The sequence below is a fragment of the Vibrio phycocola genome (assembly GCF_053850235.1).
This window is the reverse complement of sequence record NZ_JBSQDJ010000006.1, coordinates 57,672-115,342: the sequence shown is the minus strand read 5'-3', so window position 1 is coordinate 115,342 and position 57,671 is coordinate 57,672. Positions and strand designations below refer to the sequence as shown.

Annotated in this window: 54 protein-coding genes and 2 pseudogenes (2 of these 56 cut by a window edge); 30 read left to right on the top strand and 26 right to left on the bottom strand. The window is 41.4% G+C overall.

Annotation, left to right across the window (positions count from 1 at the left end; genetic code table 11):
* The 4 genes from ACWU4D_RS09450 to ACWU4D_RS09435 all read left to right on the top strand — a co-directional run.
* On the top strand, positions 1–273 hold the 3' portion of the coding sequence (locus ACWU4D_RS09450; protein WP_456051171.1) for a GNAT family N-acetyltransferase. 150 nt of this gene lie to the left of the window's left edge; 273 of the gene's 423 nt are visible here — the last part of the coding sequence; its start codon lies off the left edge, out of view; it ends in the stop codon at positions 271–273.
* Positions 274–450: 177 nt separating this feature from the next.
* Positions 451–822, top strand: a complete 372-nt coding sequence (locus ACWU4D_RS09445; protein ID WP_456051170.1) for an STAS/SEC14 domain-containing protein — start codon at positions 451–453, stop codon at positions 820–822.
* Positions 823–941: 119 nt separating this feature from the next.
* Entirely contained in the window at positions 942–1,253 is a 312-nt protein-coding gene (locus ACWU4D_RS09440; protein WP_456051169.1) for a DUF1330 domain-containing protein, read from the top strand.
* Entirely contained in the window at positions 1,246–1,473 is a 228-nt protein-coding gene (locus ACWU4D_RS09435) for a hypothetical protein (RefSeq protein ID WP_456051168.1), read from the top strand. The genes ACWU4D_RS09440 and ACWU4D_RS09435 overlap by 8 nt, the downstream gene beginning before the upstream one ends.
* Before the next feature lie 50 nt (positions 1,474–1,523).
* Here ACWU4D_RS09435 and ACWU4D_RS09430 read toward each other — a convergent pair whose 3' ends face one another.
* Entirely contained in the window at positions 1,524–1,925 is a 402-nt protein-coding gene (locus ACWU4D_RS09430; RefSeq protein WP_456051167.1) for a YkgJ family cysteine cluster protein, read from the bottom strand.
* Positions 1,926–2,124: 199 nt separating this feature from the next.
* On the opposite strand from ACWU4D_RS09430, the gene ACWU4D_RS09425 reads away from it, so the two are divergent.
* From ACWU4D_RS09425 to ACWU4D_RS09395, 7 genes are all read left to right on the top strand, one after another.
* Positions 2,125–3,120 (top strand): threonine ammonia-lyase, encoded by a 996-nt coding sequence (locus ACWU4D_RS09425; protein ID WP_456051166.1) that lies wholly within the window; start codon positions 2,125–2,127, stop codon positions 3,118–3,120.
* 54 nt (positions 3,121–3,174) lie between these two features.
* Positions 3,175–3,657, top strand: coding sequence for a GNAT family N-acetyltransferase (locus ACWU4D_RS09420; RefSeq protein ID WP_456051165.1), 483 nt, complete (start codon positions 3,175–3,177; stop codon positions 3,655–3,657).
* Complete coding sequence (locus ACWU4D_RS09415) at positions 3,654–4,298, top strand: HAD family hydrolase (protein ID WP_456051164.1); 645 nt, start codon at positions 3,654–3,656, stop codon at positions 4,296–4,298. Before ACWU4D_RS09420 ends, ACWU4D_RS09415 begins: the two co-directional genes overlap by 4 nt.
* A gap of 87 nt (positions 4,299–4,385) precedes the next feature.
* Positions 4,386–5,000, top strand: coding sequence for a LysE family translocator (locus tag ACWU4D_RS09410; protein WP_456051163.1), 615 nt, complete (start codon positions 4,386–4,388; stop codon positions 4,998–5,000).
* A gap of 38 nt (positions 5,001–5,038) precedes the next feature.
* Positions 5,039–5,266, top strand: a complete 228-nt coding sequence (locus ACWU4D_RS09405; RefSeq protein WP_456051162.1) for a hypothetical protein — start codon at positions 5,039–5,041, stop codon at positions 5,264–5,266.
* Positions 5,267–5,453: 187 nt separating this feature from the next.
* Entirely contained in the window at positions 5,454–5,765 is a 312-nt protein-coding gene (locus tag ACWU4D_RS09400) for a hypothetical protein (protein WP_456051161.1), read from the top strand.
* A gap of 221 nt (positions 5,766–5,986) precedes the next feature.
* The gene (locus tag ACWU4D_RS09395; RefSeq protein ID WP_456051160.1) at positions 5,987–6,529 is read left to right on the top strand and encodes a YcnI family copper-binding membrane protein; all 543 of its coding nucleotides are present in this window, start codon (positions 5,987–5,989) and stop codon (positions 6,527–6,529) included.
* A 141-nt stretch (positions 6,530–6,670) separates the two neighbouring features.
* Here the strand turns inward: ACWU4D_RS09395 and ACWU4D_RS09390 are convergent, their stop codons facing one another.
* Entirely contained in the window at positions 6,671–7,726 is a 1,056-nt protein-coding gene (locus ACWU4D_RS09390; RefSeq protein WP_456051159.1) for a polysaccharide lyase family 7 protein, read from the bottom strand.
* Positions 7,727–8,110: 384 nt separating this feature from the next.
* Between ACWU4D_RS09390 and ACWU4D_RS09385 the strand changes: the two genes are divergently transcribed.
* Positions 8,111–8,785: a haloacid dehalogenase type II gene (locus ACWU4D_RS09385; protein WP_456051158.1), complete on the top strand. Its 675-nt coding sequence runs from the start codon at positions 8,111–8,113 to the stop codon at positions 8,783–8,785.
* A gap of 65 nt (positions 8,786–8,850) precedes the next feature.
* Positions 8,851–9,618 carry a DUF4344 domain-containing metallopeptidase gene (locus tag ACWU4D_RS09380; protein ID WP_456051157.1) on the top strand — a complete coding sequence of 256 codons (768 nt, stop codon included), beginning with the start codon at positions 8,851–8,853 and terminating at the stop codon, positions 9,616–9,618.
* Positions 9,619–9,686: 68 nt separating this feature from the next.
* On the opposite strand, the gene ACWU4D_RS09375 is transcribed toward ACWU4D_RS09380, so the two are convergent.
* Positions 9,687–10,334, bottom strand: a complete 648-nt coding sequence (locus ACWU4D_RS09375; protein WP_456051156.1) for a glutathione S-transferase family protein — start codon at positions 10,332–10,334, stop codon at positions 9,687–9,689.
* 116 nt (positions 10,335–10,450) lie between these two features.
* Here ACWU4D_RS09375 and ACWU4D_RS09370 point away from each other — a divergent pair, with 116 nt between their 5' ends.
* On the top strand, positions 10,451–11,287 hold the full coding sequence (locus ACWU4D_RS09370) for a LysR family transcriptional regulator (protein WP_456051155.1): 837 nt from the start codon (positions 10,451–10,453) through the stop codon (positions 11,285–11,287).
* A 10-nt stretch (positions 11,288–11,297) separates the two neighbouring features.
* On the opposite strand, the gene ACWU4D_RS09365 is transcribed toward ACWU4D_RS09370, so the two are convergent.
* The 10 genes from ACWU4D_RS09365 to ACWU4D_RS09320 form a co-directional block, all read right to left on the bottom strand.
* The gene (locus ACWU4D_RS09365) at positions 11,298–11,936 is read right to left on the bottom strand and encodes a response regulator (RefSeq protein WP_456051154.1); all 639 of its coding nucleotides are present in this window, start codon (positions 11,934–11,936) and stop codon (positions 11,298–11,300) included.
* Complete coding sequence (locus ACWU4D_RS09360; protein WP_456051153.1) at positions 11,921–13,297, bottom strand: cache domain-containing protein; 1,377 nt, start codon at positions 13,295–13,297, stop codon at positions 11,921–11,923. The genes ACWU4D_RS09365 and ACWU4D_RS09360 overlap by 16 nt, the downstream gene beginning before the upstream one ends.
* 105 nt (positions 13,298–13,402) lie before the next feature.
* Positions 13,403–14,686, bottom strand: coding sequence for a TRAP transporter large permease (locus tag ACWU4D_RS09355; RefSeq protein ID WP_456051152.1), 1,284 nt, complete (start codon positions 14,684–14,686; stop codon positions 13,403–13,405).
* Complete coding sequence (locus ACWU4D_RS09350) at positions 14,683–15,225, bottom strand: TRAP transporter small permease subunit (protein ID WP_456051151.1); 543 nt, start codon at positions 15,223–15,225, stop codon at positions 14,683–14,685. The genes ACWU4D_RS09355 and ACWU4D_RS09350 overlap by 4 nt, the downstream gene beginning before the upstream one ends.
* A 91-nt stretch (positions 15,226–15,316) precedes the next feature.
* Positions 15,317–16,417 (bottom strand): TRAP transporter substrate-binding protein, encoded by a 1,101-nt coding sequence (locus ACWU4D_RS09345; protein WP_456051150.1) that lies wholly within the window; start codon positions 16,415–16,417, stop codon positions 15,317–15,319.
* 377 nt (positions 16,418–16,794) lie between these two features.
* Complete coding sequence (locus ACWU4D_RS09340) at positions 16,795–17,271, bottom strand: methylated-DNA--[protein]-cysteine S-methyltransferase (RefSeq protein WP_456051149.1); 477 nt, start codon at positions 17,269–17,271, stop codon at positions 16,795–16,797.
* A gap of 2 nt (positions 17,272–17,273) precedes the next feature.
* Positions 17,274–18,059, bottom strand: coding sequence for a DNA-3-methyladenine glycosylase family protein (locus ACWU4D_RS09335; protein ID WP_456051148.1), 786 nt, complete (start codon positions 18,057–18,059; stop codon positions 17,274–17,276).
* A 70-nt stretch (positions 18,060–18,129) separates the two neighbouring features.
* Positions 18,130–19,299, bottom strand: a complete 1,170-nt coding sequence (locus ACWU4D_RS09330) for a phosphoglycerate dehydrogenase (RefSeq protein WP_456051147.1) — start codon at positions 19,297–19,299, stop codon at positions 18,130–18,132.
* Positions 19,300–19,428: 129 nt separating this feature from the next.
* Positions 19,429–20,544, bottom strand: a complete 1,116-nt coding sequence (locus ACWU4D_RS09325; RefSeq protein ID WP_456051146.1) for a phosphoserine transaminase — start codon at positions 20,542–20,544, stop codon at positions 19,429–19,431.
* A gap of 231 nt (positions 20,545–20,775) precedes the next feature.
* A complete protein-coding gene (locus ACWU4D_RS09320) occupies positions 20,776–24,159 on the bottom strand; it encodes an EAL domain-containing protein (protein ID WP_456051145.1) in 3,384 nt (1,127 codons plus the stop codon).
* A 352-nt stretch (positions 24,160–24,511) separates the two neighbouring features.
* Here ACWU4D_RS09320 and ACWU4D_RS09315 point away from each other — a divergent pair, with 352 nt between their 5' ends.
* Complete coding sequence (locus ACWU4D_RS09315; RefSeq protein ID WP_456051144.1) at positions 24,512–25,840, top strand: TAXI family TRAP transporter solute-binding subunit; 1,329 nt, start codon at positions 24,512–24,514, stop codon at positions 25,838–25,840.
* Positions 25,841–25,910: 70 nt separating this feature from the next.
* Here the strand turns inward: ACWU4D_RS09315 and ACWU4D_RS09310 are convergent, their stop codons facing one another.
* The 4 genes from ACWU4D_RS09310 to ACWU4D_RS09295 form a co-directional block, all read right to left on the bottom strand.
* Entirely contained in the window at positions 25,911–27,773 is a 1,863-nt protein-coding gene (locus ACWU4D_RS09310) for a hypothetical protein (protein ID WP_456051143.1), read from the bottom strand.
* Between the two features lie 31 nt (positions 27,774–27,804).
* Positions 27,805–29,640: a hypothetical protein gene (locus ACWU4D_RS09305; RefSeq protein ID WP_456051142.1), complete on the bottom strand. Its 1,836-nt coding sequence runs from the start codon at positions 29,638–29,640 to the stop codon at positions 27,805–27,807.
* 221 nt (positions 29,641–29,861) lie between these two features.
* Positions 29,862–30,212, bottom strand: a complete 351-nt coding sequence (locus ACWU4D_RS09300; RefSeq protein WP_456051141.1) for a putative quinol monooxygenase — start codon at positions 30,210–30,212, stop codon at positions 29,862–29,864.
* Between the two features lie 66 nt (positions 30,213–30,278).
* On the bottom strand, positions 30,279–31,244 hold the full coding sequence (locus ACWU4D_RS09295) for a LysR substrate-binding domain-containing protein (RefSeq protein WP_456051140.1): 966 nt from the start codon (positions 31,242–31,244) through the stop codon (positions 30,279–30,281).
* Positions 31,245–31,969: 725 nt separating this feature from the next.
* On the opposite strand from ACWU4D_RS09295, the gene ACWU4D_RS09290 reads away from it, so the two are divergent.
* From ACWU4D_RS09290 to dctP, 8 genes are all read left to right on the top strand, one after another.
* Entirely contained in the window at positions 31,970–33,916 is a 1,947-nt protein-coding gene (locus tag ACWU4D_RS09290) for a methyl-accepting chemotaxis protein (RefSeq protein ID WP_456051139.1), read from the top strand.
* A gap of 179 nt (positions 33,917–34,095) precedes the next feature.
* Positions 34,096–34,566 (top strand): hypothetical protein, encoded by a 471-nt coding sequence (locus ACWU4D_RS09285; protein WP_456051138.1) that lies wholly within the window; start codon positions 34,096–34,098, stop codon positions 34,564–34,566.
* Positions 34,567–34,602: 36 nt separating this feature from the next.
* A complete protein-coding gene (locus ACWU4D_RS09280; RefSeq protein ID WP_456051137.1) occupies positions 34,603–35,526 on the top strand; it encodes a tripartite tricarboxylate transporter substrate binding protein in 924 nt (307 codons plus the stop codon).
* Between the two features lie 232 nt (positions 35,527–35,758).
* Positions 35,759–36,211, top strand: coding sequence for a tripartite tricarboxylate transporter TctB family protein (locus tag ACWU4D_RS09275; protein ID WP_456051136.1), 453 nt, complete (start codon positions 35,759–35,761; stop codon positions 36,209–36,211).
* A 9-nt stretch (positions 36,212–36,220) separates the two neighbouring features.
* Complete coding sequence (locus ACWU4D_RS09270) at positions 36,221–37,711, top strand: tripartite tricarboxylate transporter permease (RefSeq protein ID WP_456051135.1); 1,491 nt, start codon at positions 36,221–36,223, stop codon at positions 37,709–37,711.
* Positions 37,712–38,053: 342 nt separating this feature from the next.
* Positions 38,054–38,563: a TRAP transporter small permease subunit gene (locus ACWU4D_RS09265; RefSeq protein ID WP_456051134.1), complete on the top strand. Its 510-nt coding sequence runs from the start codon at positions 38,054–38,056 to the stop codon at positions 38,561–38,563.
* The gene (locus tag ACWU4D_RS09260) at positions 38,560–39,882 is read left to right on the top strand and encodes a TRAP transporter large permease (protein ID WP_456051133.1); all 1,323 of its coding nucleotides are present in this window, start codon (positions 38,560–38,562) and stop codon (positions 39,880–39,882) included. Before ACWU4D_RS09265 ends, ACWU4D_RS09260 begins: the two co-directional genes overlap by 4 nt.
* A gap of 100 nt (positions 39,883–39,982) precedes the next feature.
* Complete coding sequence (gene dctP / locus ACWU4D_RS09255; RefSeq protein ID WP_456051132.1) at positions 39,983–41,023, top strand: TRAP transporter substrate-binding protein DctP; 1,041 nt, start codon at positions 39,983–39,985, stop codon at positions 41,021–41,023.
* A gap of 96 nt (positions 41,024–41,119) precedes the next feature.
* Here dctP and ACWU4D_RS09250 read toward each other — a convergent pair whose 3' ends face one another.
* Entirely contained in the window at positions 41,120–41,878 is a 759-nt protein-coding gene (locus tag ACWU4D_RS09250; protein WP_456051131.1) for an SDR family NAD(P)-dependent oxidoreductase, read from the bottom strand.
* Between the two features lie 135 nt (positions 41,879–42,013).
* On the bottom strand, positions 42,014–42,427 hold the full coding sequence (locus tag ACWU4D_RS09245) for a DUF2061 domain-containing protein (RefSeq protein WP_456051130.1): 414 nt from the start codon (positions 42,425–42,427) through the stop codon (positions 42,014–42,016).
* A gap of 247 nt (positions 42,428–42,674) precedes the next feature.
* On the opposite strand from ACWU4D_RS09245, the gene ACWU4D_RS09240 reads away from it, so the two are divergent.
* The 3 genes from ACWU4D_RS09240 to ACWU4D_RS09230 all read left to right on the top strand — a co-directional run bounded on the left by ACWU4D_RS09240 (position 42,675) and on the right by ACWU4D_RS09230 (position 45,891).
* Complete coding sequence (locus ACWU4D_RS09240; RefSeq protein WP_456051129.1) at positions 42,675–43,538, top strand: phospholipase A; 864 nt, start codon at positions 42,675–42,677, stop codon at positions 43,536–43,538.
* A 232-nt stretch (positions 43,539–43,770) separates the two neighbouring features.
* Positions 43,771–44,415 carry a DsbA family oxidoreductase gene (locus tag ACWU4D_RS09235; protein ID WP_456051128.1) on the top strand — a complete coding sequence of 215 codons (645 nt, stop codon included), beginning with the start codon at positions 43,771–43,773 and terminating at the stop codon, positions 44,413–44,415.
* A gap of 384 nt (positions 44,416–44,799) precedes the next feature.
* On the top strand, positions 44,800–45,891 hold the full coding sequence (locus ACWU4D_RS09230) for an acyltransferase family protein (protein WP_456051127.1): 1,092 nt from the start codon (positions 44,800–44,802) through the stop codon (positions 45,889–45,891).
* A gap of 73 nt (positions 45,892–45,964) precedes the next feature.
* Here the strand turns inward: ACWU4D_RS09230 and ACWU4D_RS09225 are convergent, their stop codons facing one another.
* Positions 45,965–47,224: an adenylosuccinate synthase gene (locus ACWU4D_RS09225; RefSeq protein WP_456051126.1), complete on the bottom strand. Its 1,260-nt coding sequence runs from the start codon at positions 47,222–47,224 to the stop codon at positions 45,965–45,967.
* Positions 47,225–47,358: 134 nt separating this feature from the next.
* Between ACWU4D_RS09225 and ACWU4D_RS09220 the strand changes: the two genes are divergently transcribed.
* Entirely contained in the window at positions 47,359–48,231 is an 873-nt protein-coding gene (locus tag ACWU4D_RS09220) for a LysR family transcriptional regulator (RefSeq protein ID WP_456051125.1), read from the top strand.
* Between the two features lie 111 nt (positions 48,232–48,342).
* Here ACWU4D_RS09220 and ACWU4D_RS09215 read toward each other — a convergent pair whose 3' ends face one another.
* The 6 genes and pseudogenes from ACWU4D_RS09215 to ACWU4D_RS09190 all read right to left on the bottom strand — a co-directional run bounded on the left by ACWU4D_RS09215 (position 48,343) and on the right by ACWU4D_RS09190 (position 53,965).
* Positions 48,343–50,316, bottom strand: coding sequence for a methyl-accepting chemotaxis protein (locus ACWU4D_RS09215; RefSeq protein WP_456051124.1), 1,974 nt, complete (start codon positions 50,314–50,316; stop codon positions 48,343–48,345).
* A gap of 418 nt (positions 50,317–50,734) precedes the next feature.
* Positions 50,735–51,061, bottom strand: a complete 327-nt coding sequence (locus tag ACWU4D_RS09210; RefSeq protein WP_456051123.1) for an AzlD domain-containing protein — start codon at positions 51,059–51,061, stop codon at positions 50,735–50,737.
* On the bottom strand, positions 51,058–51,798 hold the full coding sequence (locus ACWU4D_RS09205) for an AzlC family ABC transporter permease (protein WP_456051122.1): 741 nt from the start codon (positions 51,796–51,798) through the stop codon (positions 51,058–51,060). The genes ACWU4D_RS09210 and ACWU4D_RS09205 overlap by 4 nt, the downstream gene beginning before the upstream one ends.
* 84 nt (positions 51,799–51,882) lie before the next feature.
* A pseudogene (locus tag ACWU4D_RS09200) lies at positions 51,883–52,200 on the bottom strand (helix-turn-helix transcriptional regulator); the annotation flags it as partial.
* A 62-nt stretch (positions 52,201–52,262) separates the two neighbouring features.
* Positions 52,263–52,716 (bottom strand): annotated as a pseudogene (locus tag ACWU4D_RS09195) (AraC family ligand binding domain-containing protein); the annotation flags it as partial.
* A 136-nt stretch (positions 52,717–52,852) separates the two neighbouring features.
* Entirely contained in the window at positions 52,853–53,965 is a 1,113-nt protein-coding gene (locus tag ACWU4D_RS09190; protein WP_456051121.1) for an ABC transporter substrate-binding protein, read from the bottom strand.
* Positions 53,966–54,170: 205 nt separating this feature from the next.
* On the opposite strand from ACWU4D_RS09190, the gene ACWU4D_RS09185 reads away from it, so the two are divergent.
* The 3 genes in view from ACWU4D_RS09185 to ACWU4D_RS09175 are tightly spaced (at most 11 nt apart) and all read left to right on the top strand, a layout consistent with a single transcriptional unit that may run on beyond the window.
* Positions 54,171–56,339, top strand: coding sequence for an HAD family hydrolase (locus ACWU4D_RS09185; protein WP_456051120.1), 2,169 nt, complete (start codon positions 54,171–54,173; stop codon positions 56,337–56,339).
* Positions 56,332–57,177 carry an HAD-IIB family hydrolase gene (locus ACWU4D_RS09180; protein WP_456051119.1) on the top strand — a complete coding sequence of 282 codons (846 nt, stop codon included), beginning with the start codon at positions 56,332–56,334 and terminating at the stop codon, positions 57,175–57,177. The genes ACWU4D_RS09185 and ACWU4D_RS09180 overlap by 8 nt, the downstream gene beginning before the upstream one ends.
* An 11-nt stretch (positions 57,178–57,188) precedes the next feature.
* Positions 57,189–57,671 carry the 5' portion of a carbohydrate kinase family protein gene (locus ACWU4D_RS09175; protein WP_456051118.1) on the top strand. Its footprint extends 408 nt past the window's final position, so only the first 483 of its 891 coding nucleotides appear in the window; the start codon lies at positions 57,189–57,191; the stop codon falls past the right edge of the window.

The following is a 57,671-nucleotide window of genomic DNA, read 5'->3' as shown; positions in this document are numbered from 1 at the left end:
GTAAATGGTCAAACTGTTGCAACGGGACGAATGTTAAGCGATGGTCATATTGGTCGAATCGCTGTATTGAGTGAATATAGACGTTTAGGCATTGGCTCAAATATCGTTCTTTCATTAATTGATGAAGCTACCAATAACGGCTATTCAAGTGTTTATCTCGGTTCGCAAAAACATGCAATTGATTTTTACGTTGAGTTAGGTTTCACGCCAGTTGGAGAACCATTTATGGAAGCAGGACTCGAACATTTATCGATGGAAAAATCTCTCACTTAACTCACCATTTCCCCAATGGTTACCATTTTTGCGAGACAGGTAGATTAATCCAGCCGCTCCTTGGAGGATAATAGAGCTGTGCAGAAATATTCATGGCTAGCACTTCAATCGAGTTTTTCCTCAACGATGTTTAAGTGAAGTGTTAATTTATTAAGTGACTCATCCTAAGGAGTGCCTATGTTTACTGTAACCCAAATAGATACTAATCGGTTAGATATTGAGTTGAGTGGCAAATTAGATGCAGAGCAAATGAAAACGGCATTGGACGAACTTGTCACCAAATCAGAACATATCGAAAACGGAACCATGATGTACGATGTAATCGATTTTCATTTTCCATCACTTGGAGCAATAGGAATCGAATTATCACGCCTTCCATCCATGTTCAAACTGATCAACAAATTTGATCGTGCGGCAGTATTAACGGATACACCATGGATAAAAAAAGCCAGTGAATTAGAAGGTGCGCTATTTCCTGGACTCGAAATAAAAGCCTTTAATCGAGCTCAAAAACTGCAAGCAGAAGCGTGGTTATTGGGTGAAATTTAATGACAGCTCTCACCGCTAAGATTACGCGTTGATGACAGTGCGGTGAGAGTCATTTCAGAATAGAACATCACGCTACTATTAAGTAAGACTCGCGATAATACAACCCACTAGGAGTAAATATGACTTTTGAACGAATTATGGGCTTGGAAGTCATTAATGATGAAGTTTACCAACAGTATCGAGAAAACATGATCCCAATCTTACACTCATTTGGTGGTCGTTTTGGTTTCGATTTTAAGGTGAGTGAAGTATTAAAGTCGAAAACTGACACCAAGATAAATCGAGTATTTACCATCGAGTTTCCCAACAAAGAAGACATGACCAATTTTTTCTCAGATCCTCAGTACCTAGCGGTAAAACAGCAATATTTTGATCAATCGGTACGTTCAAGCACAATAATATCGATGCACGAGAAAGCTCCGAATGAATAATCAGCCTTTCTCTGTAAGTCGCATCAATACCGACTTTGGGATATTTCGAATATCTGGGAATTGGTGCAGTGATACTCAGAATATTGATAGCATAGATATGACATCCATCGAAATAATGGGGACAGATGGGTGGGTGCTATTGGTCACCGCGAGTGAGCAGAATGTTCAATTAATCCATCGTTTACAACCATTATTATTGCGACATTTACAGTCCAAGTAGGCTAATTGAGCGCTTAAACAGTCGTACAGTTGGTTCATACAAACCCGCCATTACGACGCGCTAGGCGGTCGACTATCTCGCATCAAAATATCGAGAGTGATTTGCGCTCTTTTTGGATTGTCTAAATCAATACTTTCTATCATTTCGCATTCATCTCGCACCATTTCATCGATTAAACTTGGGTAATGGCGGCAATCTTCTGGTCTATCCAAATAAATACTGCACGTGTATTTATTTGGCTCATCAGGAGAGCGTTTCGGAGCTATGTCTAAAAATGGACACTGCTTCAGTTGCTCCCCTGTTTTAGGATCAAACCATATTTTATTGTCTTTGACGAACTCGAAGATATCAGGGTTAAATAATTCCCAGAGATCAATTTCTTCTTGGGTTGCGGCTAAATCTCCATCACCATATTTAATACAGCATTTGCCACATTGATTGCAATTCTTCATAGTTCGCTGAGTCAATAAATGAATATTCACTCATAGTAACACTAATGTCGTTTAACCCTTTACAAACTCGGTTATAACATGAACCTTCCCGTACGCTAATCCTTCAATTGACTAACTTACCGAGTTGGATCAATATGAAATAGACTTAATATTAGTACAGTGAACTATCTTATTGAGAATTATAAAGAGCAACCTGCCAATGGACGATTTTAAATCCTACCCAATTTCGCTATACGAAATTTACAAAGCAAGAAAAATAGTCTCACAGCATTTAAACCCATCATCTTTGGTTCACTATGAAAGCTTATCTAAATTGCTTGGTTTTGAGGTGTACGTTAAACACGAGAACCAAAACTTAACGGGCAGTTTTAAAGTTCGAGGTGGTCTAAATATAATGGCTCATATTAAGCAGGCGGAGATCAAAGGTGTCGTCACGTTTTCAACGGGAAATCATGGTTTGTCTGTTGCTACCTCAGCAAAACTATTTGGTATCCCTGCCATAGTAGTCGTTCCCAAAGGTTCAAATCCGGTAAAAATTAACCTGATCAAAGAAGCAGGAGCAGAAGTGGTTGAAGCGGGTGAAAACTTCGACGAATCCGCATTAGTGGTATCGGAGATCAGCCAATCAAAAGGTTATTACTACGTCCATCCTGCCAACGAGCCGCATATTGTTAACGGCGTGGGCACGGAATTTCTCGAAGTTATGGATCAACTACCCGATGTCGATGCCATCATTTTACCGCTTGGTGGTGGCAGCGAAGTAGCCTCCGCAGTAACAGTATTGAAAACGATCAATCCCGACATCGACATTTATGCCGTTCAAGCAGAGCAATCAAGCGCCGCCTGTTGCTCGTGGAAACAAGGTGAAATCCTAGAACGCTCAAATACTACCTTTGCAGGAGGATTTGCGACTGGCACCGCCTATCAAGCCACGTTTGATATCTACAAAGATTCTCTTAGCGATTTTATACTGCTTTCGGAAAACGAAATCTTACAAGGCATCGCATTAGCAGCTCATCATACGAGAAATCTTGTTGAAGGTGCAGGTAGCTCAACGATTATGGCGGCATGGAAACTTAGAGAAAAATTAGCTGGGAAAAAGGTCTTGCTTCAATTTAGTGGTTCAAACGCATCCCCAGAAGAGCTAAAGAATGCGTATGAACTCTCTGCGTTCCAAGATGGAAAAATCAGGTAGTATTCACAAAAAGATTCAGGCAAGTAACGAGCAAGAAAAGGAATATTAGACATTGTGGACATAATAAAATCGGATCAGTCAAACAAACACGTGATTGAAAATATGATGCAACTCTATCTTCATGATCTCTCGCCATACACGCAAGATAACCCTGACCAACACGGCCTTTTTTCATTGGGTAAATACTTTGGTTTATACTGGGAAGATAATGATCGATTCCCTTACATCCTGATTCATCAGGAAAAACCCGTCGGATTTGCGCTGGTACGCCGCATTGAGAATGATGTCTACTCGATTGCTGAGTTTTTTGTATTGCGTTCAGCCCGTAAACAAGGCTTTGCTACTCTGTTCTCTCACCACCTATTTGGCATACACATTGGTGTTTGGCAAGTTGCAGAGTTGGAACAAAACCTTGTATCGCAAACGTTCTGGCGCAAAACCATTTCCTCATTCACAAAGGGGCAGTTCGAAGAAAGCTGGTCACCTTCTCAACCTGTAGGCCCTATGCAAACCTTTCGATCCGGAGAAAAAGCATGATTACCCATTTATTGTTTGACCACGATGGTGTCCTAGTCGAAACCGAACAATGGTATTTTGAAGCCACAAGCCAAGCACTGGCAAAACTCGGTATTACCATGACGTTCGATGACTACAAGCAACACTTGGTTGATGGCACGTCGAACTGGGCCGAAGCCGTGAAACTCGGTATATCACCAAGCGAAATCCAAGCCGTTCGAGCGTGGCGAGATCAACGTTACCAGTTTTACTTACAACACGAAGATATCGATATTTCAGGCGTCTCCGATGTATTACAAGACCTCAGCCAACACTTTAAAATGGCCGTAGTCACCACTTCCAAACGCATCGATTTCGAACTCATTCACCGCGAGAGAAGCTTGCTCAATACTATGTCTTTCGTGTTATGCCGAGAAGACTACCACAAGGCGAAACCTCACGCTGAACCGTACCAAACAGGACTCGCTCGATTTGGTGTCACGCCCGCGAATACCTTAGTCATTGAAGATTCAAAGCGTGGACTTGCCGCTGCAGAAGCTGCCGGAATTAAAACCATTAAGGTACACAATGAATTTGTCGCGCATCAACACGCCTTTTCTGATTACTCAATCCCATCGTTACAAGCGTTGCCAGATTTGTTAAATCGTATCAATAAAGGATGAGCATAAGGAAATCGAAACAAGACTTGATTCATCTTTAATCACTCCCCATATCTGTTAGATAAGGAAAACAGCGGTAAGGATTACTGAATGGATTACGTATTCGCGGTGATATTATTCGCCGTGTCATCATCGGTCACTCCGGGGCCAAACAACATCATGGTTATGACATCTGGCGTTAACTTTGGTGTTAGAAAAAGTATGCCCCTACTTACCGGTATCTGCGTCGGCTTTACGATTATGCTGCTTTTAGTCGGATTCGGATTTTCAACGCTGTTTGACCTGTTCCCTCAGTTACACTTTATTATTAAATGCGTCGGCGTCTTATATTTATTATACCTCGCCTACCTTATTGCTCATTCTGCGGAAGACATTGAATCTGACAACCAGAGAGAACCATTCTCATTTATGAAAGGGGTACTATTTCAATGGGTTAATGCCAAAGCTTGGGTAGTCGCAACGGGTGCGATCGCTGCTTTCACCACTGTCGGTACGAGCTTTTACAGTCAAAATATTATAATAGCGACAACTTTTTTTATTGCCTCATTTCCGTGTGTAGGGGTGTGGCTCGCCTTCGGTGCCTTACTTAAAAATGTTCTAAACGATCCAAAACGTCGCAAGTGGTTTAACCTTTCGATGTCAGGGCTACTCGTACTCTCAGTGGTCCCCGTCGTGTTCGAAATTATAAAGCATATTGATTATTAACAATTCGTCTCAAAACCGGTAGAACAGGAGTCAGACTCATGCTTACAGACATCGTTGGAGAACTTTTTCTTGGCTTAGCCAAATTTATTATTAGAATCTTTAGCGAAGTGGTGATTGAAATATTCATTAAAGGCTTAGGGTATTTGGCGTGTAAGCCATTCAAGAAAAATGCGACCATTACTGATAATACTGTTGTACTTGTTGGCTTCGCACTGTGGATTGGTATTATAGGTGTTACCTACCTCATTATTACAAACTGGACATGATGGGATTCAGTATATAGGCAGCGCATTGGCAGTCTCAACATTAGTGAAAAATTGATTGGTGTAAGCCACGAGACACAAGCAAAATATATAGAAATAACATCGTAAATTGAGTCGCTTGGCATAACCCGGTACATTGGAAAATCAACATTGCAAGACATTACGAAGAGCCCAAAACAAGGAGCAAGATTTGGATTACAGCAAGTTAGACACCGATAATTTTTCAGATTGGCAGCAAGTATTAGATGAAACGAAAAAGTCATTATCCTATCAACAATGCTTTAAACTCAAGGCCTACGTTGGAAAATACCAAACCTATTGTGTTGAGAAAAATCCAGATGACGGCGTACCAGAAGAAGTAAAAGAAGCGTTACAAAGATTGAATAAACAGATCCATCACCTTAAAACGTCGCAGAAAAAATCATTTGCCGAATCTTACATGATTCCCATCGTCGCTATTGTTATTGGCGGCATTGTTGGTTTTTGGTTAACACAGTCGTGAGCATAAACAGTATATTTAGATTTGATACTGAATAAGATCAAGTCACTGTTTTGCACCCAGTACGCTTTAGTGAAATAAGATATAAGACATTGTTTAATAATTAAAAGTATTATTGACTTAACGTTCAAAGTTCGAGAACATTAATTTACTTGGAGATTATCCAAGATCACAATAATTTAATTAATGTCAGTTCTTTTAAGAAAATAACGGTTAGGAAAACAATGAAACGTATAATCAACACCGCCTTACTACTCTCTTTCACTGCGTCTTATTCATCTATTGTCAATGCTCATGCCACCCTCGAGGTTCAACAAGCACAAGCCAACTCTACGTATAAAGCAGTAATGCGCATCGGTCATGGCTGTGATGGAAGTGCTACCAACGTCGTTCGTATTCAGATTCCAGATGGCGTCATTAAGGTAAAGCCTAAACCTATTGCTGGGTGGGACATTTCTCTCAAAGAAAAAGAATATAAGAAGGCCTACGAGTATTATGGTTCTAAAGTCACCACAGGGGTATCGGAGATTGTCTGGAGTGGTGGCCATCTGCCAGATAACTATTATGAGGAGTTCATTTTTCGAGCTCGTATTACCGATGACTTTAAACCTGGAGAAGCCGTTTACTTTCCAACAATACAAGAATGTGAAGTTGGAGAAAGCCTCTGGACTACCATTCCCGAGAAAGGCCAAAACGCACATGATATAGAAAGTCCAGCACCTGGACTAACGATCATCAGCAATATAGAGGGTGGACATCACCATTAAACTCAGCCTATGACATACAACAAATAGAGAATATGCAACGTCACTAGAACCGAATTTGATTCTCTTTACCATTGTTCATTTCATAAAAAAAGACGCTCAGAGAGCGTCTTTTCTATTTCATCGAAAAAGTAATTCTAATAGTTACATTTCAGGTGCAGTTGCTGGCCCTAAAGTAAGCTTCGAGAACGTTACACTGTTGTAGTCGTTCGTTAGCTTGTCTTTAGTAAAGTCGCCAGTACCTTCACACGCTGGTGACCACATGCTGTCACTATCGCTTGCACTACATTGACCGTATGCGCCAGCTTTGAAGTAGAACGTTTCCTGTTCGTAAGCACGTGCGAAATCTTTCTCATCAACTTTGCCGAATGCGTCAACATTCTTCGTTAGGTCGATTTGGAATTTCTTGGTACCGAACTTTTCAGTGCTGAACGTTAAGTACATAGTGTTTTGGTAAACGTTAACGCTATAACTAAACTCTTCACCAAGTTTTAGACCGTTTTCTTTAGGATCTGCAGCATTGTCCCAACCATTACCCCAAACTGGGTAGGAGATGTCAGTGCGATCTGGGTGTTTCTTCGCTAGGTTACGCTCATAGTTAAAGAATACAGAACCAGCTTCGTGACCTGGGCGAATTTTATAGAAGATTTTTAGTGGCTCATTACCGTGACCAAAACCATTTTCAGAGGCGATGATTTTTTTATCTTTACCAGCGTGAATCTGCCCAACAACCACCGAGAAAGCAGGTACTTTGTCTGGATACTTAGCATTTTGAGAAGTGTGGTTCACTTTCAATGTTGCTTCTAATTTTCCGCCGATAGAGCCAAATGACTCAGCGTTTTCATGCGCTGCAAGTACCCAGTTGTTTTTAGGATCTTTGGTTCCAATACTGGTATCAGCACCACGAAGCATTTGACGCAGTTCAGATCGAGCATTCTTTGAGTTCTTTGTCGTAACCGCTTTATTTTGTACTTGGAATACAAGGTGCTTGTTTTCGTCCAAGTAGAAGAAATCTGGGTGAGAGTACGTCAAGATCTCTGGACTTTGGATTTCATCAACCTTCCCGTTTTTATCTTCATCCATTGGAAGAGTAATTTTCCAGTAGGTCATATCAAACACATCCGCAGGTACTGCTGCTTCAGCCATAACATTGGCTGAAACACTGACTAGTGCAGCTAGGCAGAGAGATTTCTTAAACATTATCAATCCTTAATTAAATAATTACACAAAAATAGAAACGTAGTGAGCACAAGAAACTTTTTTAACAACAAAAGCTAGGTAAAGAAGGTCTACTCACAAAGTGGGTCAATTATATTTATATTATTATATGATGATAATACAAAACAAAAAAATGAGATCCATGAGTACATTCTGGAAGATTTAGTCGCTAAAATAGAGATGTTGGTAATGTTTTTAGTTGAAATTGCCTTTTAATTGAACAACTTAATCACTAAAAATCATATGTGATAGAGTGAATATTCTAATAATAAAGCGGTCGTAAAAAGGCTATACCTGATTCATATTTATTTTCCGAATCGTGTATCATGAGGATAAGTTACCTAATAAATGCACTAGGAGCGGAATGTGAAGCAAACCACTATTTTGTTTGATATCAATGAAACTGTTTTAAACCTCGCGTCACTGAGACCAAAATTTAACGCGGCTTTTGGTGATGAACATTACACCGATACTTGGTTCGCGATGCTGCTGCACACCTCGACGGTATCGATGATAACGGATGTTAAAACTGACTTTGCCATGCTCGCCAAGATTTCATTACAAACCTTAGCGACGAAACTAAATATTCAACTCACACCCGAGACAATCGCTGATATTTTAGGCGGATTTTCCAGCCTCATTGCGCATCAAGACATAAAGCCCGCCCTTTCTAAATTGCGCAATGCGGGATTTAAAGTCGTCGCCCTGTCTAATTCATCGACCAGCTTAATCACAAAACAAATCCACAATGCAACGCTAAGCGAATACTTCGATGACATTATCTCGGTAGAACAAGCCGGAACATTCAAACCTAGCCATGAAGCATATCAATTTGCCGCCCAAACGCTTGCCCAGGATGCTGAGCAACTCCGATTGGTTGCGACCCATGATTGGGATACACACGGGGCAATGTGCGCTGGCTTAAAGGCGGCGTACATTAATCGCTCCGGTGCTTTATATAATCCTTTGTACCACCAACCAGAGATCTATGAATCAACCATGCAAGCCGTTGTAGATAAGATCATCTCGATAGATAAATAACAGAAAACTCGTTCACAAATACACTGGCTTAAGTCTTTCGTACGAACGAGAACTAAGAGGTTAGGATGACCCCAAAGAAGATATTGCTTGCTGTGATCAGTTACCTCTGTCTAACGACAATTGTATTTGCTAAAGATATGGCAACGACTGCCTACGAAAAGCCGAGCGATAGAGGTGAAACCAGAATAGAAAACAAGCTTAGAATCACAGGTGCCGCAGAGCAAGTTACCACCTTTATTAACCAAGAGATTCAACTTTCTCGTCCTCTGAATTTTATCTTTGGTGGTAACGAAGGTCCTTTATATGACTCCGAATTAAATACCGTTTTCATTCCCTATCATTTTGTTCAAGAGGTTGAACGTCGTTTTAGCGATGACGAATATTCAAAAAATGGCATTAGTGTGCTTGATGCGACGATGAATGCCGTTATTCACACCATGTTTCATGAGTTTGGTCATGCATTAATTTACAACTATCAGCTTCCCATTTTTGGGCGTGAGGAAGATGCTGCTGACTCTCTCGCATCAGTACTGTTGATTGAGTACTTTGAACATGGAGCCGAGATGACCATTAATGCTGCGGACCTATTCGACCTTGAAAGCCGAGATATCGACGTTTACGAAGAAGATTTTCGAAGTGAACATAGCCTAGATATTCAGCGCTTCTACGCAACACTATGCCAAGTGTATGGTAGCGACCCAGTCAAATATTCTTATTTAAAACTCGAAAATGGATTCTCAGATCGCCGTGCTCAAATATGTGTTGAGGAATATGAAAGCCTACACAGAAGCTGGATTAAGATGTTAAAACCGTACCTTTTGAACGAACAATAACCAAGTGATAAAACGCCTACCTAAACCCGATAGGCGAATTTTCTAAAATGAACACGGCGAAAGTAACTTTAAACAGGCTCTCCAGCTTCATCTTCTCCCACAAAGTCAGTTTCCAAACTTGCTTCTGCTAACCATTGCTGAATCGCTGGACTGTTTAATTGTTTTTGTTGATATTGCTTTGCTTTGTCAGACAACGCAATACCATAGGTTTCCATTCTTAACGCTACCGGAGCAAACATCGCGTCCGCAATAGACCACTCACCAAATAACCATCCATCTGGATATTGTTCCATTTGCTGTGACCAAATTTCGTCGATTCGAGCAATGTCACCCAATGTACCTTCAGTAAATTCGACACGACGTTTGGCGCGGCAATTCATCGGTAATTGATTGCGGATATTGACAAAACCAGAGTGCATTTCAGCGGCAATCGCTCGTGCTTTTGCGCGCTCTTGTAATGAATTTGGCCACGCCTTACCTTCTAAATAAGCCTCATTCACATACTCCAAAATCGCCAACGAGTCCCACACCGCTAGGTCGTTATCGACTAACGCTGGCACTTTTGCATTAGGAGCCACACTTTTAAGCGTGGTATAGAAATCTTCGGTAAATAACTTCAATTTCACCACTTCAACATCCAAGTCGTATTGTGCAAATAGCACCCATGCGCGTAGCGACCAAGTTGAGTAGTTTTGATTCCCTATGTACAGTTTCATTTCCATCTCCAGCGTTTTATTGGGTAGAGTTTTAGCTTATGGGATTGTGTTCTGCGTGACTAACGGATAGTTTAAATACAATACATTAATAAAACCGATGGGTAGTAAAAGCGATTATGGATATTGAAGCGTTAAGGAGCTTTTTAGCGTTCGTTGAAACTGGAAGTTTTACTCGGGCAGCCAAACAGATCAATCGAACTCAATCCGCTTTTAGTGCTCAAATGCGCAAGCTGGAAGAAGAGTTGAACGTATCATTATTCGAAAAAGAAGGCCGAAATCTCGTACTCAGTGAAGCGGGCTTATCGCTGCGAACCCATGCCGAGCAATTGGTGAGTTTGCACAATAAAGCGATAAAACAGGTCCAACGTTATGAAGACAAGCGCCCATTTCGCTTAGGTTGTCCTGATGATTACCACGATAAAATTCTGCCTAATGTCGTCAAAGCGTTGCAAATAACAGAACCAACCTGTTCGATTCACATCTTTAGTCAACCAAGTGTGACTTTACGAGCTTGGCTAGATGAAGGAAAGATCGACGCGGCGATTGTAACCCGTTCACCAAACAGTGAAGAAGGGTACTGGTTAGCGAAGGATCACGGCGTGTGGGTTGCGCACAGAGACATTGAATTCAATGATGCTCAACCGCTTCCCCTCGCCTTATTTCAAACCGATTGTAAGTATCATGCTGCTGCAATCGATGGGTTAACCAAAAACAGTATGCCTTATCACTTAGTTGCCTGTTGCAGCAGTTCGTCTGGATTAAACTCGATGGTCAAATCAGGCATTGCTGTGGGAGCTATGGGTCAACTGAGTATGGCGAAAAACCTACGAATCCTCGACAATATGCCACCGCTCCCTGTCGTCGATATTGTCCTTATAACGGGTGCCCAATCTCATCCGTTACTCGACAAAGAGTCCTTAGATCATTTAACCCGTTTTGTGAGTAATAACTAAGTGTGAGCGCTTAATCAACCAAACCTTTTTCTACCGCGTATTTCGCCATCTCTGCGGTAGAATGGACATCAAGTTTATGTTTAATATTTTGGCGATGTGTTTCTACGGTGCGGTAGCTGATATCCAACATTGAGGCGATTTTTTTGCTGCTACAGCCTTGTGCAACTAATTTGAGCACCGCTTCTTCGCGACGACTTAAAGGGTTCGGTTTTTGCGCGGCCGGAATAACTTCGGAAGTAAACAAGGTTTGCGTAGTGGTTTCGCAAAAGTATGTCGATCCAGAGTGAACCGTTTTTATTGCTTGAACCATTTTCTCTGCTGAAATTTCTTTCAACATATACCCAACCGCTCCCGCCTGCATGACATTCATAATGTATTCGCGATTGTCATGCATGGTTAACATTAACACTTTGACGTCGGGAAACTCTTCTTTAATGAGCTTGGTAGCATCAATGCCGTTCATTTTAGGCATGCTGACATCCATCAGTACCACGTCAGGCAAGTGCTGTGTCACCACATCGATAGCTTCTAGCCCATTGCAGGCAGTCGCAACGACATCGATTTGAGGCTCAAGTTTTAGGCGAGCGATAAACCCTTCTAACACCACCTGATGATCATCTACAATGACAATTCTTATCGACCTTTCCATACCATTAATCCATCTAAATTGAGCAACACCGTTATTTCTGTGCCAAATTTTGGCTCACTGGATAGCTCAAACTCGCCACCCATAAACTCGACACGTTCACGCATATTTCGTAATCCGATACCCTTTTTTACCGATGCATCAGTTGCTTGAAAACCAATACCATCATCTCGAATAATTAACTGCAACATTGTTCCCATTTGTTGCAATATCACGGTAATCTTCGACGCTTTTGCATGTTTTTCTATATTGGTAAGTGATTCTTGCGTTACACGATATAAGGTTGTGGCCACTTCTGATTTAAGTTTCCCTTCTTCGGTATCAAACAGGGTTTCAACTTCTATTTCGGTATGAGAGTTAAAATCCTTCAATAACGTTGTCAACGCTGCTTCAAGCCCTAAATCATCTAACGCACTCGGTCTGAGGTTATGAGAAATTCGCCGAACTTCATTAATTGCGGTAGAAAGTGAACTTTGAGACTTATCAAAATGATGGCATAAAGAACCATCCAACGACAAATGCTTCATCTGATTTTTAAGTAACTCGAGGTGGCACTTGCTCGATACCAGTAACTGATTTATACCATCGTGAAGTTCTCGCGCTAAGTGCTTTTTCTCATCTTCCTGAAATGACATGGTTTTATTGACTAACTCAATCAAGTTTCGGTCAGCCAAACGATGTTCGTGAAGATTAATCGCGAGTGTCAGAACAATGATTATCGCGACAGTAACGGCCAAAATGGACACCACAGAAAAGAAGGTCGTTTCAATATTGGTATTTACGGTATCATGCATATGCAGCACATCATTACTGATATCTTCAATATACAAACCCGTTCCAATCATCCACTGCCATTTATCAAGCAATGTAGCGTAGCTGAGTTTCTGCACAATTTCATTGGTGGACGGTTTTTGCCATAAGTAACGATGAAATCCTCCACCAGCCTGGGCTTGATAGATGAGTTCTTCAATAAGAAAGTCACCATTACTATCCTGTAAACCAATCAGGTTTTTCCCGACAAGATCCGGCATGATCGGATGAACGAGATTCACCCCTTCGATATCGTACGCAAAGAAGTAGCCGTCATTGCCGTAGCGCATTTTATTTAATATTTCTTTGACTGCCTCTTTAGCTTGCTCGTCATCTTTTGAAGCATTTTGATAGATCGGCATTATTGCGCCAATCGCGATATCTACGCTGTCTTTAAGTGACGATTCTCGAGACTGAATAAGGTTGTCGCGAAATATTTGGATCTCTTTATTGCCAAGAGATTTGGCCTGATATATAGAGATCCAACTGATACTGGCACTGACCAAAATCAATGGGATGAGAGTCAATAGAATTAACTTTAATTTCAAAGGCATTTCTCTTCCCCCAAAAATAGGAAAACCGCTCGTAGACTACGAGCGGCTCACCATAACAAACAATGTTACTAATTTGTTAGATTCAAGGTTTAATCTAGAATTCGATCACATTCCATATAAACCTGGGAATACTAACAAACTCACTAATACCACCACTTGAATCAAGATAAACGGAATAACACCACGATAGATGTCCATTGTCGTCACCCCTTTTGGTGCTACACCTTTTAAATAGAACAAGCTAAACCCAAATGGTGGCGTAAGGAAGGAGGTCTGCAAATTCATCGCTATCAGGATTGCAAACCACACCATATTGATTCCCATCAACTCAGCGACTGGCGCAATAATCGGCACAATGATAAAACAGATTTCAACGAAGTCGATAAAGAACCCGAGAATCAAAATCACCAACATGACGATAATTAAGAAACCCCATTTTTCTCCTGGAATTTCAAGCATCCACTCTTCGACTAAAAGATCACCGCCGGTATAGGTAAACGCCATTGAAAATGCCGTCGCTCCTAACAAAATAGCAAATACCATCGCGGTAACTTTTACGGTTTCTTTCGATGCGTCGTACAGCATATGAAAACTAAATTGCTTGTATAGCAACGCAAGTATAATCGCACCAGCACCACCTAATGCCGCAGACTCAGTCGGTGTTGCAACACCCGCAAAAATAGACCCTAATACCACAATGATAAGTGCAAGTGGTGGAACCACCGCTTTTAACGCAGTTAAGACTTCTTGACGTCGCGATATCGAATCATCACGCTCAATAGGTTGGGCTGACTCAGGATTCATTTTTGCGTAAATCAATATATAAACAATGTACGCACCGACTAAGACAATACCCGGTCCAATTGCAGCCTGAAATAGATCACCGACCGGGACACCGAGTACATCTCCTAACAGTATTAAGATAATCGAAGGGGGAATGATTTGACCCAATGTACCTGAAGCGCAAATCGTGCCGCATGCAAGACCTTTGTCATAGTTATATTTGAGCATGACTGGCAGTGAGATCAATCCCATCGCAACAACAGAAGCACCAACCACGCCTGTTGACGCCGCCAATAAAGCACCGACTAAGACAGTTGAAATCGCGATCCCGCCTCGTACTCCACCGAATAAACGCCCCATGGATTCCAACAGTTGCTCAGCGAGTCTAGTTTTCTGCAAAACCAAACCCATAAAGACAAACAGAGGTACAGCCATCAGCACTGTATTTTCCATAATCGACTGAATTCGATAAGGCATAAAGGCGAACATCTCAAAACCTTCCGCCCAAACACCGAATAATAGTGCAATGCCACCAAAGGTGAAGGCGACAGGAAACCCTAACAGTAGCGCAAATAGAGCGACAAAGAACATTACGATTCCGATCATGATTGACTCCCCTTCTCTTCGTCAAAATGCCTTTTAGGGCTGATAATATTGTTGATTGAATGCAGCATCATCCCAATTCCACTCAATGCCATAAATCCAAACGATACTGGGATCATCGCTTTAATAATCCAGCGGTATGGCAAGCCGCCTGGATCTCCCGATGTTTCACCAAGTAAATAGCTTTCTTTTGCAAAGTCGATACCGTACCAAGTAACAAGAAGGCAAAAAGGAAGTAAGAAAATTAGAGTGCCGAGTAAGTCGATGATAGACCGTGCGCGTAGCGATAATCGCTCATAAAAAACATCAACTCGGACATGTCCTGCTGCTCGAATCGCATAAGGTACACCAAGTAAGAAAACACTAGAAAATAGATGCCATTCAAGTTCTTGAAATGCTATCGACACATCATTGAAGGCATAACGCATCACTACATCGTAAACAACATTAAGAACTAACAAGATAAATAGGATACTTGCCAACCACCCTAATTTATCGCTAACTCGATTGAGTATTTGTTCCAACTTAATCAGGCTTCTCATTCCAAACTCCAACATGTAGCCAATTTAAAATTGCGCTGCCAGTTATTGACAGCGCTGATTATTATTATCGTGTTTTATTGCAATCTAGAGTTTACTGACTCTCAGCTTGGCTATTGAGGTAAGCACGGTGAGAGATGTCAGTCCATGAACGAACTTGTTCTAAGTAGTTCGCTTGAGACTCTTGTATTTCTTGCGTTAGTGGATCTTTCTCTGCGTGTTGTGCTAACAATTTATCGTTAGCTGCGCGGATTGCAGTCATTACTTCTGCTGGGAAATCTTTCACTTCAACATCTGGATATTCCGTTTTAATTGATACCCAGTTTTTGCCACTTTCGTGTGTCGCTTGAGTATACATATCGTAAGCGGCTGTGCGCATTGAAATTCTCAAAATCTCTTGTAGATCTTCTGGTAACTTCTCATACACTTTTTTGTTCACAAGAAACTGAAGTTCAGTGCCTGGCTCATGCCAACCTGTATAGTAGAACTTCGCTATTTTGTGGAAACCCATACGTAAATCAAGAGAAGGACCTACCCATTCTAACGCATCAATAGTACGGCGTTCAAGTGACGTATAAAGCTCACCTGGGGCGATATTGGTCGGCTTAGCACCAAGCTCTGCTAGAATTTCACCGGCAAAACCTGGAATACGCATTTTCAGACCTTCAAGATCTTTAACCGAGTTGATCTCTTTTTGGAACCATCCGCCCATCTGAGTATCGGTATTACCACCAGGGAAAGAAAGCAAGTTATGTGGAGAATAAACCTTATCCATCAATTCCATACCACCACCGTGGTAGAACCAAGCATATTGCTCAGAAGGCGTCATACCGAAAGGCATAGAGGTAAAGTAAAGGGTGTTCGGAACTTTGCCTTTCCAATAATATGAAGCCGAGTGCCCCATATCATATTGACCAGATTTAACCATATCAAAAACACCGAGCGGTGCTTTATGCTTATTGGATGAATCGATGCGAATTTTCAAGCGACCATTCGACATTTTTTCTGCCATTGCCGCCATGTTCTTAGTTGCGTCGCCAAAGATAGGGAAATTAGGTCCCCACGTTTCAGCAAGCTTTAGACGATACACTTTGTCATCTGCAGAGGCACCGGTTGCTATGATCGCGGTGCAGGTTGCAACGATGATCATTGTCCCTTTGAAGACTCGTTTCACTGATTTTTTAACTAGACTCATTTTTTGCGTCCTTTTTTATTGTCATCATGCTTACCCCCGGTAAGCACACGTGACAACAATGGACAAATTAGTCGTTATAAAATATCGGCGAGAACACGCATTGAAGTAACAAAAAAAACCCAGGTCACACCTAAGTATTACGTATTAATACGTAGGAAATTAGACTTTTAAAATTTAATAATATGATTTTATTTGATTTTAATTTTAAAACCAAAATTATGGATTGTAATTATACGTACGAATTAATAATTGCCATCAATAACATAGTTGTTACTAATTTGTGATCCAAATCTGATTAGATTCAAACGAACACAATCATTTAAGGGCTAGTGATTCATTATATAGAAAATGATCTTTGCTAAATTAAGAGTTAAATTCTAATCAATCCCTTCGAGTTTCAATAATGCTTCCTTGCGCTCAATACCACCAGCATACCCAGTAAGCTTGCCATTAGCCCCCACTACGCGATGACATGGAATAACAACCGACACTGGGTTTTTCCCGTTTGCCGCGCCAACTGCTCGTACAGCCTTAGGTTTTCCAATGGCTTGCGCTATTTGCTTATAACTGCAGGTTTCGCCAAAAGGTATTTGAGCCAATGCTTGCCAGACTTCTTGTTGGAACGGCGTACCTTTTGTATCAATTGGAAGATCAAACGCGCGCCTGTCTTGATTAAAGTATTCACTCAGTTGTCTAACAGCTTGAGTCAGAATTGGATGCTCATCCGCACGCTTTCCAAGCGCATCAGGCATTGTGGTATGAGTATCGAACCAAATCCCCGACACTCCTTTATCTGTGGTTTGAATAACGACTTCACCGAGCTGGCTCGGCATCGTGGTAAAATAGGTCATCATGATTATTGATTCCATAGGTGAAACGTTGCGTAACTTCCCCAAGGGGCTGCGGTCTCTCGATTCAGGTTTGGATAGTGACTCATTCTTTTTTTGACAATTAAATCGGTATCCAAAAAGCAATTCGGTAAAGACAAACCTCTTAACAATACGTAATTCACTGTCCAAGGACCAATACCTTTGATCGCTAACCATTCATTCGGATCGCTGTTTGGGTAATCAATCATAAACTGCGCAAAGCGTTTTAAGGTATCTTTTCGGCTCTGAGGCATTTTTAAAAAGCTTAAATCGGTGGTGATGAGATCAGAAGGAGTTGGAAAAGAGATAACGGATTCACTATCGGAGATGTGGTGCACCAGCCTATTAAGCTGACCTATAGCGGCTTTGACGGAGACTTGCTGGCCGATAATGGCTCTGACTCCGGCCTCCCATGGACTCCATACTCCCGGAATCCGAATGCCTTGATGTTTGATTAGGCCTGGCGCATGAGATTCCAAATGTGCTTCAATTATCCGAGTATTAGCGTCTAAATCCAACATTCGACGTACCATTGAAACGAGAGGCGTCAGTATCAAGGCATCATCGAGTTCAACGTCGAGATCGATACATTGAGTGCTTGCATCCAGTTGTAGTTTGAACCACGCGCTTTTCCCCTCAATGATCACATAACGTGAATAGCTCGTCTCGTCGACCATCTCCAAGTCGTCGATCATTCTCAATTGATAAAACTCTAAGATATGTTGCCAGTTAAGATCGCCATTAAACTCAAGGTGAATTTTATGCGTTTCCATCTTTCTCTGTCTTTTGTTGTTCATTAGGAGAAGACAAGCTTACCTCATCTCTCCTAAGTTTGTACGAACTCTACACACTGCGAACATGAAAGACGTGTTCTACGGCAGACACTTTGTTTATTAATTCAAGAGTTGGTTCTTGCTCAATATCCATGATGGTATAGGCAATATCGTCTCGACTTTTGTTCACCATATCCAACACGTTAATATTGAGTTCAGCAAGTAAAGTCAGCACGGTGCCAAGCACTTTTGGCACGTTGTCGTTAGCAAACGTTAGACGAAAGCCGGTAGTACGTTCCATTGCAATGGATGGGAAATTAACCGAGTTAACAATATTGCCGTTCTCAAGAAAGTCGACTAATTGTTTCGCTCCCATAATCGAGCAATTTTCTTCCGCTTCAACAGTACTGGCCCCAAGGTGAGGGAACAAAATAACCTTATCATGTTTAATCAAGGCTTCACTCGGGAAATCAGCGATATAAGCGTCTATTTTACCGGTATCTAACGCTGCAATAATATCGGCCTCAACCACCAATTCACCCCGGGCTAGGTTAATGATTTTTGCGCCATCTTTAATGGCTGATAATGACTCCTCATTAATAAACCCAGTAGTTGCCTCAATAGCAGGTACATGGAGAGTAATATAATCAGATCGCGCTAGGAGCGAGTTTAAGTTTTCGGCACGACTGACTTTCGAAGACAATTGCCATGCTGCTTCAACGCTTAATTTAGGATCGTAACCAATCACGTTCATGCCTAAACCCAAGGCTAAATTGGCAATTTTAGCGCCTATCGCACCTAAACCAACCACACCCAAAGTTTTCCCATCGAGTTCCGAGCCACCATATTGCTTTTTGCCCAATTCAACTTTCTTATGAAGTTCAGCGGCATCGGTAATATCAGCTAAGGAATCGACATAATTCATACTTTGTGTGATGCCGCGAGAGCCCAACAATAAGCTGGCCAATACCAACTCTTTCACAGCGTTAGCATTTGCCCCAGGTGTATTGAAAACGACAATACCTTTGGGAGTATAATCCGCCACAGGAATATTGTTCACTCCAGCGCCAGCACGAGCCACAGCCAATACCGATTCTGGTAATGTTTCGTTATGAAGTTTATGGCTACGTAATAAAATAGCGTCTGGGTTATCTTGGCTAGATGAAATATCGTATCGCTCAGCAGGGAAAACACTCAACCCTTTCGCTGCGATGTTGTTGTAGGTTCTTATTTTTTTCATATTATTTTTATGTGTTCCACGTTGTTACAAATGAAGTATCGCTCAATCGAATTATTATTTGTATGAGAATGAAAAAGCGATATTGGTTAACAGAAAGCGTTTCTGTTAACCCTATTTATCTTATTTTTATTATTGGGTGACTTGGTTGTATGCCCAAGTTAGCCAAGGCAGTAACGCTACAAGATCAGATTCTTCAACCGTCGCACCACACCAAATACGCAAACCAGATGGTGCGTCTTTGTATGCGCCAATATCAAAAGCAACCTTCTCTTCACCGAGAAGTTTAATCATGGCTTTAATCTGCTCGTCAGTGGCTTTCAATTGAAAGCAAACGCTTGTATTTGAACAAATATCAGCCGATTGAGCTAAAAAGTCGATCCAATCATTTTCGCTGACAAATTTCGCTAACACCGATAAATTGGCTTCACTTTTTGCAACTGCAGCGGGTAAACCACCAATTTCTTCAATCCAATTTAAGGCATCTAAGTAATCCTCAACACACAATAGAGAAGGCGTATTAATGGTTGCACCTTTGAAAATGCCATCAATCAATTTTCCTTTATTGGTCAAACGGAAAATCTTAGGAAGAGGCCAACTCGGTGTATAAGACTCTAAGCGCTCAACGGCTCTTGGGCTAAGAATCAACATACCATGAGCCCCTTCTCCCCCAAGAACTTTCTGCCAACTAAACGTTGCTACATCAATCTTTGACCAATCAATGTCCATAGCAAAGACGGCACTGGTCGCATCGCAAATGGTTAAACCTGTACGATCATCGCTGATCCAATCTGCATTTTTCACTTTGACGCCAGATGTGGTGCCATTCCAGGTAAAAATAACGTCGTGATCTGGGTTGGCTTGAGTAAAGTCTGGTACTTCGCCATAACCTGCCGTAAATGAACGCGTATCTTCTAATTTTAACTGCTTAACAACATCGGTTACCCAACCCGCACCGAAAGATTCCCAAGAAAAGAGATCGACTGGACGCTGACCTAATAATGACCACATAGCCATTTCCATTGCTCCAGTATCAGAACCAGGAACAATACCGACCTTATACCCTTCAGGTAACCCCAATAATCGGGCAGTATCATCAATTGATTTTTGTAAACGTGCTTTACCTAATGCACTACGATGCGAACGACCTAATGAATCAGTGCTAAGTTCAGTAAGGCTATAACCAGGTCGTTTGGTACATGGACCTGAAGAAAAATTAGGATTGGTGGGTTTTACACTGGGTTTCATTAAAAATCCTTGATTATGGTTGTCGGGTTATTTCTCAATCACGTTATACGTAAGAACGTACTAAGTGATAGTAATAATTAGTAAAGTTAAAGAGAATAAAAAGAAAATTATAGTTAATTGATACTGCCGTAAATCGCTATGATCATCAATATCAAAAGCCTGCGCCAATTATCAATATTGACTTGTTTTATCTAGAGTAACTGAGACAGGATTAAATTTAAGGTGTTGTTATCACATTGGATCCAACAATGCTTCTGCTTGTGCTACGGAAAGGGGTCTATAAAAGTAATATCCTTGAATTGCATGGCATCCAAGGTTGCGAATGAACTGGTACTGCTCTTGCGTTTCAACACCTTCAGCAACAACGTTCAATTCTAAGTTTTTGGCAATAAGTACAATCGCTTCAATGATCGCTTTATTCTTAGAGTTTTCGACGGCATCAACAATAAAAGAGCGATCTATTTTTATCACATCAATAGGATACAGGTTTATACAGCTTAACGATGAATAACCGGTTCCAAAATCGTCCAGTGCGATACTGACGCCATACTGCTGGAATCCTTGTAGTGAACGTAGCGCCATTTTTTCATTCTGAATAAGCGCATTTTCGGTAATTTCAAGTAGAATAAAGCCCGGATCAACATCGTATTTTTTCAGAATATTAATATAAGTAGTGAGCAGTGTAGCACTGCATAACTGCATCGCCGATAAGTTGACCGATATCCTTTTAGGCTTAATGCCGCGCTTGCACCAATCACGATAATGAGCACATACAGCCTCAAACACCCACTCATCGATCTGGCCAATCAACCCCAACTCTTCAGCAAGTGAAATAAATTGATAAGGTCCAATTACCCCATGTTCAGGACTTTTGATTCTCACTAACGCCTCAAACCCTACAACTAAACCCGTACTCGCCGATACTTGAGGCTGAAGCTCTAAATAGAATCCATCGCTTACAATGGCTTCACGTAAAATAGCTTCATACATGTTCCTTTCGGCATTTTTCTTTTCTATAAACTTGTCATAGAAAACGTATCCATTTCGTCCTTGTGACTTAGCCAAGTACATAGCACTGTCGCCTCTTTGCAGCAGAGTCTGCGTATCGTCACCGTCATATGGATATAAACTTACGCCAATACTCAATGTGCAGTATATGGGTTTTCCATATACGACGATTGGAGCTTGCGTGTTATTAAATATCTTATTAATAATATCAACAATTTCTTTTTTATTAGTAATATTAGGCAGAATAATGGTGAACTCATCACCACCAAAACGGGCAATAATATCCTTAGAGCGCAACGCTTCCTTTAATCTCTTTGCTATTTCAACAAGTAGCAAATCGCCAGCTGCATGCCCTAATGAATCATTAATATTTTTAAAGTGGTCCAAATCAATAAACATCAAAGCAAATATTTCATCTCTTGCTTTGCTAAATACAATCGACTCTTTCAACTTCTGTTGAAATAATGTTCGATTAGGCAAAGCTGTCAATAGATCTGAATACGCCAATGCTTTTATTTTGTTTTCTTGAAGCTTTTGCTCCGTAATATCCTCAAAAATACCTCGGTACCCACTAAAACGATGACGAATTTGTATTGGGGTTGCCGAAATTAATAAATGGATGACGCTACCATTCCTGTGACGGCACCAGCACTCTTGGTCGGTTAATATTTCTTGGTTACGAATTTTATGAAGAAACTCACTGTCACCCTCAATATTGAAATCGCTAAATACTCGACCAATCATCTGCTCTGGTCTATAACCAACAATATCCGTTACGGATTCAGAGCAGTATGTAAATCTATTCTCGACATTAGTTTCCCATAGCCAGTTGGAAGTACTGTGGGCAATATCACTAAATCGCTTTTCAGCGTCAGTCAAATCTTGAATTAATAGCTCATTCTTCAAGGCAGAGCTAATAATCGCTCTCAGGTTTTCAAATGCAGTGCCTTTTTTATTACTAAGATTCGTAACCATAAAACCAATAGGTTTATCTCTAAAAGAGAGGGGGAAAACCATTAAACTATAGCGTTCTTGAATAGTAACATGGCTCTCTGGAATCAAATTTTTCGCAATAAAGTCGTTATCCTTTTCAGACAAACTGTTTTTTATTCCTCCACTCACTGATACCAAATTTTTAGCGACTAACATATCCTCATTAGTATTTTTAAATACCGAAATATGAAACTCAGTTAGATTTAATATATCAATGGCGTAATTCTTAATTTTTGATAAATCAAAAGATGAATTAAGGTCATTAACGATAAAACGAAAGTAATTTAAATAGTAATCTGTTTCAAATAACTGAAATTTTAAAGATAACTGACCAACATCATCTTTAAGATTAACGAGTTGAGTTTGCAGCTCTAATAATGTTTTACTGCGATTAAATTCTAAATATTTCAGCGTTGCACGCTGGAGAATCGTTGCTAATGCTAACCAAGTTACAACGTCTTCAGATTTAATCGAGTTTTCAAGCTTATGAGTCAATGCCAACACAAAATCATCAATACTATATCCGCACACTGCCTGCTTGAATAAATCTAATAAATGATCAAGTTCTTGACGTTCAACACCTCCTTTATATTTTTCAATGACATCAAAAAGATTGGCACGCATCTCTTCAAAAATAGGATCGTCATTTGAGCCTATTGGTGTTTGCCCTAACTCATATGACGTCGACTGAATTTTATATGCCGAAGATTTTCTACAACCACATGATTGCCGAATCACCAAAGAAGTTGGTATCCGTATTTCTTTACTCGGGAGCGCCCCATCAATCTGAGCAATAAGCTCAAGTGCGGCTGCTTGTCCCAACTCAAAAAGTGGTTCCTGCATACTCGTTAACTTTGGAGAAGCAAACATCCCCTCCAATGTGTTCATCGAACCAATCACGGCGAGATCTTCAGGCACTCGAATACCAAGACATTCACAAGCACTTATGACACCTAAAGCCTGATTATCATTTAGTGTGATGACAGCGTCGATGGGGCGACGCTTTTTACGCCAAAAAGACTGAAACTTACTTTTTGACGCTATGCCGTTTAAATCTGAATATATAATCATCTCTTCATCAAACGGGAGATTATATTCAGCCATCAAACGTTTATAAATCTCGCAACGCTGCTCAGATGAGCCGTGTTGTTCTGGCCCTCGCATCAAGCAAATATTTCGGTAACCATGTTCATGGTAAAGGTGAGCTAAGAGTTTGGTAAAACTATCTTCATAATCAGAGACTACATTTGTGTACCCATCAAGATAACTCCCAATATTAACAACAGGGACAGAAGTAAAACGATCAACAAAGCTTTGACTCTCTCTTTCATCGAGATAACGCATATGTGAGCTAAATGGACTAATGACTCCAGCAATAAAGTCCGTATCAATCAGATCGAAAACCTTAGCTCGCGCAAGTGAAAGCGGGTCTGGTGAGTTAATCACACCACCGCAATATCCTATGATATTGTAGTCATGTTGTTCAGCAACATGAGCAGCCCCTCGCATGATTCCTTCTTGAAAAGTCGAAGATAGTGTTCCTACTAATACTGCTATAGTCGGTCGGGGGTTCTTAGAATTACCTATAGTGACAACTGGGGTTTTAACTCTCATTAACTCGTAAATCCTAAAGCTCTATTTATACATTCATCATCAACGTTCACAATCAGTCAACGACTCTGATGTTAGAAAATTATTGATGGGTTTTTAAGATTTATGTAGACCTTCTATCACTCTTTTATAGTAAAATACCGTATCAGAAACAAGATCCATATCGATATCGGAGCAAGTTAGAATGGTTTTTGTGACCTATTGACGAGATTTCAGTTATCAGCACTAAAATACGCAAAATTTAAGTTAGGTTGTATCAGTATGTGGGTAAGACAACAGCATCAACACTATGCAATATCAAAAACAATGCACTATGATTTAATGTTAGATATATCAATTAACTATGGAGAGAATCATGCGCTGTGAGTGGTGTAAGATTGGCTTTGGAGTCCTATTTGTACTGGTTGCTGTTTCTATCTTCACGTACCAGTTTATTGAACCTGCAGCCCCAAAAAACATCTCCATTGCAACGGGAAGAACCGATGGCGCCTATTATCAATATGCACTTCGCTACCAGGAGTTGCTAAAGGACGAAGGGTTTGAGTTAGAGATTGTACCAACCAGCGGATCGGTTGAGGCTTTACAGCTTCTAAATGAAAAGAAAATAGATGTTGCCTTTGTTCAAGGGGGCGCAGCATCGCAAGTCGACACTTCTAACCTTATGACCCTCGGAAGTGTCTATTTTGAACCTTTATGGATATTCTACCGCAGAACGATTTCCCCAACCTATATCTACGATTTAAAAGGCAGCCACATTGCGATAGGTAGTGAGGGTAGCGGAACACGAGCACTGAGCTTACAACTGCTTAATGAAAATAAACTCAACGATGAAAACACAACGTTATTACCTCTTTCGGGCGACGATGCTATCAAGGCGCTAAAAGCCGGAGAAATTGACGCTCTTTTCTCGGTTATATCTGCTTCTTCTCCGCATATTACCGAATTACTCAGAGATCCTAATATTGAGCTACTCGAAATGCGCCGTGCCTTAGCATACGAGAAGCGCATGCACTATTTAAAAGATCTCCACCTTGGTGAGGGATCTCTCGATCTGGATGAAAACTTACCGAACCAGTCAATTGATATTCTCGGAACCACCGCGACATTGGTCGTTGACAAGGAGATTCATCCGGATTCAATTCGTCTGCTACTTAAAGCCGCCAAAGAAATTCATTCACCAGCTTCAACGTTTGCTCAGAAAGACCAATTTCCAACACGAGATTTTACCGAAATTGAAATGAGTGAAGATGCGGAACGTTACATTCTCAAAGGCGAATCATTTTTAGAGCGTCATTTACCATTTTCCCTTGCGGGTACCGTTGACCGACTTCTAATTATGATTATTCCGCTTGCAACCTTAATCTTCCCACTGTTTAAAGGCGCAATGCCGCTCTATCGCTGGCGAGTACGTTCGAAAATTTACAAATGGTACAAGTTTGTTCGTAGTATTGATTTATTAATCGAGAAAATGAATGAGACCGAATTAACAACCTCACTCAAACAGATTGAAGATTTAGATTTGGAAGTGAAAAAGGACAGTGATATTCCACTTTCCTACATGGGTGAATATTACGAACTTCGCGTCCATATAGAGCTTATCGATGCAAGATTACGTGAGAAGATCAAACTTGTACGAAAAAATAGTACTGGAGATAGTGAAAAAGAAACCTCTCAAGCGAGTTGAGGTTGCATCAGTAATCAGTAAATATACACAGCACTGAAGTTAGATTTGGAGCTGTGTATAATAAACAACATCAGTAGATATACACCGCACCAGAGTTAAGTGCATCTCTAGTACTGTCTAATTCAGAGCCATCGGAAATCACACCAGTTGCACTAGTACCCTCGTGAGGAGCCCCCACCACTAAAATGCTACCATCTTCATTCATGCTCAAGCCAATACCAAAGTTATCTTCTTCTTCAGAGTTAGACGCTTTGATATAGGCACTTTGCTCCCAATTTCCGTCTGTATGACTAAACAGATATACCGCACCTACATCAGTTGCATCATCATTCATCTGCTCCGATATATCACTAACAATACCACTGATACTATTGTCCTCCTGATTTGCACCCACAGCGAGAGTATTGCCATCAGAACTCAATACTACCGCCTTACCAAATCGATCATCTTCGCCGGTATTTGATGCCTTGATATAGGCGGTTTGAGTCCAACTGTTATTGATATAGTCAAACATATAAACCGCTCCTGACTTTACTGCATCATCGTTGTCGTATGTCATCTGTTCAGTTATATCCGTAACGATACCATTGACGCTACTACCCTCGTGATGTGCTGCTACAGCCAATCTTGTTCCATTCGAATTCAATGACACCGAATATCCAAAAAGATCACTCGCTCCAATATTTGAGGCCTTAATATATGCATCTTGAGCCCAATTACCATTTTCATCACTGACAAACAGATAAACTGCGCCATAATCTTTAACGTCAGCTTCAACGCCAGAGACAAAGTCAGTGACATCGTTATCGAGAACACTAGTGCTATTGTCTTCTCGGAAACTGCCAACGGCTAACGTCTTACCATCAGAACTTAATGCGACGCTACGGCCAAACTGATCTCCTTTGTCAGAATTAGAAGCTTTAAGAAACGTAGTCTGTTCCCAGAGGTAATTGTCAGCCTTACCAAATAGATATACTGCTCCTGAATTATTTGCATCATTATTATTTTCTGTAATATTTGTCCCATTGTTTTGAACACCTTTGGCACTACTATTCTCTAGGTTCGCACCCACCGCAAGAATATCGCCACTGGCATTTAATGCTAAACTCCAACCAAAGTTATCTCTTTTTTCACGATTTGATGCCTGAAGGTAGTCAGTTTTCCCCCAACCATTATTCGTTTTTTCATACAAATAGACAGCACCATCACCGTAAGCTACGTAGTTACCAAGATCATTTATTACCTGGTCATAACTTTGATTGTTTTGGTTATATGCCCCTACTGCAAGTGTGCTGCCATCTTCGTTTAAAGCCAAGCTGTACCCAAAATAATCCCTGACTCCCGCATTATCAGCTTTAAGATAAGCGGTTTGCTCCCAGTGTTCGCCATCATAACTAAATAGGTATACCGCCCCTGAATCTTCTACCGCAACTTCATCACCATCTTCGAGAAATGCGCCCACAGCTAAAGTATTCCCATCAGCACTTAATGCGACACGATAGCCAAAAGCATCGTCTGCTTCTGTATTCGATGCCTTCACGTACCCAATCATCTGAGTAACGGTGTCTGCAGTGAGCATCTCTTCATTCGAGAGTTCAATATCAGTTCCATCAGAAGCTAAGATAAAATATTCCGCAGAAACTGCCGCAACTAAACTGTCTACCGTAATCGTTGCGGTTAACGAATCAGTAACTGCCGTTATCGGGTCACAATCATAGTCTTTAGAAGTATCCTTTTGACATACAACGTAATCCACACCAGAATCATCCGAGGCCGACGTCCACGTTAGTGTCATCTGCTTAACATCGGAGGTTCCGGCACTCATATCGGAAAGATTGAAAGAAGAAAGTGCTGTCGTGTCAGAATGCCCATTGCATCCGCTTAGTACTACGGTAAGTAAAAAAATAGGTAGCAAACAAGTCATTAACTGCATATTAGAATGATCCTAAGTATCGTAAGAAATATCAGTAGATATACACAGCGCCAGAATTATATTCATTGCTAGTATCTTCAATTTCGGAGCCATCGGAAGTGACGCCAGTAATCGCACTATCCTCGAGTTTCGCTCCTACTGCTAATGTATTCCCGTCAGCACTCAATGCCATTCCAAAACCAAAATGGTCAAATTGACTGGTATTAGTTGGCTTGATGTATGCGGCTTGCTCCCAAATACCATCTGATCGACTAAATAGATATGCCGCCCCTGCATTCGTTGCCTCGCTAACGTCGGTATCTTCTGTACCATTAATAACAATGCCAGTTGCGCTATTATTCTCTCGATATGCCGTAACAGCGAGTGTGTCCCCATCTGAACTCAATGCGACTCGATGCCCGAAGAAATCATCCTCACCGGTATTCGATGCCTTTAAGTAAGATTCTTGCTCCCAACTGCTACCTGAGTGACTAAACACATATACCGCCCCGGAATCAGATTCACTATTTGTCTCTGTTGTTTCTGAACCATCACTGATCACACCCTTAATCGCGTTATCTTCACCACGGGCACCGACCGCCAAAGTACTGCCATCAGAACTTAATGCTAGATACCGACCAAATTGATCGGAACTACCTGGATTTGAAGCTTTAATATGGGCGGTTTGCGTCCAACTATCCGTATCATAACTATACAAATAGACAGCTCCGGAATTCCCTATAGAACCAGTTAAATCTTCATTAGGGGATCCAACAGCCAATCTACTTCCATCAGAATTAAGTGCGACACTACGACCAAACCAATCTCCACTCCAAGTATTAGAAGATTTGATGTAAGCGGTTTGGACCCAACTGTTGTCAGAGTAATGGAACAAATACACAGCTCCAGAATTCGTTCTTTTTGGGCTTGAATCTGAAATATTAGAATTACCAGCAACAATACCTGGCGCACCATTGTCTTCAAAATGTGCGCCGACTGCTAAGGTTGTACCATCCGCACTCAATGCTACATGCCTGCCAAATTGATCTTCTGAGCCAAGATTTGATGCCTTTAAATAGGCGACTTGATCCCAATCTCCATTGTCATCACCAAACAAGTACACAGCCCCAGAGTCAGTTGCGTCATCAGCGACACTATCTTCAAGGTAAGCACCCACCGCTAATGTACTGCCATCTTCATTTAACGAGACGCTAAATCCAAATTCATCCCCTATGCCCGCATTATCGGCCTTAAGATAGGCAACTTGCACCCAGCGGTCATTATCATAATTAAATAAATATACAGAGCCTGAATTCTCTATCGCGTTTTCATCGCCATCTTCAAGGTAGGCCCCCACCGCCAAAGTATTCCCATCACCACTTAGCGCCACACTGTAACCAAAAGAATCTTGTGATCCTGTATTAGAAGCTTTCACATACCCAACCATTTGAGTAACCGTTTCTGCCGCCAATGCCTCCTCATTTGAGAGCTCGATACTGCTTCCATCATAGGCTAGGATAAAATATTCCGAAGAAGCTGCCTCAACTAAACTGTCTACGTTTATCGTTGTGGTTAATGAGTCAATAACTGAAGCGAGTGGATTACAATCATAGCTTTGACTGATATCTTTTTGACAAACGACGTAAGCAACACCAGAACTGTCTAATGCCGATGTCCACGTTAAAGTCATCTGCTTAACATCGGTCGTTCCGGCGCTAATATTGGTAAGATTGAAGGCAGAAAGCCCTGCTGTATCTGAGTTGTCAGAAAGGCTATCTTCTAGATCTGCAATACTGGACAAAGTATCTTCTAATTCAGAATACTCATTGCATCCACATAGAAAAACAGACACTAACAACGTCGGTATGAAATTCTTAACTAACCGCATAGTGTACAAAAACCCTATATTCATAAAAACTAATGTATTTGGTATAAATATAGGATAGTTCGAGAAAAATGCAGGAATTTAGTGATACTCAACACAACAAAGAACATATGTTGAATAGAGATAGGTTTAATATAAATGAGATCCAAGAAAATCAGCTAAGTTAATGCCATATGGAATTAACACTAACTTGCTGTTTTTTTTATAAAATTTCAATATTACTGTTATTGGTACACTGGCACATCATAATCTTGTGCTTCATCACTGTATGCTGTGACTATCACATCCGCAACCAAACCCGTTTCGGCCTCGACCTGAGTTTGGAAAAATTGCTTAATCTGTTTGCGTCGACCATGTGCAGCCCATGCCTCTGCATCACGCCAAATTTCATTAAATACGATCGAATACTCACTTCTCGTCGCACTAGGGTGATCGATTTGACGTGTAACACAATATTGTATGCATCCCTCTTCGCGATAAGAGTCTGGTTCTAGCGCTTTCAATACTTCAAACAGCTCTGCCTCTTTTCCCGTCTTAGGTTTAAATTGCGCTAATACATACACTCGGCTTGTCATAATATCTCCTAATCATATTTATTGAAGTGCGCTAATTTGCTTTACTAATATAAGCGCATTCCACTATCAATTTCGTTGCCCAACAATCTCTATAACACTATCGTCTTCGTCTGGTAAATTGAGTAAATTTATACCTTCCACATCTTTTTGTTGAAAGATATGAACCTCTGAATTTAGCCAATCCGCAAACGCACGTATTTTCTCTCGATGAAATGACCCTTTTGGTGCGCACAAATAGTAACTGTATTTCGACTTCACCGCTCGATTACCAATACGCACTAATTTACTCTCGTGAAGATAGCGATAGGTTAAGCTATGTTTCACCAATGCTACACCTTGTGCAGCCAATGCGCCTTCCATAACAAATTGTGAACCATCATACTTTAACGAAGCTTGAGCACTGCACATTTGCATCTTTTCAAACCACAACCCCCACGTCATATCGGGCCAAACATCTTCGATTAAGTCTGCTTTACTCAAATCGCTAATATCATATAGTGAGAGTTCTTCCTGATAACTGGGGTGACATACAGGGTATAAAATTTCATCCATCAACCAGATTGTTTCTAAATGAGGGTAATTTCCATCACCATAACGAATGCACACATCGATTGAACCATCTTGAAAATCCACCATGTCATAGCCAGGATCTACAAGCATCGACAGTGAAGGATGGAGTTTACGAAATGCTTTGATTCTGGGGATTAACCAATGCTGAGCAAAGGTAGGGTGAGTAGAAATGGCTAAACGGTTGGGTTGTGGGTCTTGATGGAGCTTTCTTAGTCCATCTTTTAGCTCTGTAAACCCTCTTTGTGCTGAATGATAAAGAATCACACCTTCGGGTGTTAAGGTCACTTTCCGGTGCTGACGAACGAAAAGTTCACATTGCAACGACTCTTCAAGTTGACGTATCTGTTGGCTAATCGCAGCAGAGGTGACAAACAATTGTTCCGCCGCAGCTTTAAAACTGCCTTTTTCAGCAGCAACATAAAAGTAGTACATCCCAAGGAGTGGCGGTATTCGTTCTTTCACTTAAGTCATCCTTAATCAACAGCAGAGCTTTCGCACCCCAAAAACCAGTTGAATCGTCTAAGTATTGGGTATATGAACATAGAGAGCAAGTGAATAAAACAGAAAAACTAACACTTTCAATAATTAACAATAAAAAGGCAATATGTTCACCGAGAGAGAACAATAAGAGTCCTCTTCTCGATACTCACACACTATGACAAGATCTCTCGATAGGTTTCACACCTTAAAGTGTATCCAACAACACCTTCCATTGCGTTAAGGTGATATCGCTCTCAATTATTGGAGCACTAGAATGACTATTTGTATGACTTACTCCACAAAACAACCAATTACATGATGTCGAGACGTAAAATCAGGATTGCCATAGATGACTAAAAGTCGGCCTAAGTAATCTGAAATTCAATCCAGACGAATCTCTTTTTACAATAAAAAATGTGCATCAAAATCTAAGTTATCCCATTGATTATTAGATATAAAACTCGAGTGAAATCAAGTTATAAAATGTACGAATACAAGCTTGCCTGATAGGTTTGCTTATTCATATCAATAGGCACTTTTCTCCTAACGATACCCCTCTTTTTCTTAGCTTTCTCATTTGCATGACAAATTGAATTACCACCTATACTCATTCTAACTATTGTTAAACATCAGCTCTTACCAAAAGGTACACGAGGTTATTTATGAATTTGTCGGTTGTTATGAGAACTCTACTCGGGTTCATCCTAATGTTTTGTTTAATTATTACGATTACGTTTATTAGTCAGCTCAATATTCGAAATCTAGAAACACAAATGCATACAACGGTCGGCCAACTCTCGCCCATGGCAGAGCGCGTAAACCAACAATCAGGTTTACTGCTAAACGCCGTTCGTTTAGTCGGACTCCACAGCGCAGAAACTGATGGCACACAGCTCGAACACCTTAAGCAAAATACAAAACAGTCGATCGAGGCGTACAAAACACTAAGCCAAGAACTCACGGAACAAAGCCGAGAATATCCGAAAATCTCAAACCTTCTATCTGAAATAGCCCCGAAAGCTGAACAACTATTCTCACTTGCAAACCAGCAGTTCATAACCCGAGAGCAATGGTTAGTCGTCGATCAAACACTTCAAGATCAAAGTAGTTCATTCTCCTTAGATTGGAGCTACTTCGCCGATGACGGTGAAGCTGTTGTTGGAATGGTGTCGAGTGATTTAGCTTGGCTTGCGAAAGGACTGATCAAAGATGGCGTTATATTAGGAAGAGCCGTCGACCAAGCTTTGTATGCACCTTCAAGCGAAGAACAATTGAGCCACTTAGAATCAATACGCGCACATTATGAGTTGCTACTTAGCAAAAGAGAGCAATTGGATGCCGCTGAACCAGGAAGTGTGGAATTCTTAGACAGCTACTATGAGATTATCGAAGAAGCATTCTCAGCGGAAGGGTTGTTTAACACGATGTCTTCAAGTGGCCAACTGGTTTATGACCAACAAAACCAACTCACTGATCTAAACGCTACATTGAGTGAGGCACTTGAATTACTCAGCCAAGCCAGCTCGGAAGTATCGGTAGAGCTAGAGCAAGCAGAGGCACTCAGCGTCAAAACAGTAGAGGACAGCATGCTGCAAATGTTAGTCGTGGTCGTTCTTTCTATTGCCGTCGCACTTGCAATTACCTGGAGTGTGACCAGAAGTATCCGAGGACCATTAAAACGCACACTACAGCAAATGCAAAGATTAGTTAGTGGCGATTTCACCCATCAAATTGATGTGCATTCACAAGATGAATTTGGACAAATTGCCAACCAACTTAATACACTTACCGACCAGCTAAAACAAGTCATCGGTGACATGGTAGGCAGTGCGAAACAACTCGGAGATGCCTCTGACCATGGCCTTGAAGCTAGCGAACAAACCCGTACATTAATTCGAGAACAAAAAAGTCAAACCGAAATCGTTGCTGGCGCAGTAGAAGAAATGGAACAAGGCGTACAAGAAGTCTCATTAGAAGCCAATACTGCACGTGATGAAATCGTTACCGTCAGTGACCTAGCCGAAGTTGGACGCAAGTCGGTACAACTGACTCAACAAACCACCATCGAATTGCAACACACTATGACAGATGCCGTCGCTAAAGTTGATCAACTTAAGCAACAATCCGATGCTATCGGTTCAATCCTAGATGTTATTCAGGGCATCGCTGAGCAAACTAACTTACTGGCATTAAACGCCGCTATCGAAGCTGCTCGGGCTGGTGAACAAGGACGAGGTTTCGCAGTCGTCGCTGACGAAGTCAGAAGCTTGGCAGGACGCACTCAAAATGCAACCGTTGAGATTTATGAAATGATTGAAGCTCTCCAGAGTGTCACAGAGTCTACCTCTTCGCTAATGCGCAAAGGCGATAGCATGGTCAACGACTGTCTATCCCATGCAGATGAAAACCAAAACAAATTGGTTGAGATTACAGATTTGCTAGAGAACATTCGTGAACGCAGTCAACATATTGCCTCCACTGCTCAAGATAAGCTCGCGGTAGCTGGGCAAGTTGCTCACAGTGTGCATAAAATCGTTGAACTAGGAGATGCAACATTCCAGGAAGCGGAAAAAAATGAAACTGTCAGCAGAGAACTAAAAGGACAATCAGAGCAACAATTAGATCAAGTGTCCATTTTTAAAATCGCTAATTAGATAGATTTTGTACGTTCACTCATAGCAATAAAGTTCATAAAAATGAGAGAGATGCAATTACGTTTTTGTCATATTAAATGATAATAGTGTGATGAAAGCCATGTAATGGCCAAAATATACATGACGTACAACTTAAAAAGACTAATCTTATTTACATTAAAATTAGCTGAGAGATTTTCATGGATTTACAAAAAATAGCAGCGGATGCAGTAGAACTTGTCACCCCTTCCATTGAAGCGCTTTTTAAAAAGACATGTCGAAAAGAGTTGCATATCGTGGTTGTTGATCCTCGTATAAAACCATGGGAATCAACCTTTGAAGACGCCATTTTATATGAAAAAACATTAGGCAACCCCGAAGAGTGGCAAGTTCCATTTGACGAACTTGCTCGCCAAAAAGCCGCTCAAGCATGGCGTAATAACTCTGCCAATATCTCTCTTCACACACAACACCCTAGCTCACTTCGCTCGGGCGACGTTCTGTATTACGGTTCGTTCGTTTATGGCGATATCGTTGTGGGTTGTAGTGGTGTTGAACCCTGGTTCGATATGCTAGCCGCAAGTTGGGTAGCATTAGCAATAGAACAACTGTGTATCAGTGACTACCAAGAAACAAAACGTACCGACCCTACCAAGCGACTGCTCGATTAGGTAATTAAAACATAATAAGCAAGATGGAGAAGTAGAATGAAAAAGTTGTTGAAAACCGTATTGATGACTGGACTACTATGTAGCTCAGCAGCAATGGCAGCAGACTACCCTGCCAAAAATATTAAGTTAATTGTTCCTTTTGGTGCTGGTGGTGGTACGGATGCTGTAGGTCGTACAATTGCAAACAGTACAAAAGATATTTTAGGTAAATCAATCACTGTTGTTAACCGTACTGGCGGCGCAGGTGCTGTAGGTATGAGCTTTGGTGCGCAACAAAAGCCTGATGGTTACACGCTTACTGTTGTGACTCGTGAAATCGCTTCTCTACCTCAAATGGGCTTAATGCGTCACACTGCTGACGACTTCAAATTAATCCGTATGGTTAACTTGGATCCAGCAGTTGTTCTTGTAAACAAAGACAGCGAATACAACACAATCAACGACCTAATCGCAGCGGCTAAAGCAGCACCAGGTTCTGTGAAATTTGCTTCAACAGCAAAACCAAACTTCTACTTAATGGCGCTTGAAAAAGATCAGAACATTACAATGAATGCGATCCCATACAATGGCGCATCTGAAGCAATCCCTGCCGTACTTGGTAAACACACCGACGTGACTATGGTTACTCCAGGTGAAGCAATTTCTCAGCTTCGTTCTGGTCAGTTAAAAGCGTTAGGTGTTATGTCTAAAGAGCGTATTGCGTTCCTACCTGATGTCCCTACTCTTAAAGAGCAAGGCGTAGATGTTTCTACTGGTACATGGCGTGGACTGGGTGCACCTAAAGATACTCCAGATGAAGTTATCGAAATCTTAGGTAACGCATTCGATCAAGCAATGGCATCTGATGACTTCAAAGCGTTCATGGAAAAAGGCGCGATGACTATCCATAACATGGATGCAGCTGAGTTTACTCAATTTGTAAAAGATGACAGTGCGGCACTTGGTAGCTTAATCAAGTAATCAAACATCGTTGTCAATGAAATAGAATTCGGCATTAGAGCTCTTAGGCTAATGCCGTCTTTTGATTTTAACGGCTAGATTTAGTTAATTCTTTTGTATATCAAACTGTTAGAACAAGATCGACCAAACCGTCATTCGCTGAATAATGGATGCCACGACTTACGGTTTTACACGCAAATTTATTACTTAATTATGGCTCGTCTTGTGTAGCCATCAAACATGCAGGTGCGTGATGTTTAATCGAAATACTATCTTACCCATGACCGTCATTGTTATCAGTGTCGTTCTGTTGTTTTTAATCAACGACTTTGATTTACCACTGTATCGTGATGCCAGTGTCGGGGCTCAATTCTTCCCGACCATGATTGCGATCATACAAATTATTCTTTGTATTGTATTGATTGCTAAAGATCGCATGAACAAAGAGCCTGCTGAAGAGACTTCCTCCAAGCCAATATTCTCGAAACTTGCTCTCTATGGGATCATATTTTTGCTGAGCTATGCTCTGATTATGCAAGTTTTTGGGTATTTAATTGCGAGTCTAGTTTGCTTTACGGCCTACCTTTTATTCTTAAAAGTTAAAAAGGTTAGCTACTACGTAACAGCGTGGGTTTTCGTATTTTCTGTTTACTACATATTCGGAGAAGTGTTTTTCATCATGCTTCCCGAAGGCACAATGTTTTAGGGAGCTGTTATGTTTGAGTACCTGTTACATGGTTTATCGGTGGCGTTCAGCCCATCCATTTTCCCACTGCTCCTATTCGGAGTATTGGGCGGTATTATTTTAGGCGCCCTACCCGGGCTTACTGCAACAATGGGGGTAGCACTTCTGCTCCCATTCACCTTTGGAATGGAACCAACAGCAGCATTAGTGATGCTCATTGGTGTTTATATCGGCGGTATTTATGGCGGTTCAATTGCAGCAATATTACTGAAAACGCCCGGTACCCCAGCTTCAGCAGCAACCGTGCTCGATGGTCATAGCATGGCCATTAAAGGTGAAGCTGCTCGTGCATTAAGTATCGCAGCTGTTTCGTCATTTATCGGCGGATTGATTAGTACGGTTATCCTTATCGCAATTGCGCCTCTTCTAGCAGATTTTGCTTTGCGCTTTAACGCTCCTGAATACTTTGCGTTGGCCATATTTGGATTAACCATCATTGCGAGTATCTCCTCAAAAAGTATCCTAAAAGGCTTACTTGCAGGTTGTATTGGCTTGCTAGTTGCGACGGTTGGACTTGATCCGATCAGCAGTGTACCGAGATTTACTTTTGGCGTGCTCGATCTTTATAGTGGAATCAACGTTATCCCAGTATTGATTGGTTTATTTGCATTGTCTGAGGCACTTGGTCAAATCGAAAAACTGTTTGATAAACAAGACGACTTAAATAAAGATTTCAGCTACAAATTACTGAGTAAAAAAGACGTAAAAACACTCTTACCAACTGCGGTAAAAAGTGGCCTAATCGGAACATCAATTGGTTCAGTACCTGGCGCAGGCGCGGATATTTCTGCATTCGTTTGTTATAACGAAGCCAAACGGGTTGCAAAAGATCCTGATGAATTCGGCAAAGGCTCTGTTCATGGCCTAGCGGCAGCCGAAGCAGGAAACAATGGCGTAACGGGTGGTTCTCTCGTTCCGTTGCTTACATTAGGCGTTCCGGGTGATGCTGTTGCGGCTGTATTGTTAGGCGCACTTATCGTACAGGGTTTAACTCCAGGGCCATTACTATTTAGCCAAAATCCAGAAGTGGTTTACGGTGTATTTAGCTCGATGTTAGTCGCCAATATTGTAATGTTATTGGTTGGTCTGTTCGGTATTCGCTTCTTCTGTCGCATTATCGAAGTGCCAAAAATCCTAATGATTCCAATGATCATCTTCTTGTCAGTCATTGGCGCTTACGCCATTAATAACTCAATGTTCGACATTGGTATTGCGTTAACATTTGGTGTGTTGGGCTATATCTTTACCAAATTAGATATTCCCCTTTCTCCAATACTGTTGGCCATTATCCTCGGGCCGATGGCGGAAACAAACTTGCGGAAATCGCTGCTTATGTTTGAAGGTAGCTGGTCTTTCTTATATGAACGGCCAATCGCGGCGGTATTCATATTGATGGCTGTCTTCTCGGTCTATTCAACAATGAAGTTGAAAAAGTCGAAAATAGCCAAGCTCCCCGATTAGCACTATATACCTGCAATCAAAGCACTCATTTATTGGGTGCTTTTTTTTGTTTGCCCTCTATCTGCTCCAAGCGATGCATCACAATAGTGATTAGCGCACCATTTTGTTCCCACTTTCTTCTAGTCCTTCCAGGGTTGCTCTCTATTCCTCAAGCTTCATGCGCTAATAGCGTGCATTAAGCCACGTAACCAATTGTTATTTAAAAAGTTAATTCATTTGCCGTTTATCGATAGGGGATTGGAATGAATATCGCAATTAGCCACCTTAGTGACGAATTTATTTTTAAGCAAAAAAAGACATCTCATCATTTTTTGCTTTTGTTTTCTGCGAAAAGGAAATCTCATGCCCGGTTTTATTGTTGCCTACGTGAAGTACGTCGATAAGTTTAATCGACTCATAGGCCGCTTTATGATGTACGGAATCTTCCTGATTGTGGGCGTTCTAATGTGGTCCTCGATATCCAAAACCTTTTTCATGCCCTCTCTTTGGACCTTAGAATCTGCACAATTCATGATGGTCGCCTATTACATTCTTGGCGGGGCTTATGCTATCCAGTTAAAAGCAAATGTCCGTATGGATCTTTTCTATGGTGAATGGTCGGTGAAGACGCGAGCATGGATGGATGCCTTCATGGTTTTTTTCCTCATATTTTATCTGTGCGTTCTGCTCTACGGCGGTTTAGAAAGTATGCTCTATTCACTCGAATATGGTCAGCGAAGTCGCTCTGCATGGCGGCCTTATTTGTGGCCGATCAAAGCCATAATGTGTTTTGGGTTTGTCATGATGATCCTTCAATCCATTTCACAACTGTTTAAAGATATTGCAACTATTCGCGGAGTAGAAATCAAATGAGTTATGGCACGATCGCAATAATGATGTTTTCGTTAATGATGTTGCTGATGGCAACGGGACAACGAGTATTTGCCGCCATCGGTGCTGTTGCGGCTATCGCAGCCATGATGTTATGGGGAACGGGTGGTGCAGAAATCCCCTTTACTGCCGCAATTAAATTAATGAACTGGTATCCAATGCTTACGCTACCGATGTTCATTTTCATGGGTTATGTTCTTTCCGAATCCAAAATAGCAGATGACCTTTATAAGATGTTCCATGTATGGATGGGACCGATGCCAGGTGGTCTTGCGATCGGTACTATCGGATTAATGGTATTGGTATCAGCGATGAATGGATTATCCGTTGCTGGAATGGCAATCGGAGCTACGATTGCGTTACCTGAACTCCTGAAACGAAACTATGACAAGAAGATGGTAACTGGAGTCATTCAAGCGGGATCTTCGCTCGGTATTCTAGTGCCTCCTTCGGTTGTGCTTGTGTTATACGCAATGATCGCACGTCAACCAGTAGGACAACTTTGGTTAGCCGGAATCGTCCCTGGGTTAATTATGGCGGTACTATTTATCGTATACATTGCGGTTCGTTGTCACTTGAACCCCAAACTAGGGCCAGCACTTTCAGAAGAAGAACGCAATGTTTCAAAAGCGGAGAAATTTCGTCTTTTAGGCGCTGGCGCACTTCCGTTGGGTATCTTTGCTGTGATGATGGTTCCTTTTGTTAGCGGTTGGACGAGCTTAGTTGAGAGTTCAGCAATTGGCGCAATGGCCGCCTTTCTAGCCGCAATACTCAAAGGCCGAATGACCAAACATGTCTTTGAAAACTCGGTAAGAAATACACTCGCCATCTCTTGTATGTTCATGTGGATTATCTTGGCGGCTCTTGGCTTTGGCGCTGTATTTGATGGCCTTGGTGCAGTTAAAGCCATCGAAAGTGTGTTTACCGAGCAATTGGGCTTGAGCCCTTGGACTATTCTGATTTTAATGCAACTTTCGTTTATCGTTCTCGGCACGTTCCTCGACGATACAGCCATGTTGGTGATTGTTGCGCCACTGTACGTTCCATTGGTGCACGCCCTCGGCTTTGACCTCATTTGGTACGGTGTGCTTTATACCATGACCTGCCAAATTGCTTACATGACACCACCATTTGGCTACAACCTATTTTTAATGCGCGCGATGGCTCCACCAGAAATATCGTTACGTGATATTTACGGATCAGTTGGACCGTTTGTCGGAATAATGATCTTTTCATTAATTCTGATCATGATTTTTCCAGACCTAGCATTATGGCTACCTGAATACGTATACGGGAAGTAGTCATTTGGCTTCTTTCCCCTTTTTATCGACCCTTTTCTACAGAAATAAGAGCGACAAGGCAGACATTGTTCTGCCCTAACTATCCACCGGAGGGATAACAATGAATTCAAGACGTAAGTTTTTAACCGGCGCAGCCGCACTGACTGCAGGTACCGTACTCGCACCTGCTAAAACCTTTGCAGCAAGCCCAAAGATTACATGGCGCATGCAAACTTATGCAGGTCCAGCACTCGCAGAGCACGTCATTAAGCCCGCGATCGAAGCATTTAACCGTATTGCGGGTGAAGAGATGCAAATCGAGCTCTATTTTGCCGATCAATTGGTTCCAACTGGCGAGCTATTTCGAGCGATGCAAAAAGGTATCATTGATGCCGTTCAGTCAGATGATGACTCAATGGCATCACCGACGGAAGTCACAACATTCGGTGGGTATTTCCCATTCGGTTGTCGCTATTCTTTAGATGTTCCTGTGCTGTTCAATCAATACGGTTTAGGCGAAATCTGGGCAGACGAGTACGCAAAAGTGGGCGTAAAACACATTTCTGCTGGCGCATGGGATCCATGCCACTTTGCAACCAAAGAACCTATCAATAGCCTAGAAGATCTCAAAGGGTTGAAGATATTCACTTTCCCAACAGCAGGTCGTTTCTTAACGAAGTTTGGTGTTGTTCCTGTGTCTATTCCATGGGAAGACGTTGAAGTTGCGATTCAAACAGGCGAAATCGACGGTATTGCATGGTCTGGTATTACCGAAGACTACACCGTAGGTTGGTCTAAAGTAACCAACTACTTCCTAACCAATAACATTTCTGGTGCTTGGGTCGGTTCATTCTTCGCCAATATGGATCGTTATAACGAACTGCCAGAACACCTAAAAGAGCTACTTGGTCTATGTCTAGACACCTCACACTACTATCGTCAATGGTGGTACTGGGGCGGCGAAGCGAAACTACGTGTTGAAGGCGAAGACATGAAGCTGACTACTATTCCAGATGAAGAGTGGGCGACTGTAGAAGCAGAGGCTGAAGCGTTCTGGGATGAAATCGCGAAAGAATCGCCAGTGAAAGCCAAAGTGGTTGAAATATTTAAGAAATACAACGCTGACATGGTGAAAGCGGGTCGACCTTACCGCTATAGCTAATGCGACTTTGTGATTGAACTTCACACCCAGTAAGTCGATATAATTAGACCAACCAAAGAGGGCCCATCGCCCTCTTTTACTTTTTGTATTATTCGGTTAATCACGCTCAATAGAAAACGGTGACCACGCTTGGCAAGTTGGCATCACTTCAACCCGATTAATACAAATATGTTCCGGTAACGTTGCAATGTGGAACATCTGCTCCGCAATATCCTCGGCGCTCAATGCTTGAGTACCACGATACAGGTCATCAGAGGCTTGTTGATCACCTTTGGTGCGAACTAACGTAAATTCGGTCTCAGCGATACCCGGCGCTAAGTCGGTCACTCTCACTCCTGTTCCAACTAAATCGCAGCGTAAGTTGTAACTGAATTGCTTAACAAACGCCTTGCTAGCACCATAGACATGGCTGCCCGGATAAGGCCATTCTCCCGCAATCGAGCCTGTATTAATGATTGTCGCACCGGCACCGGTTTCAATCAGCGTTGGCAGAAGCGCGTGCGTAACATTGACCAAACCTTTAATATTGGTATCAATCATGGTGTGCCAATCGGCCAAGTCAACCACTGGTGCAGGGTGAGGAGCTAAAGCAAGGCCTGCGTTATTCAATAGAACCTTTACCGCTTTAAACTTTGCTGGAAGCTGTTCTATCACTTGTTTTACGGCGTCTGCATCACAGACATCTAATTGAGCATGATGAACCGGTACTTGAGAAGACAGTTCTTTCGCCAATTCGACCAACCGAGCCTCTCTTCGGCCCGTAATGACCAACGACCAGCCATCTTGTGCAAACCGTTTGGCCGCGGCTTTTCCAAACCCAGACGTCGCGCCAGTAATAAATACAACTTTAGACATAAAAACTCCCTCTTCTATAACACTCGTTCATCGACATAGTATTCACTTGTTTGTCCTTCGACCATACTCGTGAATTTCTATTTGAACAAGCCTCAAGTAGAGGGAGCCGTTATATTACTTATCATCTAACATCGATTACGCATGTACCAAAGTTTGGATTTTTGAACTTATTGACGATGCACGTTTTCTAGCGTTGTCTTTTAACCAAGCTTTCTCATGGAAAAAGTAAGCAACCGAGTTAATTGCAGGTTCAATCGTTGCCATCATACCGCCAATGAATGCATCTCCAGTAATCACGTAAGTGACCAAAAATGCGACGCTAAAGTGGATAATTGCAAAACTCGCGGTTTTAATTTTGGTATCTGCTCTACGTTGTTTTAAAGCTGGAACACGTGACCATACTTTTTCGTGGAAATAAAATGCAACCGTATTAATTGAAGGCTCAATCATAGCGATCATGCTACCGATCAAAATATCGCCAGTGAGTACAAAAGCAACCGCGGTCGCGATACTGAAGTGTATTACTGCAAATGTGATTGTCTTGATCATAATATTGTCCTCTGAGTCATTTCATTCTATGGATATATTATTGCGAATGATTCTCAATTAATAAAATAGAATTACTCTATTAGTTCAATAGATAAAGACGTTCACACTCCTATCAGATGGGGCACTCTCGAATTAGGTTGTTACTTTAAAAAGCGAATGTTCGGGTTTCTTTCATAATTACGGGCAGTTACACTGTGCATTACGGTGAAACTCTAAAAGACCCATCATTAATCAAGGCAATATCATTATGCGTTTACTCTGTTTGTCTCTCGGTGCTCTACTCATTAGCACTAACGTGGTTGCTGAAACGTCACTTATTGACCAGCGCATAAAAGAAGAAAAGAAGATTCAGGAAACTCGATTCTCAATTATTCCGCACAAGCCAAACTACATATTGCCGATCACGTATAGCGATCACCTTCAAGACAGTAAGGTCTATCAAGATATCTATCTCAATGATGAATCATTACAGCCCCTTGAGATCACCTTCCAAATTAGTTTCAAGATTCCATTGCTCACCGGCGTTATCGACTCACCATATTCACTATTTTTCGGTTATACCCAGAACTCCTATTGGCAGGCGTACAACACAGATAATTCATCCCCTTTTCGTGAGACAAACTATGAACCCGAATTATTTGGTACTTGGGCTCCCGATATGGAATTGCCGAATGATTGGAAATTCAAAGTGGCGACGCTCAACCTTACCCACCAATCCAATGGTAGAACGGAGCCTCTATCACGCAGTTGGAACCGTATAGAAAGTAGCTTTGCCTTTGAAAAGGACAACCTTGCCGTTATCGTCAATCCATGGGTTCGCATTAAAGAAGATTCTGACGATGATGATAACGCCGATTTATTGGACTTTTATGGTCATGGTAAAGTGAGCTTAATTTATAAACATGACGACAATACGTTTACTTTCACAAGCCGTAATAATCTAGAAAGTGGCTTCAGCAAAGGCTCGACTGAGTTGAACTGGAGCTTTCCCGTCGGCGGCGGGATTCGTGGCTATCTCCAAGTCTTTTCTGGTTACGGCAATAGCCTGATTGAATACAATGAATACACCAATGTCGTTGGCGTTGGAATTTCGCTCACAGACTGGTTGTGATTCTCTTTCCTAAGATGGTTAAAGCACAGATAAATCATAACGCAACCTGAGACATCTCAGAACACAGGTTGCGTTATCGCAATTAACACCAATTCTTTAAACTCTCCGCTTCCATACTCCCTCAAATTCGCATCTACTCTCATTTCAGTGTACGATACCATCATGAACGATCGTTCAAAGTAATTTTTCCAGACTCATCATCTGGCGTATTAACGTATAGCAGGGTAAATCTATGAAGAAGAAAATCAAACTTGATATCGTATCGGACGTTGTCTGCCCATGGTGTATTGTTGGCTATAATAATTTGCGTGCAGCTATCACTGAACTGGGGCTCGAAGACCAAATTGACGTTGAATGGCAACCCTTTGAGCTCAACCCTGATATGCCAGCAGAAGGGGAACACCTACGAGCCCATGTGGCGAGAAAATACGGGGCATCACCCGAGGACAGTGCTCGAGCAAGAGAGAACATTGCCGCGAAAGGTGCAAAACAGGGATTTCAATTTAACTATTTTGATGACATGAAAATGGTGAATACCTTTGAGGCGCATATTCTTTTAGAATTTGCCAAAGAAACGGGAAAACAGACTGAACTAAAACTTCGCTTATTCTCTGCTTTTTTCTCAGAACAGAAAGATGTCTCTGATCGAACGGTACTCCTCGAAGCTCTCAATATGGTTGGGCTTGATGGCGAAGAAGGCATCAAACGCCTTGACGATAAACACTACCAAGATGAAGTGCGCAAAACGCAGAAAGAATGGATAAATGCAGGTATTTCGAGCGTGCCGACAGTCATTTTCAATCGTGAAAGTGCGGTTTCAGGTGCTCACCCTGTGAGCAGTTTTAAGCAGATTTTGTCTGAACTTTCTGCGGGCTAACCACTTTTTAAATGACTGATTTATTAAATAAAAAGACCGTAAGTATACCTTAAATATTTACGGTCTTGTTTCTGATTTTTAATAAAATAAATCATTAATTACCATATTAAAAATAAACACAATCTTGTATTAAATATGACAAATAGAGTTTTATTTAATTTGTTAACGTTAATTTAAGATATTTAACCACATCATGTGAATTTATTGTCAAACATCCACCTAAGTTATCGACATCACAATTATTTCATGTAAATTCCCGAAATGAAGTTTGTTTTATAATGAATTTATTTTTAACTGGATTCTAATAAACAATACAGTTTTTAATAACATTAGATAGTTACAATATAGATATCTAATATAATTGTACCAATGTTCGGTGTAACAATGAGTGATAGAGTTCAGCATATTGATGTAGCTAAAGGTATTTCAATTTCTCTGGTAGCCTTTTTCCATACTGGATTAGGGCACATTTTCCCTGCTATAACCGAACCTGTATCTATATTTCGCATGCCGCTATTTTTCTTTTTATCAGGCGTTTTCTTTTCGTTTAACTCGAAACCAAGAGACTTTATAATTAAAAAGTCTGAATCATTATTGAAGCCCTATTTTTTCGTTCTTTTTATTGTATTAATTGTTCATATATTAACAGGCAAGGAAAATATATTATCAAAACTTGTTAGCATATTATATGGCAATGGCTCTAGTGAACTCGGAATTTGGATTCCTTTATGGTTTTTAACGCATCTATTTGCTGTTTACTGTTTTTCATATCTTATATGTAAAACTGCTCAACACTTTAAGTTATCGTGGGCAACTCAATTTATATCTCTTATTTTCCTCTTATTTATTAGCCCTACATTTATCGATCTATTTTGGAATAAAGATATTGAAACATCACCCTATTCTTTTCTTTCTCTAGGTCTTCCTTTTTCTTCAGACTTGCTTCTTATATCATCTTCTTACTTTATTTTGGGTCATTTATTGAGAAAGCACATAATTAATTTCTCCCCAAGTAAGTATATAGTCATCGCTTCTATCGTATTGTTTCTCGCAATCGTCAATTTCACAGACGCTCATATAAACCTTCACGACAGATCATATCTCAATCCGTTTTATGCAACCGCTGGGGCAATATTTGGTATATATATCGTGCTGACGATTTCCTGGCTCTTATCTAAAAGTGAGCGATTGAGTTTCACACCACTTGCCCTTGGAGCATCTAGCCTTTTTATTCTTATTTTTCATGTGCCTATTAATGACACTGTTGCCACCTATTTAGCCAGTATCATAGAGAATGAAACTATCGTTATTATTGCGAGATTATTCTCTTATCTGCTGTGTATTTTTATTCCTCTAGGGATTAAATGGATAGTGGTGAGAAATAACATCCTGTCGTTAGGGTTTTATCCCATTAAATCAAATAAGTTAGTGCAAAAGCTGCGTTTCAATAATTGGCGTGTGACCAAATCAATGTAATGTCTTAATTTAATCAATCATAAAAAAACCTAGCACTTAGCTAGGTTTTATAATCTTTTTTACCAATAAAATATTATTTACGGATAATCATTTGCTCACGCTCTGGGCCTACCGAAACCATTACAATTGGCACGCCCATTAACTCTTCAATACGTGTCACGTAATCTTGCGCACCTTGTGGAAGGCTTTCAAACGTTCGGCAACCTGTGATGTCTTCATCCCAGCCTTTCATATTTTCATAAACAGGCTTAAGATCTGCCGTTTGTGGCCAAATAGGATTTTCACTGTGTTCACCATCATAGGCGACGCAAATTCTTAAATCTGTCATTCCTGTTAAACAGTCAATTTTGGTCAAAGCAATCTCGGTCGCTGCTTGCAGTTCAACACCATTTCGAGTCGCAACGGCATCAAAATACCCCATATCACGTGGGCGACCAGTCGTCGCGCCAAACTCATTCGAACTTTCGCGGAAGTTGTCTTGCTCTTCCATTGCAGTGACGAGTGTTCCCGTCCCTACCGATGAACTGAATGACTTAGCAACCGCAATAACGCGCTCTGGTCTCAATGCCGGCAAACCACTCCCAATACCGGCATACGCCGCGGTAACATTGGATGAGGTTGTCCATGGGTATTCGCCATACACAAGGTCACGGCCCGCACCCAATTGAGCTTCAAACAATAAGTTCGAATCGTTTGCTTGCAGTGCTTTTAGTGGCTCGGTGACATTGCAGATAAAGGGTCTCCAAGATTTGGTCACTTCTAACAGCCACGCCGTCAGTTCTGCCGCCGTCTCTGTGTAATCACAGCTTGGGTATAATGCTTTCAACTGAGGCATTTTCCAATCGAGCATAAATTGAATTCGCTGCTCGAGTACATCCGGCTGGTTCAACCAACCCACTAAAATGCCTTTCTTCATAACGCGATCGCCATAAGCAGGTGCAATACCTTGGCGAGTTGAACCGTACGCTGCATCACCCAGTCGTTGCTCTTCTAACGTGTCTTCAAGTGCGTGCAGTGGAAGACATAAAGTAGCACGATCTGAGATACATAAGTTTACATCTACACCTGCGGTTTTTACTTCATTGATTTCTTGAGTCAATGCAGCAGGGCTGATTACCATGCCAGGGCCAAGAACCGCGATACAATTCGGATTAAAGATACCACTTGGCAACTGGTGTAATTTGAATGTACCAAAATCATTTACAACCGTATGACCGGCATTGTTTCCGCCTTGAAAACGAATACTGGCAGACGCATCTGATGCTAAAAAGTCAACGATACGGCCTTTACCTTCATCACCCCAATTGGCACCCACAACAACAATAGACGACATAATATTTCTCCGAATTGATTAAGAAATCATCTTAGTCCTGTCGAATAAATAAGAGAAATTAATTATAATAATTAACTTGATAAGTATCTCATATATCTAGAATATTGAGATCAATGCTCTAATGAGGGGAAGTTATGCTAGATATCCATTGGCTTAAAACATTTGTCACGTTAGCAGAATATAAACATTTTGGTAAAGCGGCTGTGGCTCTGCACATGACTCAACCTAATGTGAGTTTACACCTGAAGCAGTTAGAACTGGCCACGAATGTCAAACTGATCGAGAGAAGCCCATTTCACCTCACCCAAGCCGGCGAACGGCTTTTAGAAAGCAGTGTAAAAACACTTCAGGAATTACAAGTTTGCCAAGCGGATCTGAATGCTCTTAATGATCTCGACAAAGGCATTATTACTATTGCGGCGAGCGACATCATTTCTCGTACTTTGCTTATTGAAGCTTTCAAACTATTTAAAGAGAAGTATCCAGGAATCGATATTGCACTGTTAAATACGACGTCATCACAAGCTTCTGAGTTGGTCAAAAAAGCAGAAGCAGACCTTGGGTTTGTCATCTCACAAAAACAAACCCAACCATTGCACTTCGTTGAGCTGCAGCAAATAAAGTGGGTTGCATTCGGGAATGGATTCGAACGAAACACAGAACAGGACACAGAGTTAACCCTTATATTATTGGGTCACGATACTCGTACCAGAGATCTTATTGATAGTGCGCTACCTACACTAAACCTTTCAAATTATCGGGTAATGGAGGTGGGTAGTGTCGATGCACAAATTGATTGGGCAGAGGCTGGTTTTGGAATTGCCATTGTTCCAGAATTCGCTTTATCGACTCAACGTCATCTCACCTCTTCGGTCACACCCTTGCCAGATTTCCCAACAACGGAGCTAGGCTTCATCGTGCGGCAAAACCAAATTTTATCCAAAGCAACCAAGCAACTTCTTAATTGGGTTAATGATGGGATATCTTCACTTCAAAAGCGTGAATAGGTATAACATGAGGGAAGTCAGTTGAGTAATTCGTGGGATAGATAAAGGGACAATAATACGTTGTAACTGTCAGTATTGCTCTGACTTCGCATATTGCCCCTTTATGGTGTCTTATTTGAGTTTAAATTGCTCCGCAAGATCTTGTAATTTAGTAGCCAGAGTAGTTTGCTCTTTTGCAGTCACTAGAATCTGCTCTCCACTTACTACGGTAGCACTTACACTATCACCAATAGACTGCGCTCTTGACGCAATATCGGCAGTAACGACCACCTGCTCTTGAGATGCCGTTGCAATTTGTAATGCCATATCATCGATTGTTTCAATCGTGGCTACGATTTCGGTTAGTTTACCTTGTACTTCACCCGCTTTAGTTACACTCTCTGTTACATCTGACATCGCGTCATTAATTTGGGTATACGCATTCGAGCTATCATGCTGGAGAGTAGAAACCATTTTTTCAATTTCTTGGGTAGAACTTTGAGTTCGCTGAGCTAGTGAGCGAACTTCATCGGCCACAACTGCAAAACCACGACCTAAATCACCTGCTCGAGCAGCTTCAATCGCTGCATTCAGAGCCAGCAAGTTGGTTTGCTCTGCGATACCTTGTATGACTTCAACAACTCTCGAAATATCACTGCTGCTTTGATGTAAGTTTGAAATCGTCTCAGATACAACTTCAATTTTCGTATTAACTGCTTTGATAGACGCTTCAGACCCTTCAACACTCCCAGCACTTCCTAACACTTGCTCTTTAGCCTGACTTGTTCTTTCTGAGGTATTTTGAATATGTTGAGCAACTTCTTCAACTGAGGCACGCATCTGCTCTATCGCAGTAACCACTTGCATCACATCCGAATGTTGAGCTTGAAGGTTCTGTGCATTTTGAGCAACCGTAACCGTCGATTCCTCAGCACCAGAAGCCAATTGAATACTTGAACTTCGTATTAAATCAATCGCTCCAGTCAGCACACCTAACATTTCATTTAAGTTGTTAGAAATATCACCGAGTTCATCATCAACCACAACAGAACAACGTCTAGTAAGATCTTTCTGCGACGCAAGTGTCATGGTTGTATTCAAACACATAAGTTGCGCGTTCATGTCGCGTAATAACTTATACCCGATAATCGAGGTCATCGAAACCAACACAATCGTCAGGATAAGAAAGAACCAGAAATCTCTCGTATCACTCGCCAGCTCATCTTCCGAACGTAGAATTAGATCAGCAGTAAGAATGTCCTCTTCTTTCTTTAGCAAATCAATTCGTTTGGTTGAAGCTGCAAACCATGCACTCGCATCTTGGTTCATTTCTCCCGCAAAAGCGCTAGCTCGATATTTTTCCACTTCTTTAAAAATATCTGACGACTCCATCTTTTCGAATCCAGCAGAAATTTCTTGGTCTGAATACGCTTTAAATGTCGTAAAGTACGTATTTTGTTCGCTGACTAAAGTAACAAACTTACGATACATTCCATCAGAAAATGCCCCCACACTAAATACATTCGACAAGACTGCCCGTTCAATACCTGAACGTTCCTTACCTTGTAAAAATTCATAGTATGCGGCAAGCTTCCGCGTCATTTCGACAATTTCAGAGAGTTTTTCTGCCTCGACCGCAATGCTAAGCAGGTACTGATTGAGCTTGGAGTAGTATTCTATAGCGGTTCCTGCGGATGTATCAAAGCTAGTAATACCTGAACGCATAGCACTCAACTCAGACAACATAGTCGTTGCCTTTTCCATCGTCGACCAAACCTTGGGGCTTCCTTTAAGAAAATCCCCCTGCTCAGACAGGAACGCTGTTAAATCCGCGAGTTTACTATCTGTTTTTAACCTATGAGCTGGTAACTGATCGGCGAATTTAGTCCCGTTTGACCCCAAATAGCCCGCAGACATTCCTCGTTCTTTCTGAAGTTCATGTACTAATCGACTGTTGTATGCTGCAAGCTCTATATACACATGAACTCGATCCGCCGCATTTTTTAAGTTATAAGAAGAGTAAATTTTACTGCACGAGAAATACAGCATCGTCAGGAGTAGAGGCACAAAGACAAGCACCAGCTTTTGTTTGATTGAAAGTTGCATAATACCTAGCCATTTTAATGTTATAATTTTGTTATAACATTAAAGCTAGCACAATAAATGCTATCTACCATCATTCTGTATAAAAATTAGTCTCTAATTTATAGGAATATAAATATGATTAATAATTTTTAAAATAATCAATGAGATATAACTTCAGTATTAACAATACTCGAGAATACCAATGACTACCATCAATAGTTATCATTGAAACAATATAACCAACCGCTCCAGGAAAAATAAATAACCCATTGATTATTATAAATTAATTTATTATTAATAATAACAATACACATACTAAGGCAATAGCCTGTAATTATTTATTTACACCAAACCTGAATAAGCATCACATTGATGAATATTAACTAGGTTGCAAATTTCTTAATACTATTGAATCGTGTTTTTAATATAGTTGTATTATTTAACTGAGTAAATTAAATACCGATAATTTAAGAAATAGAAACACGATCATACTTAAAACGATGGTTAATAATACATTCTTAGTTTTCCACATAATAAAAGCGGTTAGTAGAGCGCCAATTAAATAGGGGTTATTCAACGTGAGTCTAAGATCCCCATCTGGTAAGAATACAATCGGAGCCCATAACGCCGTTAAAACAACAGGCCCGGTATAACTTAATACTCGCTGAGCGTGATAGCTTAACTTTAACGGCACTTTTGGCTCAAGAAACAGATAGCGGCTTAGGAATACAATCGCTGTCATTGCCAAAATAGATAGCATATTCATTTTGAGCCTCCTTCTGCAAATCGTCTAGCTTTCCACTGTTTCATCATCAATTCGCAAATATAACCACTTCCTATACCCATTAACGATGCAATCATTAATCCCCCTTCTAAGTGGTAATATGAGGAATAACTGGCTGCTACCATAGTAACTAAAACCGAAAACACTATAGGTAAAGATTTAATCTGAGGAATAATAATGGCAATGAAAGTCGCGGCGACCGCAAAGTCTAAGCCATACTCACCCAAGGATGGAATGTGACTGCCAGCGACAATGCCGATAAAACTTGCGATATTCCAGACAATGTAGAAAGACCCACCAGCACCCAAGGCATACCACCGATTAAATTCACTTTCCGTCTGTCCACTGCAAACAGCAAACAATTCATCAGTTAGCAAAAAACCGAGCAATGCCCGCCAACGTCCCGATAATCCACTGATTTTTCTTCGCATCGACACACTGTATAGAAAATGCCGAGAGGTAATAAAAAACGTGGTCAATAGCATCGTGGCAAGTCCAACTTCTTCTTTGAACATTCCAGCCGCGACTAACTGTGCTGCACCTGCAAATAAGACTGCTGACATTGCTTGTGCTTCGAGCCCCGAAAGCCCTGCTTCAATGGCGTATGATCCTGCTAGAAATCCCCATGGGACAACCGCTACACTAAGAGGAAACATGGCTAATACACCCTGCCAAGCATGGGTTCGTCGACTTGTTAATTGGGTTTTACTCGGTTGCATCTATATCATTCTTCCAATCATTATCCGGTAATTTATAGCGCTTAATTTAACGATTAAGGTTCAGTACAAATTGTACGAAATTGCTTAGTTCATTTTTAGGTATTGCCCGGGAGTGTACCCATTGGCGTTTTTAAAATGTCGATGGAAGTGACTTTGATCGTGAAAACCACACTCTTGTGCCGTATTTGAAATCGAGTGACCTTGCTTGAGCAGCTTTCTCGCTAAGCGAAGTCGCGATTGGATTTGATAGGCATGAGGAGGAAGACCAAACTCTTTTTGAAATGAGCGAATCAAATGGAATGGGCTTACAGCAGACATATTTGCCAGCTCTTCGAGCGAGACATCCACCTGAGGAAGGTCATCCAAAAACTCTTTAACTAACCGAACCTGTTGTTGGATCTTGGTCGTATTTAGGCTGGGTGGCTTAGCCTTAGCGTGCTTTCCCATCAACTTAATCATGGTGCTGTAGATTAACGACTCTCGAAGTAATCGATTATCCGAGTTTTGTAGCGTATTGAATACAAGCCGGAGTTGACTTGCTAGTTCAGGGTCCTCAACCACCGCTTTTGGAAAATAAGGGATACCATGGTTTGGTAAATATAACTCTTTCGATATGGTTTCAAGTTGTTGAGGAAGAGGATACATCGCTCGATAGGCCCAGCCACCTTCTGATGCAGAGTGCCCACTGTGGACTTCATCGGCATTGACCAGAATAATTGTATTTTTAGGGGCGACATGGTGTCCACCAGTGCGATAAAAACGTTGGGCTCCGGTTTCAATCAACCCAATGGTATAGCCTTCATGACTATGACGAGAGAAGTTTTGTTTGTCATATTGAGCATCTAAAATCTCCAAGCCGCCAAGCTCAGCTGCGATCTTATAGTCAGCACGCTCTTTGCTTTTTTTATGACTTACCATCGGTTTATCCACATACATCGCTAACGGTTGTTTCGAGTGTACCCTAATGCTTCCGATAACTTTTGTACAAAGTTGCTATTTGACCGCTTAAATTTACATTCTATTTTCCCAAACGACTTCCCAATCAGGTTAATGTTTAGTTTGGCTGTACAGTAGTCAATATATCCGCTTTGCCATTGTTGATTTTCATCATTAACATTGGTTTTATTGCATCACCATTTTTATCGAGAGTGATATTCCCAGAAATCCCCATAAAATTCTCAGTAGCCGCAATCTGGTCTCTTATCGCTTTTCGATCCAAAGAATTCGCACGGGTAATCGCCGCAAACAACATCATTGCCGCATCATAACCTTCTGCGACAAAATTCGAAAGTTGGTGAGCTTGACGATAACGCTCTACAAACGCCAACGATTCCAGTGTGTTGAGGTTTTTATCCCAGTGGGAAGCATAGTAACCTTCGTCCAAAGTATTGCCACCAAGGCTATAAAATGCATCGTGTGACCAAGTGTCTCCGCCGATAAATTTTGCGTTTATCCCCATTTCGCGCGCCTGTTTTACGATATAGCCACTCTCTTCATGTCCTGAAATAAACAAAACATCAGGCGCCAACGTTTTCACTTGCTTAAGCAACGGAACAAATTTGGTTTGGTCAGATTTATACTTTAAGACCAACGAGATAACACCACCAAGTGATTCATAGTGTCTCTCGAACACGTCAGATAAACCCACGCTGTAATCACTATGAACGTTCTGAAGAATGATCGCTCTATGCCCAGCAAAGTGCTCATAAGCAAAATTCGCGAGTACTCGTCCTAAGTAAGGCTCTGATACACATGTTCGAAATATATAGTCGCCGATTTTAGTTATTTTAGGGTTGGTTGAATCAGGTGTGATCATAGGGACTTTTTTACTTTGAAGATAAGGCGCAATAACCATGGAATGGTCACTCCAAGATGCGCCAATCACAGCCAAAACACCATCTCTAACCGCTTGTTTTGCCGCAAGTAAACTTTGAATTGGTGTACTGTGGTTATCGTATTCAATCAGTCGAATTTTCTTGCCTAACACTCCGCCGAGACTATTTATCTCATCAGTTGCAAACCTAACTGATTCAAACAGAACCTGATTATCCTCAGCAGCTTGACCCGTTTTGGCAAAAATTGCGCCAATTTTAATCTCATCACTCGCAGAAACAGGCCAAATAAATAATGTAATAATGAGCAAAATGACACGCAGGGATCGGTTCATAAACACTTCTATCAAACAGTAATTTGTTCATTTGACGCTAGCATATCAAACGTATTTATTCCATGTTCGCCATTAATTAACACACGCTATGCCCTTGGAAATACTATGTTTATGCTTTTTGACAAATGACCTAATAGTGCCTCCGACTGTTGTTTTTATGCTCAAGTGCTATACTGAATTTGTTTGGAATAACAAGGAGATTCAAATGGCTCAGGATGAGAGTGGCCAAAAATCGAAAGAATTATACATTGCATTAATTAGCGTACACGGACTCATTAGAGGTGAAGAACTAGAATTGGGACGTGACTCCGACACCGGAGGGCAAACCAAATACGTCGTAGATTTAGCAAAATCACTCGCAACGCAAAATGAAGTTGCACGCGTTGAACTTGTCACTCGACGAATCAACGACCCAAAGCTAGACCCCATCTATTCACAACCCGTCGAACCACTAGCAGAAAACTGTCAAATAGTCCGCATTGATGCTGGCCCCGATGATATTTATCTTCCTAAAGAGCAACTGTGGGAATACCTCGACAGTTTTGCCGACAACTTACTCGATTACTTTCGCAACCAACCGCGCATGCCCGACATACTTCACAGTCATTATGCCGATGCTGGATACGTTGCAACCAAACTCAACCTTCAAACGGGTATCCCGCTGATCCATACCGGGCACTCGCTAGGACGAGATAAACGCAAACGCTTACTTGCCGGCGGGATGAGCCGTCAAGAGTTAGAAGATAAGTACCATTTCAGACGACGCATTGATGCAGAAGAAGATGTTTTAGCCAACGCCGACATGGTCATCACCAGTACGTTTCAAGAGATCAATGACCAATATGATCTTTATGATTTTTACAAACCGGAGACGATGACGGTTATCCCGCCCGGAACCGCGTTGGAGCAGTTTCACCCGCCTCAGCTGGGCGAATCAGCCTCTATGATTCGAAAATCCATCACTCGATTCCTTTATGACCCCGACAAGCCAATGATTGTCACAATCTCTCGCCCCGACCCGAGAAAAAACATCAGTACTCTGATACAAGCATACGGCGAATCACCTGAGTTACAGGAACTGGCTAATCTGGTTATCGTAGCCGGGAATCGTGACGATATTCGAGAAATGGACGACGGTGCTCAAAGCGTCTTTACTGAGATCATGATTTTAATAGATTACTACGATCTCTATGGCAAGGTTGCCATTCCTAAGCATCATCAAGCAGACGAAGTGCCTGGCATTTATCAAATGGCAGCGTCATCAATGGGGGTATTTGTTAACCCAGCAATGACAGAACCGTTTGGACTGACTCTGTTAGAAGCAGCCGCATGTGGCTTGCCGTTTGTCGCAACGGAAAATGGTGGTCCCGTTGATATCGTAAAAAACTGCGAGAGTGGAATATTGGTCGACCCACTTAGCTCAGAGCAAATTGCCGATGCTATCAAGCAGCTTTTGCAAGATCGCGATTTATGGAAACAGCATTCTGATAACGGTATCAAAAATGTCGCGAGTAAATACTCGTGGGATCACCACACCAAGCAGTACCTCAACGAATTAAAGACTGTCATTTCCAATCCAATACTTCCGAAGCAACAGACCGAGATTCGTCGTGCATCTCGTCATTTACCGCGAATGATTGTATCAGGTTTGGACAGAACACTTCTCAGCAACACCGATGGCTTACAACAGTTTTCGGCGTTAATTCGCAGTCATCGCAAAGAATGTGCATTTGGTATAGCAACATCTCGACGTTTAGATCGCGTTTTGGCGCTGATTAAACAGTTCGATATTCCTCGACCTGACATTTTGATATGCAGTTTAGGTACTGAAATCTATTACACCAGAGCACTTACCGCGAGTAGTGATTGGAGTAACTACGTTGACCATAACTGGAATCCGAAAGCCATTAAGCGAATCATGTCCAAATTTGGTGATAACATTAAACTTCAGCCACATATTGAACAGAGTCGATTTAAAATCTCCTATGAAATTTTATCCGATGAGATTGGCTACCAAGATATTGTTACCGCTTTGCGTCAAGACGAGCAAACTGTGAATGTTTACCTTTCTAACGACAACCTTATCGACATTATCCCAGCTCGAGCCTCTAAAGGCCTAGCCCTACGTTATGTTGCAAGACTTTGGGAGATCCCACTCGAGAATATTCTAGTTTCTGCCGGCTCAGGTAGTGATGAAGATATGCTGCTGGGTGGAAACATGCAGAACGTAATTGTACGTAATCGACGTCATGAACAATTATCAGATACGACCGCTCAAGATTCCATATACTTTGCAGAGCACTCTAATGCACTTGGTATCCTAGAAGCCATCGACCACTATAACTTTTTTGGAAAGGAAAATAATAATGAGTGATCAATGGATCATTTGTACCGACCTTGATCGCACTTTACTGCCAAATGGAGATCAAAAAGAGTCTAGTCAAGCTAGAGAACAATTTCGACAATTAGCGGCACACCCCAGCACGATAATCGTGTATGCATCTGGTCGTGATGCACAATTGGTTGAAGATGCCTTGGCGGAATGGGATTTACCCTTCCCCGACTATTTAATCGCCGATGTGGGGTCAACAATTTATACCCGTGAGCAAGGTACTTGGCAAAAATGGGAGAGCTGGCGACAGACATTACGTCAGGATTGGAATGCACTATCTCCTGAACAAATTTTTCAGCGTTTGCCTCAAATAGATGGCCTCCGGCTTCAGCCACCGCATCAGCAGGAAGAGTTTAAGCTAAGCTTCTTTGTCGAACCAACTGAACTACTGCCGAAAATTTCAGAGTTATTGGTTGAAACATTAACCGAGCTGGATATCGCAAGTAATTGCATTCCAAGTATTAATGAGCATGAAAATCATGGGCTTATAGATATTTTACCCGCTAAAGCAAACAAACTATTAGCCATACGTTTTCTTGTAAACACTTTACAATTAAATGCTGAACAACTTCTTTATTCCGGTGATAGCGGAAATGATATGGAAGTCTTGGCGAGTGAGTACAAATCCGTTCTCGTCGCCAACGCAACACAGGAAGTGAAGGAACTGGCACTACGAGAAGCTCAAAATCACAATAATAGTGATAGCCTCTACCTTGCCAAAGGTGGTTTACCTGGACTCAACGGCTGCTATGCCGCTGGAATCATTGAAGGATTTGATCACTTTTTTCCTGAATTTAAACGCCAAGTCCCATCGAAGTAGGGAGTAATATTATGCTAGATAAATCTGTTTTTCTTTTCGGGGAAGTCCTGTTTGACTGCTTCCCAGGACAAACTCCAGTTCTTGGAGGTGCGCCCCTCAATGTCGCATGGCACCTAAAAGGATTTGGCGTTGAGCCCAATCTCGTCACTGCAATCGGTAACGACCCACTCGGAAATCAATTACGGGATAAGATGTCGAAATGGGGATTGTCTCTGGAATTTGTTCAAACCACGCCACATCATCCGACTGGAATTGTTGATGTTTCATTCGAAGATGGTGAACCACAATATGAAATTACCTCACCAGTCGCATGGGATTATATCGACAAACAATTGGTTCCAGTTCCTGATGATGCTCTGATTTACCACGGTAGCCTAGCAACACGTAATCATGTCTCACAAGAGGCACTGACCCAGCTATTAGGACAAAACAAAGACGGCAAAATCATCGACGTCAATCTACGCCCTCCATTTTGGGAGCGTGAACAAGTCTTG

What these genes read in the sequence shown, in the direction of transcription:
- ACWU4D_RS09275 (WP_456051136.1), top strand. Translation starts at nt 35,759, where the DNA reads ATGTTTAATCGAAATACTATCTTACCCATGACCGTCATTGTTATCAGT.
- ACWU4D_RS09355 (WP_456051152.1), bottom strand. Translation starts at nt 14,686, where the DNA reads ATGATCGGAATCGTAATGTTCTTTGTCGCTCTATTTGCGCTACTGTTA.
- ACWU4D_RS09350 (WP_456051151.1), bottom strand. Translation starts at nt 15,225, where the DNA reads ATGAGAAGCCTGATTAAGTTGGAACAAATACTCAATCGAGTTAGCGAT.
- ACWU4D_RS09345 (WP_456051150.1), bottom strand. Translation starts at nt 16,417, where the DNA reads ATGAGTCTAGTTAAAAAATCAGTGAAACGAGTCTTCAAAGGGACAATG.
- ACWU4D_RS09310 (WP_456051143.1), bottom strand. Translation starts at nt 27,773, where the DNA reads ATGCAGTTAATGACTTGTTTGCTACCTATTTTTTTACTTACCGTAGTA.
- ACWU4D_RS09445 (WP_456051170.1), top strand. Translation starts at nt 451, where the DNA reads ATGTTTACTGTAACCCAAATAGATACTAATCGGTTAGATATTGAGTTG.
- ACWU4D_RS09335 (WP_456051148.1), bottom strand. Translation starts at nt 18,059, where the DNA reads ATGGAAACGCATAAAATTCACCTTGAGTTTAATGGCGATCTTAACTGG.
- ACWU4D_RS09250 (WP_456051131.1), bottom strand. Translation starts at nt 41,878, where the DNA reads ATGTCTAAAGTTGTATTTATTACTGGCGCGACGTCTGGGTTTGGAAAA.
- ACWU4D_RS09360 (WP_456051153.1), bottom strand. Translation starts at nt 13,297, where the DNA reads ATGCCTTTGAAATTAAAGTTAATTCTATTGACTCTCATCCCATTGATT.
- ACWU4D_RS09185 (WP_456051120.1), top strand. Translation starts at nt 54,171, where the DNA reads ATGGCTCAGGATGAGAGTGGCCAAAAATCGAAAGAATTATACATTGCA.
- ACWU4D_RS09395 (WP_456051160.1), top strand. Translation starts at nt 5,987, where the DNA reads ATGAAACGTATAATCAACACCGCCTTACTACTCTCTTTCACTGCGTCT.
- ACWU4D_RS09435 (WP_456051168.1), top strand. Translation starts at nt 1,246, where the DNA reads ATGAATAATCAGCCTTTCTCTGTAAGTCGCATCAATACCGACTTTGGG.
- ACWU4D_RS09225 (WP_456051126.1), bottom strand. Translation starts at nt 47,224, where the DNA reads ATGTCGTCTATTGTTGTTGTGGGTGCCAATTGGGGTGATGAAGGTAAA.
- ACWU4D_RS09425 (WP_456051166.1), top strand. Translation starts at nt 2,125, where the DNA reads ATGGACGATTTTAAATCCTACCCAATTTCGCTATACGAAATTTACAAA.
- ACWU4D_RS09405 (WP_456051162.1), top strand. Translation starts at nt 5,039, where the DNA reads ATGCTTACAGACATCGTTGGAGAACTTTTTCTTGGCTTAGCCAAATTT.
- ACWU4D_RS09280 (WP_456051137.1), top strand. Translation starts at nt 34,603, where the DNA reads ATGAAAAAGTTGTTGAAAACCGTATTGATGACTGGACTACTATGTAGC.
- ACWU4D_RS09215 (WP_456051124.1), bottom strand. Translation starts at nt 50,316, where the DNA reads ATGCAACTTTCAATCAAACAAAAGCTGGTGCTTGTCTTTGTGCCTCTA.
- ACWU4D_RS09315 (WP_456051144.1), top strand. Translation starts at nt 24,512, where the DNA reads ATGCGCTGTGAGTGGTGTAAGATTGGCTTTGGAGTCCTATTTGTACTG.
- ACWU4D_RS09290 (WP_456051139.1), top strand. Translation starts at nt 31,970, where the DNA reads ATGTTTTGTTTAATTATTACGATTACGTTTATTAGTCAGCTCAATATT.
- ACWU4D_RS09235 (WP_456051128.1), top strand. Translation starts at nt 43,771, where the DNA reads ATGAAGAAGAAAATCAAACTTGATATCGTATCGGACGTTGTCTGCCCA.
- ACWU4D_RS09180 (WP_456051119.1), top strand. Translation starts at nt 56,332, where the DNA reads ATGAGTGATCAATGGATCATTTGTACCGACCTTGATCGCACTTTACTG.
- ACWU4D_RS09440 (WP_456051169.1), top strand. Translation starts at nt 942, where the DNA reads ATGACTTTTGAACGAATTATGGGCTTGGAAGTCATTAATGATGAAGTT.
- ACWU4D_RS09300 (WP_456051141.1), bottom strand. Translation starts at nt 30,212, where the DNA reads ATGACAAGCCGAGTGTATGTATTAGCGCAATTTAAACCTAAGACGGGA.
- ACWU4D_RS09265 (WP_456051134.1), top strand. Translation starts at nt 38,054, where the DNA reads ATGCCCGGTTTTATTGTTGCCTACGTGAAGTACGTCGATAAGTTTAAT.
- ACWU4D_RS09205 (WP_456051122.1), bottom strand. Translation starts at nt 51,798, where the DNA reads ATGCAACCGAGTAAAACCCAATTAACAAGTCGACGAACCCATGCTTGG.
- ACWU4D_RS09430 (WP_456051167.1), bottom strand. Translation starts at nt 1,925, where the DNA reads ATGAAGAATTGCAATCAATGTGGCAAATGCTGTATTAAATATGGTGAT.
- ACWU4D_RS09390 (WP_456051159.1), bottom strand. Translation starts at nt 7,726, where the DNA reads ATGTTTAAGAAATCTCTCTGCCTAGCTGCACTAGTCAGTGTTTCAGCC.
- ACWU4D_RS09320 (WP_456051145.1), bottom strand. Translation starts at nt 24,159, where the DNA reads ATGAGAGTTAAAACCCCAGTTGTCACTATAGGTAATTCTAAGAACCCC.
- ACWU4D_RS09220 (WP_456051125.1), top strand. Translation starts at nt 47,359, where the DNA reads ATGCTAGATATCCATTGGCTTAAAACATTTGTCACGTTAGCAGAATAT.
- ACWU4D_RS09230 (WP_456051127.1), top strand. Translation starts at nt 44,800, where the DNA reads ATGAGTGATAGAGTTCAGCATATTGATGTAGCTAAAGGTATTTCAATT.
- ACWU4D_RS09370 (WP_456051155.1), top strand. Translation starts at nt 10,451, where the DNA reads ATGGATATTGAAGCGTTAAGGAGCTTTTTAGCGTTCGTTGAAACTGGA.
- ACWU4D_RS09340 (WP_456051149.1), bottom strand. Translation starts at nt 17,271, where the DNA reads ATGATGACCTATTTTACCACGATGCCGAGCCAGCTCGGTGAAGTCGTT.
- ACWU4D_RS09305 (WP_456051142.1), bottom strand. Translation starts at nt 29,640, where the DNA reads ATGCGGTTAGTTAAGAATTTCATACCGACGTTGTTAGTGTCTGTTTTT.
- ACWU4D_RS09330 (WP_456051147.1), bottom strand. Translation starts at nt 19,299, where the DNA reads ATGAAAAAAATAAGAACCTACAACAACATCGCAGCGAAAGGGTTGAGT.
- ACWU4D_RS09210 (WP_456051123.1), bottom strand. Translation starts at nt 51,061, where the DNA reads ATGAATATGCTATCTATTTTGGCAATGACAGCGATTGTATTCCTAAGC.
- ACWU4D_RS09260 (WP_456051133.1), top strand. Translation starts at nt 38,560, where the DNA reads ATGAGTTATGGCACGATCGCAATAATGATGTTTTCGTTAATGATGTTG.
- ACWU4D_RS09365 (WP_456051154.1), bottom strand. Translation starts at nt 11,936, where the DNA reads ATGGAAAGGTCGATAAGAATTGTCATTGTAGATGATCATCAGGTGGTG.
- ACWU4D_RS09245 (WP_456051130.1), bottom strand. Translation starts at nt 42,427, where the DNA reads ATGATCAAGACAATCACATTTGCAGTAATACACTTCAGTATCGCGACC.
- ACWU4D_RS09240 (WP_456051129.1), top strand. Translation starts at nt 42,675, where the DNA reads ATGCGTTTACTCTGTTTGTCTCTCGGTGCTCTACTCATTAGCACTAAC.
- ACWU4D_RS09285 (WP_456051138.1), top strand. Translation starts at nt 34,096, where the DNA reads ATGGATTTACAAAAAATAGCAGCGGATGCAGTAGAACTTGTCACCCCT.
- ACWU4D_RS09270 (WP_456051135.1), top strand. Translation starts at nt 36,221, where the DNA reads ATGTTTGAGTACCTGTTACATGGTTTATCGGTGGCGTTCAGCCCATCC.
- dctP (WP_456051132.1), top strand. Translation starts at nt 39,983, where the DNA reads ATGAATTCAAGACGTAAGTTTTTAACCGGCGCAGCCGCACTGACTGCA.
- ACWU4D_RS09415 (WP_456051164.1), top strand. Translation starts at nt 3,654, where the DNA reads ATGATTACCCATTTATTGTTTGACCACGATGGTGTCCTAGTCGAAACC.
- ACWU4D_RS09375 (WP_456051156.1), bottom strand. Translation starts at nt 10,334, where the DNA reads ATGAAACTGTACATAGGGAATCAAAACTACTCAACTTGGTCGCTACGC.
- ACWU4D_RS09410 (WP_456051163.1), top strand. Translation starts at nt 4,386, where the DNA reads ATGGATTACGTATTCGCGGTGATATTATTCGCCGTGTCATCATCGGTC.
- ACWU4D_RS09325 (WP_456051146.1), bottom strand. Translation starts at nt 20,544, where the DNA reads ATGAAACCCAGTGTAAAACCCACCAATCCTAATTTTTCTTCAGGTCCA.
- ACWU4D_RS09190 (WP_456051121.1), bottom strand. Translation starts at nt 53,965, where the DNA reads ATGAACCGATCCCTGCGTGTCATTTTGCTCATTATTACATTATTTATT.
- ACWU4D_RS09380 (WP_456051157.1), top strand. Translation starts at nt 8,851, where the DNA reads ATGACCCCAAAGAAGATATTGCTTGCTGTGATCAGTTACCTCTGTCTA.